This is a genomic window from Acinetobacter sp. C26M (genome assembly GCF_023702675.1).
GTDB lineage: Bacteria > Pseudomonadota > Gammaproteobacteria > Pseudomonadales > Moraxellaceae > Acinetobacter.
The window spans coordinates 2247033-2304703 of record NZ_CP098478.1; the positions used below are offsets into that span (position 1 = coordinate 2247033).

At 38.0% G+C, this 57671-nt stretch carries 60 protein-coding genes and 1 pseudogene (2 of these 61 cut by a window edge); 30 read left to right on the top strand and 31 right to left on the bottom strand.

The features are described from left to right. Both NDN11_RS10255 and NDN11_RS10260 read left to right on the top strand, forming a co-directional pair. On the top strand, positions 1-255 hold the final stretch of the coding sequence (locus NDN11_RS10255) for an iron-containing alcohol dehydrogenase (protein ID WP_167247563.1). The gene continues 906 nt to the left of window position 1, outside the view; the window shows 255 of its 1161 coding nt (coding positions 907-1161); its start codon lies off the left edge, out of view; its stop codon occupies positions 253-255. After that, positions 252-692: an acyl-CoA thioesterase gene (locus tag NDN11_RS10260; RefSeq protein WP_251109553.1), complete on the top strand. Its 441-nt coding sequence runs from the start codon at positions 252-254 to the stop codon at positions 690-692. The genes NDN11_RS10255 and NDN11_RS10260 overlap by 4 nt, the downstream gene beginning before the upstream one ends. Before the next feature lie 41 nt (positions 693-733). Here the strand turns inward: NDN11_RS10260 and dnaX are convergent, their stop codons facing one another. Then, positions 734-2779 (bottom strand): DNA polymerase III subunit gamma/tau, encoded by a 2046-nt coding sequence (gene dnaX / locus NDN11_RS10265; protein WP_251109554.1) that lies wholly within the window; start codon positions 2777-2779, stop codon positions 734-736. Between the two features lie 202 nt (positions 2780-2981). Between dnaX and NDN11_RS10270 the strand changes: the two genes are divergently transcribed. The 10 genes from NDN11_RS10270 to NDN11_RS10315 all read left to right on the top strand — a co-directional run bounded on the left by NDN11_RS10270 (position 2982) and on the right by NDN11_RS10315 (position 13654). Next, positions 2982-4142, top strand: coding sequence for a cupin domain-containing protein (locus tag NDN11_RS10270; protein ID WP_251109555.1), 1161 nt, complete (start codon positions 2982-2984; stop codon positions 4140-4142). A gap of 210 nt (positions 4143-4352) precedes the next feature. Next, entirely contained in the window at positions 4353-5408 is a 1056-nt protein-coding gene (locus tag NDN11_RS10275) for a linear amide C-N hydrolase (protein WP_251109556.1), read from the top strand. A 36-nt stretch (positions 5409-5444) separates the two neighbouring features. Then, entirely contained in the window at positions 5445-5954 is a 510-nt protein-coding gene (locus NDN11_RS10280) for a hypothetical protein (protein WP_251109557.1), read from the top strand. Between the two features lie 486 nt (positions 5955-6440). Further along, positions 6441-7007 (top strand): TetR/AcrR family transcriptional regulator, encoded by a 567-nt coding sequence (locus NDN11_RS10285; protein ID WP_251109558.1) that lies wholly within the window; start codon positions 6441-6443, stop codon positions 7005-7007. A gap of 561 nt (positions 7008-7568) precedes the next feature. Next, positions 7569-7880 carry an ArsR/SmtB family transcription factor gene (locus NDN11_RS10290; RefSeq protein WP_167247570.1) on the top strand — a complete coding sequence of 104 codons (312 nt, stop codon included), beginning with the start codon at positions 7569-7571 and terminating at the stop codon, positions 7878-7880. An 81-nt stretch (positions 7881-7961) separates the two neighbouring features. Beyond that, positions 7962-9662 (top strand): SulP family inorganic anion transporter, encoded by a 1701-nt coding sequence (locus NDN11_RS10295; protein WP_251109559.1) that lies wholly within the window; start codon positions 7962-7964, stop codon positions 9660-9662. Positions 9663-9859: 197 nt separating this feature from the next. Next, positions 9860-11062, top strand: coding sequence for a serine/threonine transporter SstT (gene sstT, locus NDN11_RS10300; RefSeq protein WP_167247572.1), 1203 nt, complete (start codon positions 9860-9862; stop codon positions 11060-11062). 6 nt (positions 11063-11068) lie between these two features. After that, positions 11069-11749: a YoaK family protein gene (locus tag NDN11_RS10305; RefSeq protein WP_167247573.1), complete on the top strand. Its 681-nt coding sequence runs from the start codon at positions 11069-11071 to the stop codon at positions 11747-11749. 3 nt (positions 11750-11752) lie between these two features. After that, on the top strand, positions 11753-12292 hold the full coding sequence (locus NDN11_RS10310) for a DUF2058 domain-containing protein (protein WP_251109560.1): 540 nt from the start codon (positions 11753-11755) through the stop codon (positions 12290-12292). 120 nt (positions 12293-12412) lie between these two features. Beyond that, positions 12413-13654 carry a mechanosensitive ion channel family protein gene (locus NDN11_RS10315; protein ID WP_251109561.1) on the top strand — a complete coding sequence of 414 codons (1242 nt, stop codon included), beginning with the start codon at positions 12413-12415 and terminating at the stop codon, positions 13652-13654. Positions 13655-13691: 37 nt separating this feature from the next. Here the strand turns inward: NDN11_RS10315 and NDN11_RS10320 are convergent, their stop codons facing one another. From NDN11_RS10320 to NDN11_RS10360, 9 genes are all read right to left on the bottom strand, one after another. Continuing rightward, positions 13692-13946 carry a hypothetical protein gene (locus tag NDN11_RS10320; RefSeq protein ID WP_251109562.1) on the bottom strand — a complete coding sequence of 85 codons (255 nt, stop codon included), beginning with the start codon at positions 13944-13946 and terminating at the stop codon, positions 13692-13694. A gap of 188 nt (positions 13947-14134) precedes the next feature. Further along, positions 14135-14416, bottom strand: a complete 282-nt coding sequence (locus NDN11_RS10325) for a hypothetical protein (RefSeq protein WP_167247576.1) — start codon at positions 14414-14416, stop codon at positions 14135-14137. Positions 14417-14580: 164 nt separating this feature from the next. Next, positions 14581-15093, bottom strand: a complete 513-nt coding sequence (gene lptA / locus NDN11_RS10330; RefSeq protein WP_251109563.1) for a lipopolysaccharide transport periplasmic protein LptA — start codon at positions 15091-15093, stop codon at positions 14581-14583. Between the two features lie 168 nt (positions 15094-15261). Further along, the gene (locus NDN11_RS10335; protein ID WP_167247579.1) at positions 15262-15594 is read right to left on the bottom strand and encodes a hypothetical protein; all 333 of its coding nucleotides are present in this window, start codon (positions 15592-15594) and stop codon (positions 15262-15264) included. A gap of 250 nt (positions 15595-15844) precedes the next feature. Beyond that, complete coding sequence (locus tag NDN11_RS10340; RefSeq protein ID WP_251109564.1) at positions 15845-17716, bottom strand: non-contractile tail sheath protein; 1872 nt, start codon at positions 17714-17716, stop codon at positions 15845-15847. A gap of 182 nt (positions 17717-17898) precedes the next feature. Further along, positions 17899-18552 (bottom strand): hypothetical protein, encoded by a 654-nt coding sequence (locus tag NDN11_RS10345; protein ID WP_251109565.1) that lies wholly within the window; start codon positions 18550-18552, stop codon positions 17899-17901. Positions 18553-18740: 188 nt separating this feature from the next. After that, on the bottom strand, positions 18741-19046 hold the full coding sequence (locus tag NDN11_RS10350; RefSeq protein ID WP_251109566.1) for a hypothetical protein: 306 nt from the start codon (positions 19044-19046) through the stop codon (positions 18741-18743). A 94-nt stretch (positions 19047-19140) separates the two neighbouring features. Then, positions 19141-19335 carry a hypothetical protein gene (locus tag NDN11_RS10355; RefSeq protein ID WP_251109567.1) on the bottom strand — a complete coding sequence of 65 codons (195 nt, stop codon included), beginning with the start codon at positions 19333-19335 and terminating at the stop codon, positions 19141-19143. A gap of 154 nt (positions 19336-19489) precedes the next feature. Beyond that, positions 19490-19807, bottom strand: a complete 318-nt coding sequence (locus NDN11_RS10360) for a hypothetical protein (RefSeq protein ID WP_167247586.1) — start codon at positions 19805-19807, stop codon at positions 19490-19492. Positions 19808-20334: 527 nt separating this feature from the next. On the opposite strand from NDN11_RS10360, the gene gltS reads away from it, so the two are divergent. Both gltS and NDN11_RS10370 read left to right on the top strand, forming a co-directional pair. Further along, positions 20335-21564, top strand: a complete 1230-nt coding sequence (gltS, locus tag NDN11_RS10365) for a sodium/glutamate symporter (RefSeq protein WP_167247588.1) — start codon at positions 20335-20337, stop codon at positions 21562-21564. Between the two features lie 233 nt (positions 21565-21797). Continuing rightward, the gene (locus NDN11_RS10370; RefSeq protein ID WP_251109568.1) at positions 21798-22745 is read left to right on the top strand and encodes a metal-dependent hydrolase; all 948 of its coding nucleotides are present in this window, start codon (positions 21798-21800) and stop codon (positions 22743-22745) included. Positions 22746-22869: 124 nt separating this feature from the next. Here NDN11_RS10370 and NDN11_RS10375 read toward each other — a convergent pair whose 3' ends face one another. Together NDN11_RS10375 and NDN11_RS10380 are read right to left on the bottom strand one after the other, a co-directional pair. Continuing rightward, complete coding sequence (locus NDN11_RS10375; RefSeq protein ID WP_167247862.1) at positions 22870-23232, bottom strand: hypothetical protein; 363 nt, start codon at positions 23230-23232, stop codon at positions 22870-22872. Positions 23233-23437: 205 nt separating this feature from the next. Beyond that, a complete protein-coding gene (locus NDN11_RS10380) occupies positions 23438-23626 on the bottom strand; it encodes a hypothetical protein (protein WP_251109569.1) in 189 nt (62 codons plus the stop codon). A 279-nt stretch (positions 23627-23905) separates the two neighbouring features. On the opposite strand from NDN11_RS10380, the gene NDN11_RS10385 reads away from it, so the two are divergent. The 4 genes from NDN11_RS10385 to gcvH all read left to right on the top strand — a co-directional run bounded on the left by NDN11_RS10385 (position 23906) and on the right by gcvH (position 27802). Continuing rightward, positions 23906-25753, top strand: a complete 1848-nt coding sequence (locus NDN11_RS10385; protein ID WP_251109570.1) for an ABC transporter ATP-binding protein — start codon at positions 23906-23908, stop codon at positions 25751-25753. After that, positions 25753-26193, top strand: a complete 441-nt coding sequence (locus NDN11_RS10390; RefSeq protein WP_004807678.1) for a MaoC family dehydratase — start codon at positions 25753-25755, stop codon at positions 26191-26193. The genes NDN11_RS10385 and NDN11_RS10390 overlap by 1 nt, the downstream gene beginning before the upstream one ends. Before the next feature lie 128 nt (positions 26194-26321). After that, a complete protein-coding gene (locus NDN11_RS10395; protein ID WP_167247594.1) occupies positions 26322-27347 on the top strand; it encodes an AraC family transcriptional regulator in 1026 nt (341 codons plus the stop codon). A gap of 80 nt (positions 27348-27427) precedes the next feature. Further along, positions 27428-27802, top strand: a complete 375-nt coding sequence (gene gcvH, locus NDN11_RS10400) for a glycine cleavage system protein GcvH (RefSeq protein WP_251109571.1) — start codon at positions 27428-27430, stop codon at positions 27800-27802. A gap of 85 nt (positions 27803-27887) precedes the next feature. Here gcvH and NDN11_RS10405 read toward each other — a convergent pair whose 3' ends face one another. Both NDN11_RS10405 and aspA read right to left on the bottom strand, forming a co-directional pair. Further along, positions 27888-29045 (bottom strand): lytic polysaccharide monooxygenase, encoded by a 1158-nt coding sequence (locus tag NDN11_RS10405; RefSeq protein ID WP_251109572.1) that lies wholly within the window; start codon positions 29043-29045, stop codon positions 27888-27890. Between the two features lie 262 nt (positions 29046-29307). Beyond that, a complete protein-coding gene (gene aspA / locus NDN11_RS10410; RefSeq protein ID WP_251109573.1) occupies positions 29308-30750 on the bottom strand; it encodes an aspartate ammonia-lyase in 1443 nt (480 codons plus the stop codon). A 480-nt stretch (positions 30751-31230) separates the two neighbouring features. Between aspA and putP the strand changes: the two genes are divergently transcribed. Beyond that, positions 31231-32727 (top strand): sodium/proline symporter PutP, encoded by a 1497-nt coding sequence (putP, locus tag NDN11_RS10415; RefSeq protein ID WP_167247599.1) that lies wholly within the window; start codon positions 31231-31233, stop codon positions 32725-32727. Between the two features lie 44 nt (positions 32728-32771). Here putP and NDN11_RS10420 read toward each other — a convergent pair whose 3' ends face one another. After that, complete coding sequence (locus NDN11_RS10420) at positions 32772-33263, bottom strand: Lrp/AsnC ligand binding domain-containing protein (RefSeq protein WP_167247601.1); 492 nt, start codon at positions 33261-33263, stop codon at positions 32772-32774. A 120-nt stretch (positions 33264-33383) separates the two neighbouring features. On the opposite strand from NDN11_RS10420, the gene putA reads away from it, so the two are divergent. The 4 genes from putA (at position 33384) to NDN11_RS10440 (ending at position 39396) form a co-directional block, all read left to right on the top strand. Next, on the top strand, positions 33384-37145 hold the full coding sequence (putA, locus tag NDN11_RS10425; protein ID WP_251109574.1) for a trifunctional transcriptional regulator/proline dehydrogenase/L-glutamate gamma-semialdehyde dehydrogenase: 3762 nt from the start codon (positions 33384-33386) through the stop codon (positions 37143-37145). A 124-nt stretch (positions 37146-37269) separates the two neighbouring features. Beyond that, entirely contained in the window at positions 37270-37752 is a 483-nt protein-coding gene (locus NDN11_RS10430; protein ID WP_251109575.1) for a GrpB family protein, read from the top strand. A gap of 81 nt (positions 37753-37833) precedes the next feature. Further along, positions 37834-38919, top strand: a complete 1086-nt coding sequence (gene trmA, locus NDN11_RS10435; protein WP_251109576.1) for a tRNA (uridine(54)-C5)-methyltransferase TrmA — start codon at positions 37834-37836, stop codon at positions 38917-38919. A 249-nt stretch (positions 38920-39168) separates the two neighbouring features. Beyond that, the gene (locus tag NDN11_RS10440; RefSeq protein WP_004653128.1) at positions 39169-39396 is read left to right on the top strand and encodes a hypothetical protein; all 228 of its coding nucleotides are present in this window, start codon (positions 39169-39171) and stop codon (positions 39394-39396) included. 50 nt (positions 39397-39446) lie between these two features. On the opposite strand, the gene NDN11_RS10445 is transcribed toward NDN11_RS10440, so the two are convergent. After that, a complete protein-coding gene (locus NDN11_RS10445) occupies positions 39447-40184 on the bottom strand; it encodes a phosphodiester glycosidase family protein (protein ID WP_251109577.1) in 738 nt (245 codons plus the stop codon). Between the two features lie 165 nt (positions 40185-40349). Between NDN11_RS10445 and NDN11_RS10450 the strand changes: the two genes are divergently transcribed. The 3 genes from NDN11_RS10450 (at position 40350) to NDN11_RS10460 (ending at position 42552) form a co-directional block, all read left to right on the top strand. Further along, positions 40350-40883 (top strand): lecithin retinol acyltransferase family protein, encoded by a 534-nt coding sequence (locus NDN11_RS10450; RefSeq protein ID WP_251109578.1) that lies wholly within the window; start codon positions 40350-40352, stop codon positions 40881-40883. Between the two features lie 231 nt (positions 40884-41114). Further along, positions 41115-41372: a YjhX family toxin gene (locus NDN11_RS10455; protein ID WP_005189278.1), complete on the top strand. Its 258-nt coding sequence runs from the start codon at positions 41115-41117 to the stop codon at positions 41370-41372. Between the two features lie 112 nt (positions 41373-41484). Continuing rightward, on the top strand, positions 41485-42552 hold the full coding sequence (locus tag NDN11_RS10460) for a bifunctional HD family hydrolase/N-acetyltransferase (protein ID WP_251109579.1): 1068 nt from the start codon (positions 41485-41487) through the stop codon (positions 42550-42552). A gap of 63 nt (positions 42553-42615) precedes the next feature. Here the strand turns inward: NDN11_RS10460 and NDN11_RS10465 are convergent, their stop codons facing one another. The 5 genes from NDN11_RS10465 to NDN11_RS10485 form a co-directional block, all read right to left on the bottom strand. Next, the gene (locus tag NDN11_RS10465) at positions 42616-43167 is read right to left on the bottom strand and encodes a hypothetical protein (RefSeq protein WP_251109580.1); all 552 of its coding nucleotides are present in this window, start codon (positions 43165-43167) and stop codon (positions 42616-42618) included. 57 nt (positions 43168-43224) lie between these two features. Beyond that, the gene (locus tag NDN11_RS10470) at positions 43225-43620 is read right to left on the bottom strand and encodes a hypothetical protein (protein ID WP_005316091.1); all 396 of its coding nucleotides are present in this window, start codon (positions 43618-43620) and stop codon (positions 43225-43227) included. A 138-nt stretch (positions 43621-43758) separates the two neighbouring features. Continuing rightward, on the bottom strand, positions 43759-44499 hold the full coding sequence (locus NDN11_RS10475) for a hypothetical protein (protein ID WP_251109581.1): 741 nt from the start codon (positions 44497-44499) through the stop codon (positions 43759-43761). A gap of 749 nt (positions 44500-45248) precedes the next feature. Next, positions 45249-45800, bottom strand: a complete 552-nt coding sequence (locus NDN11_RS10480; protein ID WP_167247617.1) for a hypothetical protein — start codon at positions 45798-45800, stop codon at positions 45249-45251. 60 nt (positions 45801-45860) lie between these two features. Beyond that, positions 45861-46268 (bottom strand): hypothetical protein, encoded by a 408-nt coding sequence (locus NDN11_RS10485; protein ID WP_251109582.1) that lies wholly within the window; start codon positions 46266-46268, stop codon positions 45861-45863. A gap of 134 nt (positions 46269-46402) precedes the next feature. Between NDN11_RS10485 and NDN11_RS10490 the strand changes: the two genes are divergently transcribed. Further along, positions 46403-47080, top strand: a complete 678-nt coding sequence (locus NDN11_RS10490; protein WP_167247621.1) for a LexA family protein — start codon at positions 46403-46405, stop codon at positions 47078-47080. A gap of 124 nt (positions 47081-47204) precedes the next feature. On the opposite strand, the gene NDN11_RS10495 is transcribed toward NDN11_RS10490, so the two are convergent. Next, positions 47205-47783, bottom strand: a complete 579-nt coding sequence (locus NDN11_RS10495; protein ID WP_251109583.1) for a YceI family protein — start codon at positions 47781-47783, stop codon at positions 47205-47207. Between the two features lie 227 nt (positions 47784-48010). On the opposite strand from NDN11_RS10495, the gene NDN11_RS10500 reads away from it, so the two are divergent. Beyond that, positions 48011-48421, top strand: a complete 411-nt coding sequence (locus NDN11_RS10500) for an OsmC family protein (RefSeq protein ID WP_251109584.1) — start codon at positions 48011-48013, stop codon at positions 48419-48421. A 12-nt stretch (positions 48422-48433) separates the two neighbouring features. Here the strand turns inward: NDN11_RS10500 and NDN11_RS10505 are convergent, their stop codons facing one another. The 3 genes and pseudogenes from NDN11_RS10505 to tkt all read right to left on the bottom strand — a co-directional run bounded on the left by NDN11_RS10505 (position 48434) and on the right by tkt (position 51547). Further along, positions 48434-48937 carry a hypothetical protein gene (locus NDN11_RS10505; RefSeq protein WP_251109585.1) on the bottom strand — a complete coding sequence of 168 codons (504 nt, stop codon included), beginning with the start codon at positions 48935-48937 and terminating at the stop codon, positions 48434-48436. A gap of 18 nt (positions 48938-48955) precedes the next feature. Beyond that, positions 48956-49488: pseudogene (locus NDN11_RS10510) on the bottom strand (DUF3916 domain-containing protein). Positions 49489-49558: 70 nt separating this feature from the next. After that, positions 49559-51547 (bottom strand): transketolase, encoded by a 1989-nt coding sequence (gene tkt, locus NDN11_RS10515; protein WP_251109586.1) that lies wholly within the window; start codon positions 51545-51547, stop codon positions 49559-49561. A 384-nt stretch (positions 51548-51931) separates the two neighbouring features. On the opposite strand from tkt, the gene metK reads away from it, so the two are divergent. Continuing rightward, the gene (metK, locus tag NDN11_RS10520) at positions 51932-53098 is read left to right on the top strand and encodes a methionine adenosyltransferase (protein ID WP_005211901.1); all 1167 of its coding nucleotides are present in this window, start codon (positions 51932-51934) and stop codon (positions 53096-53098) included. A 59-nt stretch (positions 53099-53157) separates the two neighbouring features. Here metK and NDN11_RS10525 read toward each other — a convergent pair whose 3' ends face one another. Then, a complete protein-coding gene (locus NDN11_RS10525; RefSeq protein ID WP_167247629.1) occupies positions 53158-53415 on the bottom strand; it encodes a hypothetical protein in 258 nt (85 codons plus the stop codon). A 243-nt stretch (positions 53416-53658) separates the two neighbouring features. Between NDN11_RS10525 and NDN11_RS10530 the strand changes: the two genes are divergently transcribed. Then, a complete protein-coding gene (locus tag NDN11_RS10530) occupies positions 53659-53841 on the top strand; it encodes a hypothetical protein (protein ID WP_251109587.1) in 183 nt (60 codons plus the stop codon). 43 nt (positions 53842-53884) lie between these two features. On the opposite strand, the gene NDN11_RS10535 is transcribed toward NDN11_RS10530, so the two are convergent. The 5 genes from NDN11_RS10535 to NDN11_RS10555 form a co-directional block, all read right to left on the bottom strand. Continuing rightward, positions 53885-54445 (bottom strand): FxsA family protein, encoded by a 561-nt coding sequence (locus tag NDN11_RS10535; RefSeq protein WP_251109588.1) that lies wholly within the window; start codon positions 54443-54445, stop codon positions 53885-53887. Positions 54446-54632: 187 nt separating this feature from the next. Further along, entirely contained in the window at positions 54633-55067 is a 435-nt protein-coding gene (locus tag NDN11_RS10540) for an I78 family peptidase inhibitor (RefSeq protein ID WP_167247634.1), read from the bottom strand. A 156-nt stretch (positions 55068-55223) separates the two neighbouring features. After that, positions 55224-55385 (bottom strand): hypothetical protein, encoded by a 162-nt coding sequence (locus NDN11_RS10545; protein ID WP_251109589.1) that lies wholly within the window; start codon positions 55383-55385, stop codon positions 55224-55226. Positions 55386-55550: 165 nt separating this feature from the next. Then, the gene (locus NDN11_RS10550; protein ID WP_251109590.1) at positions 55551-56969 is read right to left on the bottom strand and encodes an NAD(P)/FAD-dependent oxidoreductase; all 1419 of its coding nucleotides are present in this window, start codon (positions 56967-56969) and stop codon (positions 55551-55553) included. Between the two features lie 612 nt (positions 56970-57581). Further along, positions 57582-57671, bottom strand: partial view of a cold-shock protein gene (locus tag NDN11_RS10555; protein WP_004807774.1) — the final stretch only. 123 nt of this gene lie beyond the right edge of the window; the window shows 90 of its 213 coding nt (coding positions 124-213); its start codon lies off the right edge, out of view; its stop codon occupies positions 57582-57584.

The following is a 57671-nucleotide window of genomic DNA, read 5'->3' on the forward strand; positions in this document are numbered from 1 at the left end:
GCAGAATTAATGCAACTATTAGATCCTCGTAGCACAGGTTGTACCGATGGCCTATGTGATCTATTCATAGATCATATGCAAAATCATTTAGACCAAAGTGGACTGACCTTGAAATTAAAAGACCTAGATATCCCAGAGTCAAAATTACCGCAACTCGCCAAAGATGCCATGTTGCAAACCCGATTGTTGCAAAATAATCCTAGAGAAATGACCGAACAAGACGCTTTACAGATCTATCAGGCGATTTATGCATGAGCAAACCAACTTTAAAACAACGAGAACAATTTAGCTTTTTTTTACCCATTCAAACCCGTTGGGCAGATAACGATATTTATGGTCATGTCAATAACGTGACCTACTATAGTTATTTTGATACGGCGGCCAATTCATTATTGATTCAAAAAACAGGCTTTGATATTCACAACAGTGAAATCATTGGCTTAGTGGTCGATTCAGCTTGTAGCTTCCTACAGGAACTGTCATTCCCGGAAATGATTGAGGTCGGTGTTGCAATTGGAAAAATTGGTAATTCATCGCTTAGATATGAGCTGGCTATTTTTAAACAAGGTCAGCAACATGCTGCTGCACAGGGGCATTTTGTGCATGTGTTTGTTGATAGAGAAAAACGAAAAAGTACCGCTATTCCCCAAGCGATGCGAGATGTACTGCACCAATATTTACTTATAGATTAAAGAAGAAAGGCAAAGATAAAACTTTGCCTTTCTTATACAAATTATGGTTTTAACTGAATATTCTGCAATTCAGCATCAAAGGTTTCAACCAAAGTTTTAATGGTCGGTTCCTGTTGTAATAGCTCAAAAGCACGATGAAAAGCTTTTTCTTTACGCGCATGTTGCATTAACAACGGTGTATTCGAAGTAACCGCGCCATACTGCACTGTAAATTGCGTGTTAGGCCATTGTGTTTTGAGTGCCTCTTCTAAGCCATGCTGTAATTGCGATAGCATTCCTTCATATTCTTGTGGAATATGAAAAATAGAAGCACCATCAATCTGACCTTGCATGACGCCATGCTGCGCTAACTCTTGAACAGCTGGAGAGAGTTGGCTGGTTCTAAACCAATATTCCCATTTTTCTAGATTCCACTCACCTTCTAAAACTTGCTCACGTAGTTTCAGAATGTCTTGCGGCATTAAATCACTTTGTTCATTCTCAACAGATGAAATCAGAGTTGTAGCCGAAGTTTCAACATATTCGATGTCGACATTTTGAGTAACTTCTGAAACGACTGGAGTAAACTGTTCTTGCTCTAATACTGTGCTTTGTTCAATTTCATGTTGCTCTATCTGAGTTTGAACTTCATGCTGCTCAACAGGAAAAATAAGAACATCATCAGATTCTAGAATACTAGACTGAATTTTTTCTGGTTCTGCTGAAACATCCAACCCAAGCAATTGACCTTCTTCTGCATCAAAAACCATGATGTTAGGATTTTGGACTTCAGGTTCAGGTTCAGGTTCAGGTTCAGGTTCAGGTTCAGGTTCAGGTTCAGGTTCAGGTTCAGGTTCAGGTTCAGGTTCAGGTTCAGGTTCAGGTTCAGGTTCAGGTTCAACATGAGCCACTTGCTGATGAACTGCAAGCGGAATGTCTGCTCTGAGATTTTGTGAAGCTTGCTGAACCTCATGTACTTTAATCTGAGTAACGGGTGTCGCACTTACTGTCACTTCATGCACAGTCATTGGTCTGAATGCCAGTAAGCGTAATACGGTCATTTCAAAACCTTGTTCTTGCGTCACCGCAAGTTGCAGCTCAGCGCGCCCTTTGCATGCAATTTGATAATAAAGCTGTAAATCTTGGGCAGAAATCAGTTTAGATAGTTGCAAAATTTTCTGGTTAATTTCTTCACTATACTTCAATGCCAGATCTGGTAAATATTGCAACATTGCTAGTTCATGCAAGGTTGAAACCAATTGATCCAACACCAAGGAAACATCTAAGGCCTGCTGCCTAAATTGCAGCAACAACTGACTTACACGCGCCTGTTGATTTTGATGAATCGCTAGAATTAAATCATAAATAATTGTTCGATCAATCAACCCCAACATGTCTTTAACATCTTGGTGATGAACTGCACCTTGACCATAGGCAATGGCTTGATCAGTTAAAGACAAAGCATCACGCAACGAGCCTTGGGCAGATTCAGCAATTTGCCAAATCGCATCCTGATCTGCTTCGATATGTTCTTTACTTAAAATCGCGGAGAGATGTTCTGTAATCTCATCAACCGCTAAAGGTCTTAAAGTAAATTGCAAACAACGTGAGATCACGGTAATTGGAAGTTTTTGTGGATCTGTTGTTGCGAACAGGAATTTGACATGTTCAGGTGGTTCTTCCAGTGTCTTTAACAACGCATTAAACGAATGCGTTGAAAGCATGTGCACTTCATCGATCAGATAAACTTTAAAACGACCTTGTGTCGGTGCATATGGGACATTGTCTAAAAGCTCACGTGTATCTTCAACTTTGGTTCGTGATGCCGCATCGATTTCGATTAAATCAATAAAACGCCCTTCATTTACCGCTTTACAGGTTGCACATACTTCACATGGGGTCGAAGTAACTCCAGTTTCACAGTTCAAACATTTGGCCAAAATACGGGCAATCGTTGTTTTACCAACACCACGTGTCCCTGTAAACAAATAAGCATGATGCAAACGCCCACGTTCTAAAGCGCTAGTTAAAGCACGAGAAACATGGTTTTGCCCCACTAACTCATTGAAATTACGTGGTCGGTATTTTCTTGCCAGTACTTGATACATGTATGCTCCCTTTTCGCATGTTAAGGATACTGCTTTTTTGAAAGACTGTGAATGAATCGGCATCTAATTGATCAAGATTAAATACATTACGCGACTTTATATGTCGCTTTTCTACAATAATCTGTGTTTTAAGCAAGACTTGCACCGATTTGCAACTCAAGGGACAATACACACTATTTTATACGTTGTTGGTTTCTTTCCCATGTCTCAATCTTTAGCGGTACTCGGCGGCATTACCGCAGAACAATTTTTATCTGAATATTGGCAAAAAAAACCATTATTGGTTCGAAATGCAATGCCTGAAATTATTGGTTTACTTGAACCTGAAGACGTGCAGGAACTTGCTTTAGAAGAACATGTCACGGCTCGCCTCATTCGTCAGAAAAATAAAAATCCAAATGAATGGCATGTGAAATCATCACCACTTACCAAAGGCGATTTCCAAAAGCTACCGAATCTTTGGACACTTTTAGTACAAGCAGTTGATCATTATTCATTTGATATTTCAGAACTTTGGAAAAAGTTTCCTTTTATTCCGCAATGGCGTCGCGACGATATTATGGTGTCTTATGCACCTAAAGGTGGTTCTGTAGGTAAGCATTTCGATTTTTATGATGTGTTCTTGGTACAAGGTCATGGTCACCGTCGCTGGCAGCTCGGCCAAATGTGCGATGAATCAACTGAATTTTTGCCAGATCAGCCCCTAAAACTATTAGCAGATTTAGACATTCATTTTGATGAAGTCCTTGCACCAGGCGATTTACTATATGTACCACCAGGCCTTGCACATTACGGTGTAGCTGAAGATGATTGTTTAACCTTCTCTTTTGGCTTCCGCATGCCAAATCTGTCAGAAATGATTGATCAGGTCAGCGATAAATTTGCAGAAAATACGTCGCTTAAAAATCCATTGATTGATATTGCACGTCAACAAACTGCCCATTTAGGTGAAATCAACAACACCGAGTTTTCATATTTAAAAACTCAATTACTCGATTATCTCACTCAAGCACCTGAATTTGATGCAGCCATCATGGCCTATATGAGTGAAGCGAGCTATCCAAACAATATTCCAGAACCAGAAGAAATTGAAGCAGATGATTTAACTGAAATTATCAATGCAGATTACCAACTCATTCTCGAACCCGCTTCAAGAGTACTTTACAGAAAACAAGCTGAGTCTTTTGAGTTTTGGGCAAATGGAGATACTGTCTGTGTTTCCGAAGCATTCACGCCATACTTAAAACAAATTGCTGATGGTGAAAGCCTAATCTTAGATGAACGTTTTAATGCAGCTGAAATGCTCGAAGATATCGCACAATTAATGAACTCAGCAATTGTGATGTTATTACCTCCAAACTAAAAAATTCTATAATACCCAGTTAGAATAGAGTTGTATCTTATTGAACAACTCTATTCACTTTTTTGTGTAAGATAAATAAAATCCCTACTTTTTATAATGATTACATTTTAAGGCTTGAATAAGAATAAAAAATTTATAGACTGGATTAAACCGATTATAAAAACATTTGATAGAAATCATCTTCTTATATAACAGTAAAGAGTAGCACTTATGTTCAAAAAAATACTATGCCTTTCCTTTCTAACGACATCTTTAGCTTTACAAACAAGCCATGCCTGCACCCGTGCGGTCTACTTAGGCAATAATGACCACATCATCACCGCACGCTCCATGGACTGGAAAGTCGACGTGGGAACCAATCTATGGATTTTACCAAGTGGTGTACTTCGAGACAGCAATGCAGGTCCAAAATCTTTAAAGTGGAAAGCAAAATACGGCAGTGTGATTGCCACAGGCTATGATATTTCAACAACTGATGGCATGAATGAAAAAGGCCTAGTCGCAAATGTATTATGGTTAGTCGAATCACAATACCCAGATACTAAAAAATCTCAAAAACCACAACTGAGTATTTCAGCTTGGGCACAATACGTATTGGACAATTTTGCCAGTGTTTCTGAAGCGGTGAATGCGTTAGAAAAAGAGCCTTTTGACCTGATTACCGACAGTGTTCCAGGTGAACAACGCCTTGCAACCCTACATTTATCCATATCAGATAAAACAGGTGATAGTGCGATTATTGAATATATCGGGGGTAAGCAAGTCATTCATCATAATAAAAAATACCAAGTCATGACCAATTCACCGATTTTTGACCAACAACTTGCACTGAATACCTATTGGCAACAAATTGGTGGGACAGTTATGCTACCAGGTACCAACCGAGCTGCAGACCGATTTGCTCGTGCATCCTTTTATATCAATGCGATACCCAAAAATGATAACCCTAAAGATGCTTTAGCTTCTGTTTTTAGTGTGATTCGCAATGCATCTGTGCCATATGGCTTAAATACAGCAGAAGAACCAAATATCTCGTCTACGCGCTGGAGAACGGTTGCAGATCACAAACAACAGCTTTATTTCTTTGAATCTGCTGTTTCGCCTAATGTATTTTGGGTAGATTTGAAGAAAATTAACTTTAAAGATGGTTTAACGCGTAAACTTGACCTTGGCAAAGATCAACAAAATACGTTTGCTGGCGATGCAACCGATCAATTTAAGGTATCAAAACCATTTGAATTTCTTGGCCCACAATTACATCATTAATACTGAAATATTTAGTACGCCCTAGAGAGTTGAAAGATGAATAAAACTTTATGTTTACTTAGCCTTTGTATTGTTATGAGTGGTTGCTCAACCTTACCAGACTCTTCTGTACCTTCAACAACAGACAATCTAGCAACTGCAGGTTCTTTAACCTGTAAAACAAACGAACTTTGTCCTAATGTTTTTGTTGAATGGGACAAACAACATAAAGAGCAATTAAGAGTCGAAACCGTTCTAAACAGTAGTTATGACTACTACGATATCAAAGGGATAACTTTCTTTATCGATGGTAAAAATTTTGCTTACACACCTGTAGGACCAACACAGCAAAAAAATATCAACCGACTGATTCCAAGACGCTCATCAAATAGCTTCATTCTTCCAAGCACATTCTTGTCCGAGTTAAACAAAGCACAAAATGTTGAGCTGGTTATCGAAACAGATAAGGGGAAAATTAAACGCTCAGTCTACACCCCAAGCCAGCAATCGATGCTTTATCATAACTTTGTAAAACTGATTAGCACGCTGCCGACTCAACAAAAATAAAACCTGAAATAGAAAATTATGCGATTAAAGTCAGTTATTTATTTTAACTATAAGTAACTGACTTTTTAAGCATAAGAAATAGAACAAAAATAAGCCCAAGGTAAAATTATCAAAACAGATTCGTTTCTTTAATATACATAGCCTACAAACAAGAATAAGTCTCAATATAACCGTTACTCTAAAATCAAAAATAAGTAAAAAAGTAGTTATCCTTTGAAAACAATTAGATGAATAATCACCAATAAAATAAATTTAAATATTTCTCATCTTTTATTGTGTTTTAAGATTTTATTAATAGTTATTTTCTATAGATATACAATATTATTTTTAGTCTCTAGACTTGAAAATATAAGCCGAGGAATCATTTAAATAAATAATCTTATTTTTCCCTATGATATTTTCAAAATACCATGTAAAATCCCTGCCAAAATTGCATGATGAAATGCAACATGATGCTCTTGGCGATGGGCGAACTCGAGGCGTTGTATGTCAAAAAAAGAAGATATTATTAGCACAGCATTAAGACTTTTTAATTCGCACAGCTATAACTCGATCGGAGTAGATCGAATCATTAGTGAATCAGGCGTTGCAAAAATGACTTTCTACAAATACTTCCCTTCAAAAGAAAAGTTAATTGAAGAGTGTTTGGTGCAACGTAACATCAATCTCCAAACTTCATTAAATGCTACTTTGGCAGAATGTGAACAAGACGATTATCTTGGTCAACTTAAAGCTATTTTTGGATGGTATGCTGCTTGGTTTAATAGTGAAGATTTTAACGGCTGTATGTTTCAGAAAGCATTAGAAGAAGTGATTAAGATCTACCCTTCAACACTACAGCCCGCAACTCAGTACAAAATTTGGCTAACAGCTTTAGTCGAAAATTTACTTAAGAATCAAGATATCCACAACCCTACCCATCTTGCGACACTGATTGTCAGTATTTTAGATGGTATGACGATTCAAGCCCATGTCAACAAGCACTCTGTTGAAATGGATGAATACTGGAAACGTGTTGAACATTTGATCAATTTTGAAAAAGCGCTGGCCTAAATCTACGATATCCCTTTAAAAATAAAGGGATATTTTTTAAAAAGTTGAAAAATAAGATATACTTGAATAAAAAAAATAAAGCGTGATTTATAATTATTATTGTGGCTCACGCTTGCGTCTGAGTGTAAAAAGAATAATAAATATTATTACCCTCTGGCCGTTGCACTTTCGCGCTTCGGATCCTTCTTATGCAGACAGATCGTTCTGTCTTGTTTCTAATTATATATGTTTTTATCTAAAGCACAATCTTTTTTTAATTTTTTTTATATTTATTAATTATATTAACCACTTAATTTTATTGTTTAGTATTTTTAATGAATAGGATAATTCGATATATCAGGCCATATCTTATAACAGGATAAAAATCTATAAAAACCACGATAATGTGAATTAAATCACAAATAATTAACTATTAATGAAATATTATGCAGTATTCAACTTATTTATCACTTTTACTAATATCCATTTTCATTAAAAACCATTGCAATTATTCAGTTTTACTACAATTTTTCCTTTGGCTGACTTTATACTAGCCACGGCTGTAACCTAGAGAGTATATGCATGCAAAAGGATTTCGAGATCGAGGCAATGAGAGAGTCAGCTGGTACAATTGTTAATGTACTAAAATCTCTGGCTAATACGGATCGGTTAATTATTTTGTGTCATTTAGCTAAGCAAGAACTTAATGTTTCACAAATTGAAGAATTGACCCAAATCTTTCAACCCACCCTTTCCCAGCAACTCATGATGTTAAGAAAGAGTAATGTGGTATCGACACGTCGTGATGGTAAACAAATTTTCTACTCGATTTTAGATCCAAAATTGAAAATCGTTTTGAATACCTTATATGAGAATTATTGCCCCCACGTATAATTCTTAGGAAAAATTTACCTATACCTTCTTTAGCATTTTTTCTGCATAATATATACAAATTTATGATTTAGACTATTAGGCATGAAATTGTTGAAGCTAGAGTTATCTAAACTATTTCCTGCGAGAAAATGGTTAAGTCATTATCGATTTTCAAGTTTTAAGTCTGATCTTATAGCAGCCTGCATTGTATTGGCCATGTTGGTACCTCAAGGTATGGCCTATGCAATGTTAGCAGGGCTACCTCCAATCATGGGGATATATGCCAGTATATTACCCATGATTGTATATGCCTTTACAGGCAGTAGTACGACCCTTTCAATTGGTCCTGTCGCTATTATTTCGATGATGGTCTTCGCAACATTGGACCCTCTATTTGCAACTGGATCAACTGCCTACATAGAAGCTGCGTACTTACTGGCTTTACTGGTTGGAATTATTTCTCTTATTTTAGGTTTACTACGCTTTGGTTTTCTCATTCAGCTGATTAGTCATCCTGTTATTCAAAGCTTTATCATCGCATCTGCCCTGCTGATTGCCTTGGGACAGTTTAAATTTTTGCTTGATATCCCATTACAAGCAGGGAATATCCCTGAATTTGTATTGAGCTTATCTGAGAGCTCCCATAAAATCACCTTGTCAGGTATTAGCTTTGGGCTTATTTGTGTCCTATTGCTCTTTGTTTTTCCAAAATTTATTCGTTCAGATTTCCTCAATAAAACATTCCCTTTATTCGTAGTTTTATTCTCTATAGCAATTATTAGCTTTATCGGAAACGATGATCAATCAATCAAAACAGTTGGCGTCATTCCAACAGGTTTACCAAATTTTCATTTCCCGAGCTGGGACATTGAGCTGATACTGCAACTGCTGCCGAGCGCATTTATGATTGCAATGATTAGCTTTGTGGAGTCACTTGCAATTGCACAAGCCACTGCTTTACAAAAACGCGATAACTTGGACAGTAATCAAGAACTCATCGCTTTAGGTTTTGCCAACATTGCTGCTGGCCTCAATTCAGGCTTTGCCGTCTCTGGTAGCCTATCTCGCACGGTGGTAAATGCAGATGCGGGTGCAAAAACACCAATATCAGGTGTAATTTCATCATTACTCATGATTGCTGTTAGCCTCTATTTCACAGGATTTTTCCAAAACTTACCGTTGGCGGTATTAGCCGCAACTATTTTTGTGTCTATCTGGAAACTGGTCAGCCTAACTCCATTTATTGATACCTGGAAATATTCAAAAGCCGATGGAATTGCAATGTGGGTTACCTTTTTCGGTGTGACCTGTATAGATATTTCGACTGGGCTAATTATTGGTATTGTACTCACATTTATTCTTCTGCTTTGGCGAATTAGTCGCCCACATATTGCCGTGATCGGATTAATTGAAGGAACTCAACACTTTAGAAATATATCAAACTACAATGTAATTACAACACCAGCGGTGGTCTCTTTTCGTGTAGATGAGAATCTGAGTTTTCTAAATGCACATGTACTCAAAGGCCATGTGATTACTGAGGTCAGTCAAAATCCTCTGCTACAACATGTTGTGATCAATTGTTCCAGTATTAGTAATATTGATCTTAGTGCACTGGAGATGTTAGAAGACCTTAATCATGAATTAGCCCAACTTCATATTCAAATGCACTTATCTGAAGTAAAAAGCCCCGTCATGGATCGGTTGTGTAAATCACAGCTTAAAAATGATCTGTCTGGCCAAATATTTTTATCACATTATCAAGCAATACAAACACTTTCGCCTGAAATGCTTGTAGAATGAGCGGCTTTTATTGGATTTTTTTTAAACAAAAGGATGTGTCATGTTTTCATAATTTTTTTTTAAAAACATTGTGTTAATTTTTTCGGTATTTTTAAAGTAATTGAATTGCAAAAAAAATTTTATTATTCACGGTTCTTAGGTATAGAATACCGCGCTTGTTTAACCTTAAACCGTGCATAGGTTTATAAGGCCTTTATATGTTTAATGTACTGTCTCGCTTGAGCTTAGTTAGCAAAATTATTATCGCTATTTTTCTAGGGATTGGCGTCGCTCTGCTGTTTCCTAACTTTACGCCTTACTTAAGCTTATTGGGTGAATTATTCATTAAAGCATTAAAGTCTGTTGCACCGATTTTAGTTTTTGTTCTGGTTCTATCTTCAATTGCAAATTTTCAGGTTGGTCAAAATTCAAATATTAGACCCGTACTTGTTTTGTACGTCGTAGGCATGCTGCTTGCTGCATTTAGTGCAGTAACTGCTAGTGTCTTGTTTCCAAGCCAATTGTTTTTACACTTACCTGCAGAAACAGGACTTCAAGCACCAGGCAGCTTGGCTGAAATCTTAAAGAATTTACTTTTAAGTTTTATTGCGAACCCTGTACAAGCAATTGGCGAAGCTAACTTTATTGGTATTTTGGCTTGGGCCATTGGTCTAGGACTAGCTTTACGTCATAGCTCAGATACAACCAAGCAAGTTTTGACAGATGTGGCAGGTGCAGTCAATAAAATCATTCATACCGTGATTGGTTTTGCTCCGGTCGGTATTTTTGGTTTAGTTGCCGTGACATTTGCAGATGCAGGACTTGCAACACTGACCAGTTATGCACATTTGTTGGCAGTATTAGTTGGTACGATGCTCTTCGTTGCGCTTGTGATTAATCCAATCTTGGTTGCAATCACCATGAAAGCCAACCCATATCCTTTAGTATTTACCTGCTTAAAAGAAAGTGGTATCACCGCCTTCTTTACCCGTAGCTCAGCAGCCAACATTCCTGTGAACTTAGACTTAGCACAGCGTTTAGGAGTCAATGAAGCAACAGCAAGTGTATCTATTCCATTGGGCGCGACTATCAACATGGCAGGTGCCGCAGTGACCATTACTGTGCTTACCCTAGCTGCTGTACATACACTCGGTATCCCAGTTGACTTGAGCACAATGATTATTTTATCTGTGGTTGCAACAGTTTCAGCTTGTGGTGCTTCAGGTGTTGCTGGTGGGTCTTTACTGTTAATCCCTGTTGCTTGTAGCTTGTTTGGTATATCATCTGAGATTGCAATGCAAATTGTTGCGATTGGTATGATTATCAGTGTATTGCAAGATTCAACGGAAACAGCATTAAACTCATCAACTGATGTATTGTTTACCGCTGCTGTAGATTTTAGAGACCATCCAAGATCATAGGTTGATATGCCACTTCAACGTTTACCCAACTGGATTCAACTCGGTGCTTTCTTACTAGCACTGAATGCCGGGATGGTAAACGTTCTGGGCTTATTTACAGTCCTACATCAATCCGTGTCACACATGACAGGCAATGTCAGTATGTTAGCAATGAGTTTGCTCGACTGGCAGCCTGAACATTTTGTCTACCTCAGCCTTGTGGTCATTTGCTTTGTCATCGGCTCTTTTTACAGTGGTCTGATTCTTGGTAATGGTAACGTCGCATTCGGACGGCGCTATGGTCTTCCCCTCAGTTTAGTTGCGATCTTTCTATTCCTCACTTGGTTATTGCTTCCGTATTTTCCACGCTATGGCTTATTATGGGCTTGTGTTGCAATGGGTGTACAAAATGCCATGGTGAGCCATTATAAAGGTGCAATTATTCGCACAACGCACTTATCTGGTGTACTTACTGATATTGGTTTAGCATTAGGCTATAAAGCACGCGGCTTAAAAGTAGAAAAACGCCGTATTTTTCTGCATCTATTAATCTTTATTGGTTTTTTATGTGGTGGACTGATTGCGAGTGTGCTTTATCCTTATTTAAACTTACAAACCTTTCTCGTCCCTGCTGGGCTTAGTCTCTCGATGAGTATCGCCTACTGGGTTTTCTATTTTCGCTCTTTATCAAACTCAAATTTGGATTGAATTATGGTTAAAAATGCATTGCAAGCTCAACTACTAAAAGCGGGTTTGGTCGATAATAAAAAAGCAAAGAAATTAACCAAGCAAGCACAACATGAGCAACGTACTGGACAAAATGATGATGTGGCATTGAAAGCTGAAATTGATCGCGCCAAGCGAGAAAAGTTAGCCAAAGACCAAGCATTAAATTTAGAAAAGCAGAACGTATTAGAAGAAAAAGCCTTAAAAGCATCTATCATCCAAATGATCAAGCATCACAAAGTTAAAGATATAGATGGTGATGTAATCTATCAATTTATTGATGAAGGTAAAATCAAAAAAGTCTATCTTTCACAACAAGTTTATAATGCACTTGTTTCTGGTTCACTTGTGATTGCCAAAGACCAAGACAACTATGCTTACTTACCTAAAGCACTTGCAGAAAAAATTGATCAGAAAATGCAAGGTTTTATCTTGGTGAATAACAATACCGAGAAAAATGATCAAACCACTGATGAGGAAGATCCATATGCAGCATATGTGATTCCTGATGATCTCATGTGGTAATCCTCTTCATCGTTATGTAAAAACGCCTTTACAAATCGTATATAAACTGTGATCAAGTTAATATAAAACACCATTACGCCTTACAATTTCCGCTCAAAGAATTTATAAGGTGTTTTGGGTTTGGATTATTTAAAGTATATGCGTAGCGAGTTAAGCCATTACCCATGGCTAGAAACAGCGGTTGCATTAACAATTTTGATTTTGTTTGCAGTGCTTGCAAACTTTATTGCTAAAAGAATTATTGTTCGTGGTATTCGCCATTTAATTACAAAATTTAAATCCCCAAATCAATCAATTTTCGCACAGCATAGTGTGACACGGCGTTTTGCAAATATCGTTCCTGCAATTGTGATAATGAATGGTATTAGTACGATTCCACATTTACCAGAGAAATTCATTAGCTTTGTACAAATGGGTGCTCAGGCTTTCATATTCCTGACGCTTGCACTCACTGTGAGCGAAGCACTGAATATTTTTAACTTAATCTATCAGCGCAACCCCAAATCAAGAAACAAGCCAATTAAAGGCTATTTACAGCTTGTTAAACTGATCTTATTTGTCGTCTGTGGCTTGATGATTCTAGGTACTTTCCTGAAAAAAGATGTGTTTACTTTACTTGCAGGCTTCGGTGCTATGGCTGCAGTATTGATGTTGGTATTCCAGAACACGATTCTTTCTTTAGTTGCCAGTGTGCAAATTGCTTCTTATGACATGGTTCGTATTGGTGATTGGATCGAAATGCCCTCGTTAAATGCGGATGGTGATGTCATTGATATGTCATTACATACCGTGACTGTACAGAATTTTGATAAGACTTTTACCACAATCCCAACCAACAAACTGGTCACTGATACCTTTAGAAACTGGCGTGGTATGAGCCAATCTGGCTGCCGTCGCATTAAACGTTCACTGTTCCTCGATCAAAGCAGTGTTCACTTCATGAGTGATGAAGAACAGCAAAAGTTAAAAGACTTCTTGCTATTAGATCAATACCTCGATGTTAAAAAATCAGAAATTGAAGAGTTCAATAATCACTTGAGTAACCAGTCTCAATATAATCAACGTCGTTTAACCAATCTTGGGACATTCCGGGCTTATGTTGAGTTCTATTTACGTCAGCATCAAGGAATTGCCCAAAACCAAACAATCTTGGTACGTCAAATGCAACCCACTAGCGAAGGCTTACCTTTAGAGATCTATGCCTTTACCAATACCATTGCGTGGGCTTCATATGAGGCTATTCAATCTGATATTTTCGATCATTTGATTGCCATTATTCCTGAATTCGGCTTAAGAATTTATCAGGCGCCATCAGGTCATGATTTTCAAGCACTCACTGCTGAACAAACCAATAAAGCCTAATCTAAACAATTAAAAAAAGCACCAGATGGTGCTTTTTTTAATGATTAATCTCGAAGTACTTCCGACACCCTTGCATCCACTCCGCTGATACAGGTGCCTCATTTGGATTCTCTGTATTCGCCAATTCACAATCTGCAACATTGTTCAATTCATTATCTATGGGGAAAGAATAGCCATAGTAACCATCACTATTTTTTTTATAGCCCCCTGTCTGCCTGTAGTCCCAATATAGGTAGCCCACTAAGGCCAATACCAGTCCTAATAAAGTAAGGAATAGCCCTTTTAAGTTCATTATTCGTTCTACTGAATGTTTTATACATTATAAACAATTTTATTAAACATTTAAGGAAAGATTAAATATCTATAACGAGTAAAACCAATAACTGAAGCTTGTTATATCAGTACAATCACAGAGTAAACATCTTCGGGTACGAAATAAAAAGCCCCAATAAAATCAGGGCTTTTTACAGTCTTGAAAACTCAGTCCCACTCTAGCTGAAACTGGATATTGGTATTGGTAAAATTAGGATTTAGAAAAACTCGATAACCTGCTGTCTTCAACTCATCTACAACGATATCCGCATCTTCACTACTCACTTCGTGTTTTGAGAATTGTTGTAGTGCATCTCGATCACCATCACTGGCTCTTAATTTAATCGTACTGGAAATCTTTGAGAGAATTTTATCTACAGTTAACTTTTTAACATTTGCATTTGAAATTGCAGTCGCTCGTGAAGCAGGTAACAAAATTTCTTCGTTCACCGTATTCCGCCTGTGATATCAGAATAAGAAAAAATTATAATATGTTCTATTTCCAGTTTTTCAAGTCCATACACCTAACTAAACGACAGATTTTGGCGCACAGCCACAAGAATGAGTATTTCATGCTCTAAATAAGTAATCGCAAGCGTTTCTGCTGACTTATGCTACCGACTTCTCGTTAATGGTTTCATTTCAACCTTCTTCTGAGGTGGAATAATAATTTGAACACGTTTGTTAGATGTACCTTGAGCTTCAATATCACCTATTGTCAAATTATATCTCAAGGTGTCACCTGAGATACTTGAACCATCCAAGATCATCGATGCATTGCCTTTTAATACGATCTCTGTTGCTGTGGTGGTGTACTCGACACGATTGGCTTTACCATAGGCCATGCCTTTTGCTTCGCTTACTTTCTGCTGAAACTTGACTGGACTTCCTGTAAGCGTAAGTTGATAAGGCTGCCCATTTCGTAATGTTCCGATCGCTTTCGTAGCTTGAATATCGATCGTACCTTGTTTGATTTGGATATTAGAAGCAGTAAAAGTACTCTGGTTTGGGCTATAGTGCGTATTTTCAGCTTCTATATAAATGGATTGTTGGAAGTCAGATTCCATTGCGAAAACTGGTGTACTGCACATCAAAATCGAGATAATCGAAAAACATTTCTTTATCATAATGTTATTTTAAGTCGGTAAATTTAGAAGCAGAGAATATTAACATATTTATCAAGTCTGCTTAGAAAAGATGAGATTAATTCTTATTTTCTATACTCATAAACAAGAAATTTCTCAAAATATCACTCATTAGAGAATAAGAGAGGAAAATCCTCTCTCTACAAGTCTTTACTTACATGTAATATCAAGCTTTTCTGCATAATAATCAGTGGATACTTTAAGATCTGATATCAATTTTTCTTGTGTATAGTCTTTGGGTGCAAGTTTTAGCAGAGCAGGAATATATTTTGATTCGTATAGCTTTGGATAGTCTTTACATAAAACACGCGTCTGCACGTCTTTAGGTGTATCAGGGTTATCTAAAATATCCATATATTCGGAAATTTTGTTATCTACGACTTCAAAGCTCTCTTGCGCCTGCTCATTTTTCACTTCAGGCTGCTTATTACAACCAACAAATAAAATTGAGATGAGGCTTAGGAATAGAATTTTGGTTTTCATAAAAATACTGTGCGCCAAAGTTGATCAAAGTCCACAAAGGTGGATTGCTCTCTTAATCTACCATCAAAGATCAGCACCATAGATATCTTTTGTGCCTGTTAGGTAAGAAAATTTAACGATGTATGAGCAAGCTAAAATACTATAAGTACAAGACTAGTACTCATTATCGATAATTTCCTAAAAACTACATCAATGATAAAAATTGAAGTGGTTTGTTTTAATTGCAAACCACTTCACATCTAGATATTACTTATAGATAAATCTCTGGTGGGTATGGTGTATTATCGTTCACTGGTGCATATAGTGTATTTTCTACAAAGAACCCATTCGGTGCCTTACCTATATCAATCGTCACAGAATCTTGCATGACTTGAGGATAGGCCCAAATAAGCTGCTTCATCAGCCCTAATGAGTTATTATTCTGCATATCCCCAAAAACACGCTGCCAAATTGGTGTTCGATAAGATTTTGTTTTATCAAATCCATACAGATGTGCAATCGAAGAATCAGGAACAAATCCGGCTAAATAAGCCACTTTATCCGCAGGATAGTTCAGATCTTGGCTTGGAATTTCAGCAACAGCTTGATGGGCTAAATCTAAGTGTGCTTCCAAAATCCAATCATAAGCTTCTGTCATAATGTAATCAAAATTTGGATATGTGTAGTGCTCGCTAGGAAAATTAATATCCGTTGCTAAAGTTTCAATTGGAGTCCGAATGGTTGGAAAGAAAATTAATGGACACACTTTTGCATTTGGATATTTAGTTTTAACCACAGTTCGAATATCTCGACAAGTTTGTCCCAACTTGTTTCTTAACCATGCTTTAAACTGATCATACGGCGTCCCCGTTTTATGCATTGCGTCATAGATCGTCCCCAAGTCTGGTGCATACAAACCAGTATCTGCGTTAAACGCGAGTTTAGTCGGATAATCATAAACACAAGGTAAGTCTGTGCCTTGGTTATACCACCACCAAGGTTCACCAATTTGCATATTCACGGGACAGCCACCGACAACCATCGTATCGGCAAACTCAATAAATGCTTTGTGCAGATAAGCCAAGGCATGCTGATCACATGGGCTAAAGAAATAACTCGGAGGTTCATAACCGGTACGACCTAAATTACTATTCCAGTCTCGTTGCGCCCAAAACTCATTTGCACCTAATGAGTACATTTCAAAACTGACACCAAATACAGGCTGCATACCAGCACTCTGTAATGCCTGAGAAAAGCGCTCATGCCATTTACGTGTACAAGGATTCACGACAGCTTGATTGGTCAATAGAGTATCTGGAATTTGCCATTTGTTGATATCACTTTTCCATGACATCTCAGGATATTTAGACATCCCACAATAATGATTAATCAAGCCGTGATAGCCCAATGCCTGCATATTATCAACCAATCGCTGCGGATTGAGATCATAATGATCGTCATAACTGGTACACATACCATAATTATGCTGTGGCACAGACACACGCTTTAGCGTGAGTTTAGCATTTGGACCTGTTGTCACGGAGTTAGTAACACGGATATAACCATCTTCAGCCTGTGCCAATGGTTGTGTCGAATTTCCATTATAACTTGAGCTAAAACCTGAAAATGAAATTCGCTGAATATTTGTAACAGGAATAGTATCAGTTGCCGAGAAGCCCGCTTTAACAGTATTCCAATTAATATGAATATGCGCTGAGCGTGAAGCAGGTTGGCTGGCATAATTGAATAAAACAATATACGCAACTTTATCTACACCATTGGCTTTGTATTGAACTGTGAGTGTTGGTGTTAAGGTTGGATTGTTTAACACGGGCATCGATGGAGATAATTCAATGTCAAAATCCCAGACCACACCGGTGTAATCGTATTTAGTTTCATATGCGAGAAACTTATGGTCTTTTGCATCGTAAGAATCCCAAATAACTCCAGCTAAATCTGATGTTGTTCGTGAACGAAACGACGCTTCAAAACCATTTGCGTAATTGGTAATCGCAAAAGACATCGTCTGTGGACCATCAATACGCCAGTATTTCGGGCTAAACCGATCAATAATCGAAGTACCAACGTTCAAAGTGGGAGATGTTTTTAAATTTTTTTGTTTATATTCAAAATTATGTGTCATTTGAAAATGCTCTAATTAATCATTGAGCTTTTATCTTAATCGATCATCAATTTTTAACTGTTTGCATAGGTAAGTGTTGATCAAAACATCATCAATTTTAACGACTTTATGTAACCCCGTATCTTAGACATAAAAAAGGCTTATCTATCAATAAGCCTTTATAATCAATAGTAATTATTCACTTAAAAATTATAGCGGATACCTGCTTTGTATGTAATTCCGTCCATATCTAAGATATCTGATGCAGTACCATCACAAAAATAGCCACTACAAACATCATCAAAGTTCTCTATATATAGCCATTTATAGCCCAGTCCAACATAACCAGCGACATTTGATTGAATATAATGACCAAGCTCAAACTCAATCGGTAATGTGACATAACGTAGCTTAACATCATGATTATCAGCTTTGAGCCATGCATAGCCTACACCTATACTTGCATTTGCATAGGTATTGTCATAGTTGTAGAACTTGTATCCCCCTTTCACACTAATTTCCGTACTTTTCCAATCCGCATTCTTCTGATAGTTCAGACCAAATGTTGAATTCAACGTATCTAAAGCAGTAAAGGTAATCCCCGTTCCAATTCCATTTAATTTTTCGTGACCATCAATCTCATCTGACTTTAATCTTGAGCCATAATATTCTGCAAATATAGACCTCTCGATCCCACTACTTGTTTCACTTCGATAAGATTGTTCGATTGGCTGGACAGTACGTTGTCCTAACGCTTGAGGCGTACCATAATTGACTTGTAACGGTTCATCTGCCCATCCATTTACTGTCATTAAGCATGCTGCTAATCCAATCACCCCAACAACTATTTTTTTCATCCTCACACCTATTTTTATTTGAATTTAAGCACTTAGATAATAATTTATTTTTGATTTTTAAAAAATATTTTTGACTTAAATATTTAAAATAAAAACTAAAACCCGATATTTGGTCAATTCATCAATCGGGTTTATGAAGTTTTTATACAATAGTACTTATTACTGCTATTTAAATTTTTTTTGCTCTGCTATTTCTTATCAATATCTTGATACAAACAGCGAGAGATCCAATTGATAAAAGCGGTTTTATTCTGAAATGAAGGTGTATTGAACAAATTAATATCTAATTCAAAATGATCAAAATTCAGTAGCTTATATATTCCACCACCTAAAGGAACTAAATTTGTGTATGGATATTTTATTACTTTTAAAGCATTCACTAAAAACTGCGCTTTGATTTGCATCTCACTATTTTTATGATTTTGATAGTTTTGCGAATGTATGAATAAGTCATATTCTCGATCTAAGCGTTGAATCATCTGTGAAATAACCACATTAATCTCCTTGTACATTAGAAATATTTTTATAGCACAGAAAAACAGAAAGCCCATCTATTGATGAGCTTTTATACCAATAAAACTGTAATTTTTAGTGAATACTCAACTCTTCATCTTTAGCAATGATTACAGAAGTGAGCATCGGTACACCAAGGATAATCGGAACCACAATAATCCACAAATCTGTCGTTAACTTACTCGAAAAGAAGAAATGAATAATGATGGCAGCCAATGCCAATACCATAAATAGGACACCCATGAATCGTATTGCAAATTTAACAAGCATTTTTGAGCCTATGTAATTCTAGTACTTGTATACAGTATACGCCTACTTTCTAAGCTACAGTATTTTCATTTTCTATTGCACTATAAAACCAAGTTATATATTTCTAAAATCAAAAAAAGCCCAACATAAAGTGGGCTTTCCTATAAAACAAAGATTATTTCGCTTCGTTTACACCAACGATAAACTGGCTACAATTTGAACCTTCCGATGCATTTGCTAACTGTTTTTCAGAGAAATTGAATTTAGAAGCAACAGATTGATAGTCTTTCTTAAGGCTTTGACCAGTCAGTACGCCTAACTGTTTAACCTGTTCTGGAGTTAACAGCTCATTCTCTACTGCTTGGTTCATCATTACACACGCTGTTGTCATTGCATCATAACGAGCTGCTGTTTTTGAATAGCCCAAAGAACCAATTAAACCACCGACAACTAAACCAATAACCGTAGACAAAATAATATGCTTTTTATTCATTAATAAACCTTTACAACAAAAATAAAATTAAGTGCATAAATATATTGTATTTTTTAATAAAAACAATGCGCCTTCTGTTCTCGTCTTGGAGTACTTTGCAATATTTTGGCTACAGAATGTAATTTTTGGGCCATTTCGCTCATCCATCTAGAACAAATGATTAAAGAAACGTTGCTAAATGCTTCATTTAATATCCATCCGCATCTTCAAGCATAAATTTATACCGACTTAAATGCATAGAAATCATCCTATCGAATCATTTCTTATAATAAAGGTCAATTGGTCTCTACAACTAAAATCTCTAGCAGAATTCAACATGTTCTGAAATAAACAACTATTAAATTAAATGCTTAAATTTACTGGAATTTTACTCTTTGTTTATTCAAATCTTTTGCAGCTACTGTTCATACATAGCAATGTCTAATTGTTAACCACATCACATATTTTAAAGCTGTTTTTTTTAATTTACTCTAGCGATCTGAGAGAGCCTTTTTACTCTCTTGACGGTTCATATTTTAAGGATATCTATGGATTTCATACTTAATCCAACATATACGCTCATGCTAGCGGTGTTGGTCCTCTATGTAGGACGCATTTTAAATAAGCACATCCCCTTTTTAACCAAATACAATATCCCAGAACCCGTCGCAGGCGGTTTGGTCGGTGCAATTATTTTCTATTTAATTCATCAATTTGCGGGTTATACCATCTCTGTTAATAAGCCAATGCAAGATACTTTCATGCTCATGTTCTTCGCATCGATTGGCTTGAGTGCTAATTTTGCCAAACTTAAGGAAGGTGGCAAGCCCTTAATTATCTTCTTAATTGCGATTTCTTTCTTTGTCATTATTCAAAATGGCGTCGGTATGACAATTGCCTCTCTCGTGGGTCTAGATCCATTAATGGGTGTTGTCGCAGGTTCTATTGCCTTAGTCGGTGGATTAGGTACAGCAGGTGCTTGGGGCCCAATTTTTGAGACTAAATATGCGGTTGAAGGTGCATTACCAATGGGGATTGCAAGTGCAACCTTTGGTATGGTTGTAGGTGGTCTAATGGGCGGCCCATTAGCACGTTATCTTATTCGTAAGCATAATCTGGCGTCGCCTTTAAACGCTGAAATACGCGAAGAGAATAAGGATGCTCCACTTACTGATAGCGAGTACACATTTGAAGCACCACAAAAAGTTCGTTTGATCACAGCGGATAATGCCATTGTCACTTTAGGTATGTTTGCCTTTGCTTTGGCTTTTGCTGAAACCATGAAAAACCTGACGATTGGTACTGCAATTGAATTGCCTACCTTTGTATGGGCATTGGGTGGCGGTATTCTTTTGCGTAATGTCTTAGAAACAGGCTTGAAGCAAGAAATCTTTGATCGTTCGATAGACGTATTTGGTAATACGGCGCTCGCATTATTCTTGGCCATGGCTCTGGTTTCATTGAAATTATGGCAGTTGGCAGATCTTGCGATTCCTATGATCATCTTATTGATTGCTCAGTCTATCGCGATGTGGGTCTTTGCAGTTTATATCTCATTCCGTGTGATGGGGAAAAACTACGATTCAGCAGTACTGGCCTCTGGCCTGTGTGGTTTTGGTATGGGAGCAACACCAAATGCGATTGCGAATATGCAAGCCATTACCAATATGTATGGTCCATCTCACAAAGCCTTTTTAATTGTTCCACTTGTCGGTGCATTCTTTATTGACCTTGTCAACGTTGTTGTCATTCAGAGTATTTTACAAATCTTTGGCTAATCACCAAGCTATAGAAATGGCTGTTTGATTGGGTCTATTTAAGCCATATCTCCAATAGATATGGCTTTTTTATGTCTGTTTTTTAAAACATTATTAAGCAAAAAACTTCATATTTTATCCTTAAAATCGGTTAAAACCTTATTTTTGTCCTATATGCACATGGTGAACAATTTTACTCAATGCTAAAAATTACCTATTCAAATTGATTCGTAATTTAATATTGGGTGACAGGTATGATCACAGAGAATCATCAGCTTAAAGCTAGAAAAGTACATTTTGATTTTTCAGAGTCTTCCGTTTGTTGGATGCCAAACGATCCTTTATGCTCTCACATTGCCAATGGCATCAATATGTTGTTACCCGCTGGTGAATTTTGGTTCTGCCGTGTTTTTAATAAGGCAGTACCCTACGTCACTGATGAAAATCTAAAACAAGAAGTGATTGGATTTGTTCGCCAAGAAGCAGCGCATGCGCGTGCACATGAAAAAGCACAAGATTTCTTGAGAGAAAATGGCTATGACATCCAAGACCCGTTAAATCGAGCTCACTTTATTTTTAATATTCTTCTAGGAGACAAGCCTTTAGGTATTCCTTATCTAAAAGGTGAAAAGCTAGATGAGTACTGGTTGTTATTCCGCGTTGGTGTGATCGCCGCGATTGAGCACTTCACTGGAACAATTGGTCAGTGGACACTTGATAGTAAATCATGGGATACAGCAGACCCTGCAATGACCGATTTGTTTCGTTGGCATCTAGCCGAAGAAGTTGAACATCGCTGTGTCGCATATGACCTTTTTGAACATTTACTCACCAACAAGTTCGGCTTTTATATCTCTAGGCAAGTGATCATGATGGGCGTGTTCCCACTGTTCATCTTCTTCCTCGCAGATTTTGCACGCAGCCTTGGTCAACAAGATTTAGAACATCAAGATATTCAAAAACTAATGCGCCGTGGATTCTTTAGCTTTATCCGCGAATTTGAAAAAACAGCGACCCAAACTGACAATCTGCCAACCATTAAATATTTATGGAAAGCAACATTACGTTGGACATCTCCAAAATTTAACCCAGTCCATGAAGGAGATACTGCACAGGCGTTGGCTTATATGGCCCGCTCACCAGCAGTACAGTATTTTGAGCAAATGACACAAAATTCAGGCAAGACACCTGTAGCAAGTTAAATTCTTTACAATTTCCTTCTGATCAATATCATACTTTTAGACATCACACCCTTAACTTATTAAGGGTGTTATCCGTCAAGAACCAAATTAAATATAAATATAATAAGTTATAAATAACAGTTACTTAACAAGGAAACCTCGTTTGTTTTAACTCATTTTTAAGTGCTGCATAATTTTTCTGTGCTTCATTTTGAGTAAAATTAAATTCATTTTTTTCCATGACACTGACAGCCGCATCTTGCATATAGCCCTGATACTCTAAATAATGCTCAATAATCAATTTATGTAGATTCACTTTACTCTTTTCAACCAAACATTCTTTTTGTTTTGCTTCTAACTGCTCGTTTTTCGACTTTACTTTTCCTCTTAATCCATATTCAAATTGAATTTGCTCATCTATAGATTTGAAATAAACATCAGATAAATTAATGTAATCATCTTTAAAAGATTTAGCATTCGTGACACAAGATATACTGAATAAAAACATAAGTATAACTATGAATATTATTTTCATCACCGTTTCTATATATATTAATTTTCATCCATTATACCACAATAAAGATCAAAAAATCGCCTTAAAACAGGCTTATATAGTTTTAGAAAAACAAAATTAAATATTAAAAATAACTAAATAAAATAATTAGAATGTATTTTTTAAAATAATAAAATTTGTTTTAAGATAAACTTTTCAATCAAAAATTGATATCAATATTCTTTACTATTGCTGAAGCTACATCCACTACACCATTTCCCATTTCAATAACAATTTCAACTAAATCTATAGGATTGACATCAATTGAATGTACAGCAGAATTCTGTTGCTGTTGGTCTTCATTTTCTGATTGTGCTAGTTCATCCATTTTATTTTCTTGGTGATTCATTTCCACCTCTATTATTGATCATTGCATTTAACAACGAACACCCTACTATAAAAATAATTATTGAGCATGATTAAAATAATTTCACTAGTTTTATAAACCCAATACTTACTATTGCCATCGTCTATTCATCTAATAGCTCTTCTTCTCTTAAAATAGAAGTTTAATCTTTTGCTACTTTTCATTTCTTATCATTTATTTTCTTTTGCCATCTTCTGTCAGGTTTTCTGATATCCTACCAAGGTAAGCTGAATCGTACTGTATAACGAGAGGAAAAGCGGCATGCTGCAATGGTTTGAAAAATTAGTTGATCCCTATCCAACGAAAGACTTAAACAAACCATTACCAACTACTTTCTTTGCTTTCGTTTGGCAATCAACCAAAGGTATCCGCCCTTATCTATTTATTTTGATTGCGTGTACCGCAGCTGCGGCCAGTTTTGAAGCACTATTTTTTTCTTATATTGGAAAATTGGTCGATTGGCTGGCGCAAAGCCAACCCAGCACATTCCTAGAAAACAACCAACAGAACCTCACTATCCTTATTAGCATTCTTTTTGCAAATATCTTCTTTGTCAGCCTGCAATCTGTGGTCAAACATCAAGTTTTGTTTAGTAATTTCCCAATGCGCATGCGTTGGCGCTTCCATAACTTGTTATTACAACAGAGCCTAGAATTTTTCCATACTGACTTCGCAGGTCGCCTTTCAGCCAAGGTGATGCAAACAGCTTTGGCTGTACGCGAATTCTGGATGATTTTAGGCGATATGCTGGTTTATGTACTGATCTACTTCATTACCATTAGTGTGGTCTTGGGATCAATTTCTCCTGTACTAATTATTCCCTTAATGTTGTGGCTGGTTTTTTTCATTGTAATTGCCAGCTATTTTATCCCCCGTTTAGGTAAAATTTCCAAAAAACAAGCAGATTCACGTGCTGTCATGACAGGTCGTATAACCGATGCTTATACCAATATCCAAACTGTAAAACTTTTTGCGCATGCAGGCCGTGAAAGCCAATATGCCAAAGAATCCATGCAAGAGTTTATGGTGACGGTTTATAAGCAAATGCGTTTAGGGGTCAAATACGAAATCAGCATTCGGTTACTCAGTGCATTTCTATACATTGGTGTGATTGGCACTTCTGTTTGGTTATGGACACAAGGGCAAGCAGCGATTGGGGTAATTGCAGCCACTACAGCAATGGTACTGAAGCTAGACAGTATGGCTGAGTTTTTAATGTGGCATGTCACCATGTTGTTTGAAAATGTCGGTACCATTCAGGATGGTATGACAACTCTAGGTAAACAGATCCAAATTCAAGACAAGAAAGATGCGACTGAATTAAAAGTTCAACGTGGTGAAATCCGATTCGAGGACGTTAGCTTTGCTTATAACCAAAAAAATGTCATTGAGCATTTTAATCTGACCATCAAACCTGGTGAAAAAATTGGTGTTGTTGGGCGTTCTGGTGCTGGTAAATCAACACTAATCCAATTACTACTACATTTTTACAATATCAACCAAGGTCGTATTTTGATTGATGGTCAAAATATTCATGATGTTACTCAAGACAGCTTACGCGCCAATATTGCATTAGTCACGCAAGATACTTCGTTACTACATCGTACTGTAGCTGAAAATATTAAATACGGTCGTCCAAATGCGACTGAAGCTGAAGTCGAGCTCGCGGTGAAAAAAGCCAGAGCAGAAGAGTTCATTCCACAACTGACAGATCAAAAAGGTCGTGTTGGATTTGATGCCTACGTTGGTGAACGTGGTGTGAAGCTTTCTGGTGGACAGCGTCAACGTATTGCGATATCGCGTGTTTTCCTCAAAGATGCACCGATTCTCATCCTCGATGAAGCAACCAGTGCACTTGATTCAGAAGTCGAAGCAGCGATTCAAAGTAGTTTAAATGACTTGATGGTTGGCAAAACAGTCATTGCAATTGCGCACCGTTTATCTACTATTGCTCAAATGGATCGCCTTATTGTCCTTGATCAAGGTCGAATTGCTGAACAAGGAACACATGAGGAATTGATTGCTAATGATGGCTTGTATGCACAATTATGGAAACGCCAAACAGGTGGTTTTTTAGTTGAACAGCGAGTGACTCAGGACACAGAATAATGTTGTATTTAGAAGACTTAAATATTGGTGATCGTTTTAGCAGCCGCGAATATGAAATGACACTTGAAGAAGTGAAACAATTTGCAGGTCAATACGATCCTCAGCCGTTTCATTTAGATGAACAGGCAGCAGCAGAACATCCTATCTTTCAAGGATTAGCCGCGAGCGGTTGGCATACTTCTGCGGTGACCATGCGTTTATGGACGGAATGTTTTCCCGTTGCAGGTGGTCTGTTAGGCACTGAATCAAGCTTACGCTGGCCTCGCCCAACCCGTGTTGGCGATAAAATTCATGTAGAAATTGAAATTACTGCAATTGTGCCATCTAAAACTAAAAATGATCGTGGTATCGTCAGCTACGTAACACAAGCTTTGAACCAATATGGTGATGTGCTATTAATATCAACAACCAAAATTATGGTCTTTAGAAAACCAACTTGATTCTTGAATATTCGGTGACTGTTTTGTCCAACAATTTTTATGATTGATTATTTTTTTTCATGTAAAGATGTTTAAGACTTAAATGTTTAAAAGATATTGGCAAAATTGATGAGCGCCACGGAAAGCACATGAAAACAACCTCAACTCGTCAAGATCAAGGAATACCAGGCGTCTATGGCTTATTGCTGTTAGATGTAGTTTCTCGCTGGGGATATAGCGATGAAACATTGTTTGCACCGTTTCACTTAACCAGCGAACAACTGGCTGATCCGAACTATCGAATTCCAACACCGATTGCGAATGAATTGGTGAAACACTCTTTGCGCCTTACAGGTGAAAGTACACTGGGCTTTCATCTAGGTACGCAGATGCGTATTTCCATTCATGGCTTTATTGGCTATGCCATTATGACGGCGCATGACATTACCGATGCTATTGCTCTGGCAAGCCGTTTCATTCAGTTACGCCTTCCCTTTTTACAGCTCTATTTCTCTACCTTTGGTCCTAAAGCAACCTTACAGCTACAATGTGATATTGAAGTTGAGCCATTGCGTACAGAAATTATTTTAGGCTTAACCATTGGTATTATGACCATGGCCAAAGCCTTAACCGGAATTGATGACCTTAGCGGTGAGGTTGATCTGGACTTTGCTGAACCTGCTGGCTTTGAAAAATATAAAGATCGATTAACCAGTACAGTACGCTTTAATCAGCCCCATCTGATTTCTAGCTTTGATAAAAAATATCTTGGCTTAAAAATGGTCAATGCAGATCCCATTGCCAGCCAGATTGCCATTAACCAATGCGAAACAGAGCTCTCTGCACTGGGCGAGCGTCGTCGTTTAGCAATGCGCGTACGTGATATTTTAACCAATTCAGAGCAGCATTATCTCAGCATTGAAAGCGTGGCTGAGCGTTTACATATGTCGGATCGCACCTTGAAACGCCAACTTGCTGCGGAAGGTACATCCTTCTCAACCCTCGTCGATGAGGTGCGTTACCGTCATGCAACCTCTTTGCTGTCTCGAACCGATTATAGTTTGGAGCAAATTGCAGATGAACTCGGTTACTCCGATGTCGCGAATTTCAGCCGAGCATTTAAGCGCTGGAGTGGTCGTAGCCCAAGTAACTGGCGTAAAGACCCTTACTTATAAATTTACGAAAGCTTTTGTTTTTATTGAAAAGCATGTATAAACCAAATAAAAATGATACGACAGATTGTTAAGGAGTTGTCATGAATCATCCAGCAGAATTGAAATATGCACGTACGCATGAGTGGGTAAGAATTGAGGGCGACCTCGTTATTACAGGGATTACTGACCATGCACAAGATGAGTTGGGTGATTTAGTCTATGTGGAAACGCCTGAAGTGGGTAGCCATGTCACCGCAACTGAACAAGCTGGCATTGTTGAATCTGTGAAAACAGCCTCTGATATTCACGCACCTGTTTCTGGAACCGTGGTTGAAGTGAATACTGACCTTGAAGATGATCCTGATTTTGTCAATGACGAGCCTTATGGTAAGGGTTGGATCTATAAGATTAAGCCAGACAATATGGCTGATGTTGAAAAATTGCTTTCGAATAGCGAATACGAATCAGGTTTATAATTTTTATAAATCAGACCGATCTATTTGGATTGATATATTAAAAAACCGAGTTAGACCCTCGGTTTTTTATTTTTTAGAACATTGATTATTTCAGTAAAAGCCAAGCATCCTGCCAGTTCGAGCCTGTAGCAGGTACATATTGATGCGCTTGAATGGTACACCAACCGCTATTAGGAAAAGGTTTGCACTGATATATACGTCCATCGCTACCTAATACCTTGGTCCCTGCTTTATAAGTAGCAATACTCTTCGGATAAATAAAATCATAAGAACCACCGCCACTGATCGGGGCACGCTCAATTTTGATTTCGACACGTTGGATACCACTATTTAAACTGCTATAAACATCATTTTTCCCACTTACAGGCACAATATCACCATTGGCATTTTTAACGCCTGCACGTAAGGCACTGTGTTCTCGATTAATAGCTTCTGCCAATAAGCGTGGCCAAACATTTCGATTGCCATTGGCAGTACTGGTAATCCGTAATTCTGTTCTTAAATTTGGATTTTCACCATTGGTATCAAAAACTCGTGTGGATACCCGATCATTTACCAATAGGTCATCAAGCGGATTAATATCACCAATATCGTTCCAGCTTTGAACTGGTTTCGGTGGCTGCGGATCGACTGGTGTTGTTGGACTACCTGAACCGACATTTACATCAATGACATTATAAAAGGCATTACTGGTATCGCCGATATCCCAAACCGCAAGAATGACATGATAACCACTTCGGTCAGCAGGTACATTACATCGATGTGTTTCCACACCGGCAGGTTTTTGGTACTTACCATCTACAGTACAAAAAGGATTTAGATCAAAAGAACTACGTGCTAAAGGTGCTGAAGAGTTCCACCCTTGTTTAGTGATGAAATAACGCCAGCCTTGAGTCACATGTTGTGCTGTAAACTGCCAAGTAAAGTCATTTGCACCTGTGGGCAAATTTGTTTTGAACCATCGTGTCGGTGATTGGGCATTCAATTCTGAAAATTGACTCAAATTTGCATTGGCAATCTGTCCATCTGGTGGTCCAGACTGCGGAAAACCTTTCGGAGCTTCTAAACTTTGCGGCTCCCACACAATGCTGCCACATTGAGTATTCTTATTTAACTTACAGGCATAAGCTCGAGATTCTGGTTTAAGCACATAACCATGAGCAAAAACCAATGAAGGTACTACGGGTAGTACCAATATTCCCATCGAGATTAAACTACGTTTAATAAAGTGATGCATCATCATTATTCTACCTTCGTTATTTCACTTATTTATTGTTGTTAAGCATTGGTGTTCTTAAGACACCTCTTAGACCATAGGTGAGCCGCTTAGACAAGACAACCACCTACTCTGTAATGATCTGTAATATGCCAGTTGACTTGATCACAGGAATAAACAGTTGTGTTGACCCGATCAAATTATTTCACAAATCCAGTATTTTTCAGCGCAATCAAAAAAGCCCAATTCGATTTGAACTGGGCTTTTTTCACAACTTAATTTTCAGGTTCTAAGCAACATAATCGACTTGAATGCCATCAACTTCAGATACCAGATTCTCAAAAGAGAAAATCTCATCAAGTTGAGTCTGAGTCAGTAGACCACGCTCTAGAACCACCTCTTGAATGGTTTTATTCTCAGCAATACATTGTTTACCGATTTCATCGCACAGTGCATGACCTAATAATGGATCAAGCAGCGTAATAATACCCACACTACGCATCACTGCATCATGGCAGGCTTGTTCATTTGCCTTAATACCACGCACACACTTCTCATCCAAGCTTTGGATTGCATGTGTAAGCAGCTCGATGGATTCATTCAATGAAATCGCAATCACAGGTTCCATCACATTGAGTTGTAATTGTCCTGCTTCCGCTGCAAAAGTAATAGTGAGATCATTTCCAATTACTTTAAATGCAATTTGATTCACCACTTCAGGAATCACAGGATTTACTTTTGCAGGCATGATCGAAGAACCAGCCTGTAATTCAGGTAACTGAATTTCACCTAAACCTGTACGCGGTCCAGAACTAAGCAAACGTAAATCATTACTGATCTTTGAAAGCTTACATGCTAGACGCTTCAAAGCACTCGATAAAATGATGAATACACCACAGTCACTGGTTGCTTCAACATAATCTTCTGCACCCACCAGATTCAAACCTGTAATGTCTTTTAAGCAGGAAACGGCTTTGATGGCATAACCCTTTGGTGTATTTACACCTGTGCCAATTGCAGTCGCACCCAAGTTTACTTCAAGCAATAATTCACGAGTCCGTTTGATTAAACGTACATCTTCTTTTAATAAGGTCGCAAAAGCACGGAACTCTTGACCCAATGTCATTGGAACCGCATCTTGCAATTGGGTACGCCCCATCTTTAACACATAGCAGAATTCAATTGCTTTATTTTCAAATGACGTAATTAACTTGTCCATTTGTATGAATAAGGCATCTAAAGAACAATAAGTTGATAGGCGAAGCGCTGTTGGATATACGTCATTGGTCGATTGTGATTTATTGACATGATCATTTGGATGAATCACATCATATTGACCCTTTTGATGACCTAATGATTCAAGCGCAATATTGGCAATCACTTCATTCGTATTCATATTAATTGATGTACCTGCCCCACCTTGATAGATATCAATTGGGAAGGAATCTCGCCATTTTTCTGTGTCAGTGATTAAAGCATCACAGGCATGCTGAATTGCTAAACTTTGAGTTTCAGTAAGTTTGCCAAAGCTTAAATTCGCTTGAGCCGAAGCTTTTTTTACTTGCGCCAATGCGCGAATAAAGTAGCCATTTTGTCCAACTTTTTGCGAAGAGATTTTAAAATTTTCAATTGCGCGTAGTGTATGAATTCCATAATAACTATCGGCTGGAATTTCTTTCGCGCCGAGCAAATCATGCTCTATTCTTATCGTTGCCGTTTGAACCGTTTCCACTTTCCATTTCTCTCAGACAATGCACCCTAATGGTGCAATGAAATAATATGAGAGATTCCACGCAATTTTTCATTAGCAAAAGCGCTTAACATTATATTTTTTTATATTCAAATTTTTCTGAATTGTTGCTGTTGTAACATTATATGTCAAAACTTCTGCCTAGTTTTTAACTGATTTAATTTAATCTACATCTGTACATTTTATAAATTGTAACTTTTGCATACATTTTGAGTTTTTTTTGCACACCGACCACTCATATTTTGATGAAAAAAAATCCTATTTTTTGAATTAAAAAATTAAGATTCATACACTTATTTTAAATTACATAAAATATACAAATTAAATACACAAACATAACAGTATTTTAAAAATCATTTGTGCTTGAATCTGTGACCTTATCAATCCCAAGAATAGTAAATCATTTTTTTAGCTATTCAGGTGTGATTGCAAATTATGGATATGTAAGGACAGGCATCCATTATGAATTTTTCTAATCCCACAGTTGTTGTATTCGTGGTCTATATCCTGGCCATGCTTGGCATCGGTTTATACGCCTATTTTTCTACCAAAAACCTTGACGATTATATTCTTGGAGGCCGAAGTCTAGGCAGTTTTGTGACCGCATTATCTGCGGGTGCATCAGACATGAGTGGTTGGTTACTCATGGGTTTACCTGGCGCAATTTACTTAACTGGCTTATCTGAATCGTGGATTGCCATCGGTTTGATTATCGGTGCATGGCTAAACTGGTATTTGGTTGCTGGACGCTTACGTGTACATACCGAAGTCCAAAACAATGCCCTTACCTTGCCTGATTATTTTACTGGTCGCTTTGATGATCAGAAGAAAATCCTACGCGTCACATCTGCATTGATTATTCTTGTATTCTTTGCGATTTATTGTGCTTCTGGCATGGTCGCTGGTGCACGATTATTCGAAACATTGTTCCACTTGCCATATAGCACAGCCTTATGGTTAGGTGCATTTGCAACCATTGGTTATGTGTGTATTGGTGGTTTCCTTGCAATCAGCTGGACTGATACTTTCCAAGCAGGCTTAATGATTTTTGCATTATTACTCCTTCCAATCGTGACCTACATGTCTCTAGGCATTGGGATGGAAGAGTTTACTGCAGTTGTTGAAAGTGTACGTCCGCATGCGTTTGATTTTGCGACAAACTTAAGCGTTGTTGCGATTCTTTCTGCTGCAGCTTGGGGTCTAGGCTATTTTGGTCAACCGCATATCCTTGTGCGCTTCATGGCTGCGGACTCGGTAAAATCAATTCCAGCAGCTCGCCGTATCGGTATGACATGGATGATTCTATGTCTTGCTGGCGCAGTTGGTTCAGGCTTTATCGGTATTGCTTATTTCCAAATGCATCCTGAATTTGCAGCAGCAGTTACAGCTAACCCTGAAACCGTATTTATGGAACTCACCAAAATCTTATTCAACCCTTGGGTTGTTGGTGTGATCCTTGCTGCAATTCTCTCTGCAATCATGAGTACGTTAAGCTGTCAGCTTCTGGTATGTTCTAGCGCTTTGACAGAAGACTTGTACAAAGGCTTTATCCGTAAAAATGCATCTCAAAAAGAGTTGGTTTGGATTGGTCGTGGAATGGTAATTGCAGTTGCAATGCTTGCGCTTGCACTTGCACAAAATCCGGACAGTAAGGTTCTTGGCCTAGTTGCTTATGCTTGGGCTGGTTTTGGTGCAGCATTTGGTCCATTGATTATTCTTTCATTGTTCTGGAAACGTATGACCTTGAACGGTGCATTGGCAGGTATGGTTGTTGGTGCTGTGACGGTAATCCTATGGAAAAACTTCTTCGGTTACACAGGCATCTATGAAATTATTCCAGGCTTCGTTTTTGCCTTGATCAGTATCGTTGTAGTGAGCTTACTTGGTAAAGCACCAAATGCAGCGGTAACAAGTCGCTTCGAACAAGCTGATGAAATTTATGCGCGTGAAATGAAATAATTCTGATAAAAATTTAAGGGGCTTTCGAGCCCCTTTTCTTTTGCTTAAAATTTTGATTTTGATTTAATTTTTATTTTAGAGCTGTCTTTCACCACCTGCATGACTGGGTAGCTTCGTGTTTCCTTCACACCAGGCAACTGCCATAAGATCTGCCCTGCAATCCGACGAAATTCCTCCATGCCTGCACTCCGCAGTTTGATCAAGAAATCAAATCCACCACTAACCATATGGCATTCCACAATCTCAGGATATTGAGTCACTGCATCAATAAAATCATCCAATACATGTGGTGTGGTCTTATCAAGCAACACTTCCACGAACACTAAAAAGTTCGCATTAAGCTTATTTGGATTGAGTTTTGCCTCATATCCCAAGATAAATTCATCCTTGGTCAGCTTCTGCACGCGCGCCATTACCGCAGTCGGTGATAGGTTCACTAATTCTGCTAATTTACTATTAGAAATTCTCCCATCTGCTTGAAGAATATCCAGAATTTTCAGATCAGTACGATCTAACGCATAAATAGGGCCATTCAACTGAATTTTCCTCTAAAAAATAAGTAAATTATAGTGAGTTACTCGGGATTCATTCTGTAATCATAAATTATCTAAACCTCTCTACTCAATATGTTCTAGAGATTGTTATTGGAATTTAGTATGAATACATTGGATACTCCCGCACAAATGGAAACAGCTCACATCGACGGTTATATTACCGAATTTAAAGAAAAAAGTGAGTTTGAGCAACGCATTAATACAGCTTGGCGACGTGCTGAGCCTGAAGCAGTCGCTGTACTTGCTGAAGCAGCAGATATTTCCCCTGATCTTGACCACAAAATTTATGAACTTGCATTTAGCCTAGCGCATAATTTGCGTGAACGTAAAAGCTCGGCTGGTAAAGCAGGTATTGTTCAAGGTCTTCTACAAGAATTCTCACTTTCGTCACAGGAAGGTGTAGCGTTGATGTGTTTGGCAGAAGCTTTACTTCGTATTCCAGATACAGCAACTCGTGATTTATTGATTCGTGACAAAATCAACCAAGGTAACTGGAAAGATCACGTCGGTCAAAGTAACTTGATGTTCGTAAATGCTGCTGCATGGGGCTTAATGTTAACTGGCAAGTTAATGGAAACACCAAAGCAAACCAGCTTATCGAGTGTTTTGACGGGTCTTTTAGCACGTAGTGGTCGCGGTATTATCCGTAAAGCCGTTGACGTTGCAATGCGTATGATGGGTGAGCAATTCGTTACGGGTGAGACCATCCAAGAAGCACTTGAGCATGCAAAACCATTTGAACACAAAGGTTTCCGCTACTCATACGACATGTTAGGTGAAGCAGCGCTAACTGAACATGATGCAGATCGTTATTACAACGATTACACCCAAGCAATTCATGCCATTGGTAAAGCATCAAATGGTCGCGGTGTTTATGATGGCCCTGGTATTTCAATCAAGCTATCTGCTTTGCACCCACGTTACCAACGTGCACAAATCGACCGCGTTCATCACGAACTTTATAACAAAGTTTTCGAGCTTGCTTGCTTGGCAAAACAATATGACATCGGCTTAAACATCGATGCTGAAGAATCTGAGCGTTTAGAAATTTCACTCGAGTTACTTGAGCGTTTATGCTTCGAGCCAAAACTTGCGGATTGGAAAGGTATTGGCTTCGTAATTCAAGCCTACCAAAAGCGTTGCTTCTACGTTGTGGATTATATCGTTGACCTTGCAAAACGCAGCAACAAACGCCTGATGATCCGTTTGGTGAAAGGCGCATATTGGGACAGCGAAATCAAGAAAGCACAAATTGATGGTATGACTGACTACCCTGTGTTTACCCGTAAAGTTCACACTGACTTGTCATACATCGCTTGTGCGAAAAAACTTCTTGCTGCACCTGATCAAGTGTATCCACAGTTTGCAACACACAATGCGCAATCACTTGCAACGATCTATACCTTGGCCGATCCAAGCAAATATTATCCAGGTCAATACGAGTTCCAATGCTTACACGGTATGGGTGAGCCATTGTACGAACAAGTGGTTGGGTCTAAAGAAGATGGTAAGTTAGGTGTTCCATGTCGTGTTTATGCACCTGTTGGTAACCATGAAACTTTACTCGCTTACTTGGTACGTCGTTTACTTGAAAATGGTGCAAATACATCATTCGTAAACCGTATTGCTGATAAGACTTTAAAAGTTGAAGATTTGATTCAATCTCCAATCAAAGATATTCAAACTTCTGCGAAAGACGAAGGTCAGTTGGGATTAAAACATCCTGCAATTCCACTTCCGCATGATCTGTACCCATTACGCCCTAACTCAAATGGTTTTGATCTGAATAATGATCAACCTTTAACAGATTTAGATGCAACTGCACAGAAACTTCGTAGCCACGTTTGGAAAAGTGCACCATTGCTTGGTTTTGAATCGACAGTTCATGATGAAAGTAATGCACTTGCAATTACAAACCCTGCACAGAATAGTGAAGTTGTAGGCTATGTAAATGAAGCAACCAGTGCAGATGTACAGCTTGCACTTGAAGCAGCAGTACAAGCACAACAAAGCTGGGCTGCAACAGATAAAGTAGAACGTGCTGCTTGCTTAAAACGCGCTGCAGATTTGATGGAAGCTCGCATTCAAGAGTTGATGGTATTGCTTTGCCGTGAAAGTGGTAAAACCTATGCCAATGCGATTGCTGAAGTACGTGAAGCAGTAGATTTCTTGCGTTATTACGCAACTCAAATCGAAGCATTACCTGTAAATGCACAAGTAAAACCACTGGGTACCGTATTGTGTATTAGCCCATGGAACTTCCCTCTTGCGATTTTCTCTGGTCAGATTGCAGCTGCATTGGTCAGTGGTAACTGTGTTATTGCCAAACCTGCTGAACAAACACCATTGATTGCAGCACAAGCAGTTCAAATGCTTTGGGAAGCTGGCGTGCCACACGGCGTTGTTCAACTTCTTCCAGGTCGCGGTGAAACCGTTGGTGCGCAATTAAGCCAAGATGATCGTGTTCAAGGCATCATGTTCACAGGTTCGACTGAAGTTGCAAAAATTTTGCAAAAGACTGTCGCAAAACGCTTGTCTCCAAACGGTCAACCAATTCCGTTAATCGCGGAAACGGGTGGTCAAAATGCGATGATCGTTGATTCATCTGCGTTGACTGAACAAGTGGTTCTCGATGTTGTCAGTTCTGCATTTGACAGTGCGGGTCAACGTTGTTCTGCACTTCGTATCTTATGTGTGCAAGAAGACAGCGCTGCAACAGTTATCAAAATGTTGAAAGGTGCAATGCAACAGTTGATCGTTGGCAACCCTGCGATCTTAAAAACTGACATTGGCCCAGTAATTGATACTGAAGCAAAACAAACCATCGATACGCACATTCAAAAGATGAAATCTAAGGGCTACCCTGTTCATCAATTGATGTTTAACGATGCGGTAAGCCAACAAGCGCTTGCACAAGGTACATTTGTTCCGCCAACAGCGATTGAATTGCCAAACCTTGACGATCTAGAACGCGAAGTGTTTGGTCCTGTATTGCACATCATCACTTATAAGTATGGCGAACTTGAGCAACTGATCGACCGTATCAATGCTAAAGGCTATGGCTTAACTATGGGTCTCCATACACGTATTGATGAAACTATCAATACTGTGATCCAACGTGCTGAGGTGGGTAACTTATATATCAACCGCAACATCGTGGGTGCTGTTGTAGGCGTTCAACCATTTGGTGGTGAAGGCTTATCGGGTACAGGTCCTAAAGCTGGTGGTCCACTTTATATGTACCGCTTGATGGAACATTGTTCAGAGAAAGTATTGGCGACCCCATTTGCGGTGAAAGCTGAAATCTCTCAGTTTGATGCAGTTTCAAATGTTGCTTATCAAAGCTTATTGGCTTGGGCAAACCAAAACATGCCTCAAGCAATTCCAACGATTCCAGCATTTGGTGTAGGTAAGTTCTACGAGTTGCAAGGTCCTACTGGTGAAAGCAACCAATACATTATCTTGCCTCGTCATCGTGTACTTTCGATTGCGAATGATGAAGCAAGCCAGCTTCAACAATTACTTGCGATTTTCTCTGTCAGCAGTACTGCGGCTGTGTTGAAAGACAATGCATTCTTAGTAAAACACAAAGCGTCTTTACCAAAAGATGTCTTAGATGCAATCACCGTGATTTCAAGTGTTGAAAAAGATGCGTTTGATGCCGTGCTTCATCATGGTTCTGTTGAACAGTTGCAAGACTTGCAAACTAAAGTTGCGAATCGTTCAGGTGCGATTGTCGGGATTACCCAGTTACAAGCAAATGAACAAATCCCTTTAGAACGCCTAGTCATTGAACGAGCAATTAGCGTAAACACAGCAGCAGCAGGTGGTAATGCGAGTTTAATGACTTTATCTGAAGACTAATTTTCAGTCTCTTGCGGAACTTCAAACGTTCCTCATCCTAGCCCGAATCATGTTTACATGGTTCGGGTTTTTTATTATTTTAACGTTACCTTTAAAATAGCAATAATAAAATGAGACCATTTAGATGCATTTTTTCTCAGCTCCTGAATATCAACCCAACTGCGCTCAGCTTTTTGAGGATTATAAAAATAAAATCCAGCAACTTATTCCTTTTGCAATTGTTGAACATATAGGTTCATCTGCTATTGCTAACGCAATTTCAAAAGGTGATCTCGATATTTATATTGAAGTACCCGCCCATCAATTTTTAGATTCAATTGAAAAATTACAACAGTTTAATTTTAAAGAAAAATTTGATACATTGCGTACCCACGAACTGTGTATGCTGGAATCTTTAGAACATGATGTAGCCTTACAAGTTGTGGTAACAGGTTCAGAATTTTGCAATTTCATCACCTTTCGGGATCTATTAAGAAACTCGCCCAGCTTGACCCAACAATATAATCAGCTCAAACAAAGGTGTGTTGGCTTATCTCAAGACCAATATCGGAAAATTAAAGCAGATTTTATCCAATCTGTACTCTCTATAGATGCAGCATCTAAATAAGTGAATGTCATAATTTCCTGCACCTTAGCGTGCTTTTTTGATACCATTCCCGTTTAGATTTCACCTGTAGTTTTCTTTTTTATGACCATATCTTACCAACAGCAACTTCAAGAGAAAGTTGAACGTATTACTACACAGTTTGCATCGTTCAATCCACCAGCTTTAGAAGTGTTTCAATCGCCTGAACAACATTTCCGTATGCGTGCAGAATTTCGTATCTGGCATACCGAAGATGATTTGTTCTATGCCATGTTTGAACGTGCTGAAGATGGAAAACAAAAAGAAGTTATCCGCGTGGATGAGTTTCCGATTGCAGATCAAAGCATCAATGATTTGATGCCACGTTTATTAGATGAATTAAAAGCAGTTCCTATTTTATCGCAACGTGTTTTTGAAGCAGACTTTCTCTCAACCTTAAGTGGAGAGATACTGGTCACGCTGATTTACCACCGTAAATTAGATGCTGAATGGGAAACCACGGCTAAAGCACTAGCTGAAAAACTGAATATTAAAATCATGGGTCGTAGCCGTGGCCAAAAAGTGATTATTGGCGAAGACTATGTAGTTGAACAACTTAATGTTCATGGTCGTACCTTTAAATACAAACAAATTGAAAGCAGCTTTACCCAGCCGAATGCGCAAGTGTGTCAACATATGTTGGAATGGGCTTGTGATGCTGCACGAAAGTCCGAAAAAGACCTTCTAGAATTGTATTGTGGTAACGGTAACTTTACTTTGCCACTGTCTTTGAAATTTAAGCGTGTTCTCGCAACTGAACTTGCTAAATCTTCAGTCTACGCAGCGCAATGGAATATTGAGCAAAACCAGATTGAGAATATTCAAGTGGCGCGTTTATCTGCCGAAGAGTTTACTCAGGCATATCAAGGCGAACGCGAATTTAGACGTCTACAAGAAGCCAATATTGATATTCAAGGCTATGACTTTGACACGGTTTTTGTTGATCCTCCTCGCGCAGGAATCGATGATGAAACGCTCAAGCTATTACAAGGTTTTGAACGTATTCTCTATATTTCATGTAACCCAGATACCTTGCATGACAACTTAAAAACACTTAGCCAAACCCATCGAATTGTGAAGTTCGCGATGTTCGATCAATTCCCTTTTACTCATCATGTGGAATCAGGTGTTTTGCTTGAAAAGATTTAAACAAATTATTTCAACGTAACAGTAATTTATAAAGGGTTCGAGTAACCCTTTATTTTTATTCAAAGTATATTTATAAAAAAATGATATTTTTCAAAGGTCAAGTCATTCAAATGTCATAATTTCGTTAAACTTTAAAAGACTCATCGAAAAAATTGAAGTTTAACTGCTGCTTTTATCACTTAAGCTGACTTGTATTTTATTTTAAAGCGGCTATATTTCGACCTATGTTAGGTTGTATATGAAGGCTCTATGAGTTTTTGGCAAAAACTGTTCAATGCAGATGAACAATATAATGAACACAAGAACCAAACTTCTTGCGTTGAAAATGATTGTTCATGCAAAACCAATGAACAACTGTTGGATGCTTTAGTTAAAGCAACAGATGAAGATGTCATTAAAGGCATCAAGAAAGTACTGATTTCTCGAGGCTACAGCCGCAAAGAATTACTTGCGATGATCAAGCCGCCGATCCAATAAAAATAAGCCCACCCTGATCTCTTTCTATCAAGAGATTAGGGTCATCAGCATTACATGCATTTCTCTCTATTCACTTCTGCAACGATTGGCCCTAAGTTAAAACGCTTATCGTGACGTTTGGTTTGTGCTAAGTAGATACTGGAAATCGAGCCATCTAAATACAATGCATTGTCTATTTTCAATTGCTGCTTAAAAAACTGAGCAAATTGGTAAAAACTGACACGTTGCTGTGAAATCACAAAATACAACTGATTACCTTTAACACCAACCCCATTTCTAATTTTTAATGAATTCGAGTCAGCAATAAACTGGCTGTTGATTTTCCCCTGATAGATCAACATCGGCCCTGACTGTGTTGCAAATTTAGCTTTAAATCGATCATGCTTATAATCAGCAGTGCTTTTAATCACAGCGTGATGATCATTCCAAGCAACCACACCATTCGGCTGCATAAAAAAATTACCAAAGCCCTTCGCGACATTGAGCTTAGCCAACTCCTTGCCCTTTTCGATATACAAACCTACAGGTTGAAAATCTGCATGATACATTCCAGCATTCATTGCAAAATTGAGTTTCTCACAAGCAGGTAGTGCTTTCTGAATTGCTGCAAACTTCTGATAATAACGATCGCTCTGGGGTTGCTTTAAAAATAATTGCAGCTGATTTAGGTCCTCAACTTTAATCACATCATATTTTTGTTGATCCAATTGCAAAGTTTCATGCTGCATCGCATACACAGGTGAACTGGCTAAAAATGCAAATGATAGGAAAAACCATTTTTTCATCATAAATACGAAGTTTAAACATTGATTTGCCTCATTGTCCCATAGCAAGGCATACCGCAAAATAGCAGATACAAACGCCACACATAATCTTGAACTTGAGGGTGCAAATAGGCTCGATTGATTCCCAATTTTTCACTAAAATAATAGTGTAAACATCATAGTATCGACATGCAGCAAAAACACCCGCGCTATTCGATTGGCGCTCACCTCATCGTAAAACACTTTGGCTATAGCCATCATGGTATCTATGCAGGTCGTGGACGGGTTATTCATTATTCTGGGTTTGCTCATATTTTTAAAAAGCATCCGATTGAAATGACCTCTATCCAGCGTTTTGCCCGTGGTAAGCCAATTTATACGAGACATTACCATTCCCCACGCTACAAAGCCAAAGCTGTTGTACGGCGTATGCGCTCACGCATGCATGAAAACCATTATCACCTCATTATTAATAACTGTGAGCATTTATGTACATGGGCAATCACAGGTATTGAATCCAGTACTCAAGTTGAGCGGATGCAGCGTCGTTTAGCAACCATTGGTTACGTTAGCTCTGTAATGAGTTATATGAATAGTCTGATGCTCACCGTTGCCACCGCATGTTTTGCCATCGTGTTATATATTAAAGTTATGCTACGTCGGCAAGCAAAGAAATCTGTACCAGCTTACTTGCGACTCAAAGAAAAACGACCCAAAAAATAAGATTCTCATACCTAGATATGTTATTTTTCACACAATTATTGCTTTTTAATTTATCTTGCATTACTATTTCTAGCGATACACATCGTATCGCATCCATATCGAGGGTTTTATGTTGGAGATAGCAGTAATCTGGTAACTACATTTCAATCAAATATTGAAATTGGTTATCTTCGCGAATTTTTTGGCTTCAAGCCTAACTTTGCTTCTGATTACTTATATCTGGATAACAACATGAACTTATCTAAGTCCGAACAACGGACACTTCACGTCTTGGCTAAAGGCGGAAAAATCGTAAAACTTCGCAATGACGCTGGTCAAACCATCGCTGTAGAATGCTATAGCAGAGAAGGTTTCTTGCTGTCCGATTGCAACCTCGAAGTTTTTAATAAGCTAAGAAAGAAAAGACTGATCAAATCCTGTAATGGACAGCCCTATCAAATTAATCTACATGGGCTTAGATCTGTACGCCCTCAGTTAGACAATCGTTAATCAACAATCATAGGCTTTGGATAAACCCATGATTGGTCTTAGATATGTCTATCCTACTGTTGAGTCAATCGGGTCTATCCAAATTAGATATGGTTTATTTTTGAGAAAGAAAATGGAACTAAACGTAATTCAAAATCGCTTAACATTTTTACGTGAAGCGGAAAAATTAAAAAACGTGATTCGCTTTTCACATACATCGAATGGCCGTCAGGAAAGCACCGCAGAACACAGCTGGCGTTTATGCTTAATGGCAGTGGTTTTTGCTGATCAATTTAAAGACATTGATTTTGAGAAGTTACTAAAAATGTGTTTAATTCATGACCTTGGTGAAGCGATTCATGGTGATATTCCAGCCATTCTGAAAGATCAATTTCCAACGAAGAATCAGCAGGAAAAACAAGATCTTTACCAATTAACTGAATGTTTAGATGATCAACCTCAAATGTTAATTCGATCACTTTGGCAAGAATATGAAGATGCAACAACACCCGAAGCAAAAATCGTCAAGGCATTAGATAAGTTAGAAACCATCCTTCAACACAATCAAGGAATCAACTCACCTGATTTTGATTATGAATTTAACTTAAGTTATGGAGAGAAATATACAAATGACTCTCCGATACTCAAACAAATTCGAGCAATTTTAGATGAGGAAACGCAAGAGAAAATTAAGATGAATATACATATTCGTGATGAAAACCCATCTGACATTCAGAGCATTTTTGATTTAACCCAAGCTGCTTTTGCAACAGAAGTACATTCAAGCCATACTGAACAATTCATTGTGAATGCACTACGTGATTCCAATCAGCTCACGCTTTCCCTAGTCGCGGAATGTAGTAATAAGATTATTGGTCATATTGCCTTTTCACCCGTGCAGATTTCTGATGGCACAACAGGTTGGTATGGGCTTGGTCCGATCTCAGTACTCCCAGAATATCAGGGTCAAGGAATCGGTTCTCAACTTATGCACGCTGGCTTGGAAGCACTCAAAGATTTAGATGCTGTTGGCTGCGTTCTACTTGGTGACCCACAGTATTACGGCCGATTCGGTTTTAAAGCAGACTCAAGACTGATATTAGCTGATGTCCCTGCCGAATATTTCCAAGCCTTGCCTTTTACAGAACATGTACCGACAGGTGAAGTGGTTTATAGTGATGCATTTAATGCCACAGCATAAGCTCACAGACTGAATCACATTCAAATAGAAGTTCGTATCAAATCGGTATGAACTTCTATTCCCTCAACAGGACAAAAGCGTAACTTCAGAAGCTTGCAAGACCGCCTCAAATGTCTCTGCATATCCTGCGATCAACTCGGCCTTATCTGTCCCATTAATGATTCGCCTAGCACCTATATAGTCTTTATGATTCAGCTTGATATAATCAGATAGTTTTTTACCCGTAAACATACCCTTTTTCATTCCAACAATCATGACACGGGCTGCAATATCTGCTTGTAAAGCCAGTTTTGGATTTTTCACTAAATCAATTTTTAAATAATCCCCCATTCGCTTATAGTTTGCCAACCATGTTAGTTGCACATAGCCATAGCCGATATAGGGATAATATTGCTTAGACTTTAAATACTTTTCTGAACCATACTCAATTACAGGTTGCATCGTTTTAGCCGTTTCGTGCCAAGCCGTTGCCAATATATAAGCCGCTTGGGCAGATGTAATCGTCCCATCTTCATCCAGCACTGAAACCAGAAAATTCATTCCATCGACTTGAAGCTGAGTTAATTTTCCAAATGTGTGGCGCAAAATATCAAAACCGTGTTGTGTTATTTTCATGTCATTTTCCTCTTTATAATAAAAAACCGCCCGAAGGCGGCATTGGATTGTTTTTCTTTAGAATTTGTCTTTAAAGTCTTTCACCTCTTTTGCTACATCCAAGATGGTTGAATCTTCTCGTGCATTAATATAATTAAAGGTCCAACGAATAATCGCCCATACCGGCAAACCACAAAGGAAGTACAAACCGCCTAAGGCAAATGCGCCATACGGGTTTTGACTCCATTCTTGTAAGCCAAAATGCTGAATCACAAAAGCACCTCCTGCAATACTGCCAACGGCTGTTGAAATAAGTGAAACCACCCATTCACGTCGAGACTTGGGTAACCGTGTCATAATCACCACCATCCATGCCAAAAACATAAAAGTGAGTGCCATGACAACAATAAAAAATACTCCATAAGATTTAATTACGGCTGCAATCCCTGCACCCGTTGAAACAAACTCTGTCATTATTTCTCCTCCATAAATAGAAAGGCCTTAACTTATGTAAAGTTAAGACCTAGGCTGACATTTTAAGCAAAGCCACGTAGCGGACTACTCTCAATTTATTTTGATCACCATTGCTTAATTATTTACTTTAAATTCATACTATTGCGGATAATGCATCATCTCTCTTTGTTGGTGGTGAAACTGTACAAAATCACCTGCATTCACTTGTAAGCCCAAGATTTCACCTTTACTGGTTAAGTGATAATAGATATTGTCTTCAAGCGCAGATGGCATTTTATAATCCAGGCTGACATAGGCCTCTCGCAGATCAAAATCCAACTGCTTTAAATCCTCTTGTGCCACAATGTGATAATACTTCGGCAATTTTAGGGAGTTGGTTGAATGCCACTCTCCAACAAGTTCATAGTCAACATAGACCTTCATCGATTGAGAACCAGCAATCTCAAAGGTCACAATTGGGTTTTCTGATGGGTTAGCTTCAATAAAAGTGACGTTATTCAGACTATTATATTCGCCCAAAGTCACCACAAATTTATCATCCAAAAAATAGCTATGAATGACAAATCCACGCTCAATTTGGCTTAACCTCACCTGATGTTCAGGTTGATGATCCACACCTAAAATAACGATTGACCGTTGCGCTGTATTTGCACTGCTAAAAGAAAATTGACCTCTCTGTGCTTGGAAATAAGCAGATAAAGGTAGTTGGTACTCACCCTTCACTTTGACAGAACCTAATTGAGCATTCCCTTCGATATATGCAATCGCTGTGAGATCAGGTGTTGTTTGCATGATTGCAGACACAATCTCAGCATAAGAAAGAATATCTAAGTGTTTAATTGAAAAAGAACCCAACATCATATTATTGACACAATTCATTTTAATCACCTTGCGTTATTGAGCGGCTTTTAAAGCATCCACTTATAAAATGAAAATGGACGATTGCTTATCTTCAGATATAAAAAAACTCGGCTCCTGACGGATACCGAGTTTTTAGGCAATAAAAAAGCCCATCTATCAAATGAGCTTTTTAATTATGATCGAAAATTTTATATTACGACCAGTATAATAAAACTATAGCTTAGTTTCCTCAAAAATGGAATCATTAAATCATTGGCTCTTTGTAAATATTTCTTTCCTTATTTTTTAACCCATGTATAAATCCTAAAATTAATCAACCTAATCAAAGTTCAATCATTAAATCATTTATATACGCTTTTGATATCTTTCTTATTTAGAATTAAAAAGGTTTACGCAATATTTGTAGTTTTCCTCTATACTTACATGCCCACCAACATGAACACATGAGCAAAAATTTTCCATCTGATTGTATTTTATTGATTTAGGTACATCAACACCATAGCATCTAGAATCTAATCGAACAGGCTTCCTCGGAAACAATGAATTCGAGCTATACATTGAATAGAAAATTCCGCCACAGACAATAACGATTAAAGTCAAAATAGATGAATGTTTTTTTAACATTAATAGTCTCCTTGTTATTAGATATATTTATATTCCACACATATTAAAAGCCCACATTAAAATGAGCTTTTTAATAAAGAATACTTAAATAATAAAATTAGAATAAATGCAAGTATAAAGTTGATAATTATATCAATAAAATATCATGCTTTCATTATATTATAAGTATCTCTTCTATATTTTTCTATTGCTATTTCTGCTTCTTGAATTGCAGTTTCAAGCACATTTATGAGTTTAATCTCGTAGCATTTCCATGTCTTTCTATAACAATCAACACTCATTTGATGGCGGCTAATCCCAGCATAAGCCAGACGCCCTTTTGCAGTATAGTTTTCCTCTAAATCAGGTTCTAATACAAAATCCAATACCATCCGTGCTATCAATCCTGCCAAATGGTGCATCGCAATACGTTCTGGCTCTCGTTTTTTATCTCGTAGGGCTTGTTCAATAAATACTTTAGCCAAATGCTGACAGACATCGTCATAGTCTTGCTTGCCTTTATGTTCGAACACAATCAATGCCGTGACCGACTTTGCCAATTGGTTTTGCATTGAGGCAATCACACCTAAACGATCTTCATAACTCAATGTTCTCTCACCTGTTCCACGCACAAAAGGCTCTAAATTTGGCGAACACAAGCTTAGCCCCTGCATTAACCATTCAAATTTTTCAAACTTTGCTACATTTGCATTCATTACTTCACCTCTTACTGATTTATATATTTTGTGATTTAGCGATCATTGTATTTGTTGCGTTTAGTGATACTTTTCTCTCGCTTCTACAATATTCATAGCCTGTTGAATTTCTTCAAATCTAGCTTTTGTACATGGCCGAGTTGCACTTTTGATTTGAGAAATATAACTATGTGCACAGCCTAAAATACCTACCAATGCTTTTGCCCGTCCCTTGTGTGCATCTAACCACTGGCTAAACATCTGAATTTGGACATCTGTTGCCTGATTGGCGATTCTTATACTTTTCTTTAACTCTTTTTCTGTTTTTTCTGGTGATACAAACTTAACAATATGACTTGGTCTTGCTTTCAAGCGTTGCTCATATGTATTTTGGATCTTTGTAATTACATTACCTTGAGCCAACCATGCTTCGATTTCCGCATCAAGATTTTGCTTAATATGCATGTTTGGATTGATTGCCTTGTTCATGCCGCACCTCCAGCATTTAACCTAATGAATAAGACAATTATATTAGCAAACTAATATCAATTCAATAAGAATACTAATTTGACTTCACATTAGCTTGCTAATATTCTTAATTTATTGATTTAAGGTGCATTAAAATGCTTAAAGATCGGCTCAAAGAAGCAAGAAAAAAAGCCAAGAAGTCGCAGAAAGATGTGGTTGCTGCTGTTGGCATTACCCAATCCGCGCTCAGCCAGCTTGAAACAGGACTGGTAAGCTCCTCATCACATTTACCTTCGATTGCTAATTTTCTAGGTGTAGATGCTTATTGGTTACAAACAGGTCAAGGACATGCCGCACTGAAAGAATCTGGCCATGAAGATGCTTCAAATATCTCCCCTGTAAAAGCCAATATGGCTCCAGTGCTTTCTTGGGTACAAGCGGGTGTTTTTACTAATGTTGAATCGGTTGATATCACACAAGTTGAGGAATGGCTGCCATTGCCAGACGATTGTGATGACTGCTTCTACTTAAAAGTACAAGGTCTCAGTAATTATCCTGTCTTTCATGAGGGTGATTACATCTTGGTTGATCCAACCGTGCAATATAGCGATATGCAGTCAGGTGACATGATTGTGGTGAGAAAGCATGAAGATGCAACATTTAAGCGCCTAGTGGTCGAAACTGATAATTCAAGATATCTGCAAGCATTGAATCCAGAATTCAAACCCAACATCATTCCACTGGATGAAGAATGTATTTTTGTCGGTGAAGTGGTAGACTCCATTCGTTATATTTACCAATCCAAACGCCGATCGAAGATAAAACATAGCTAATGGATAAAGACTTATTTATTAGTATTCTTATTTAAAGCTAATATTAGTATTTTAATTATTTATATCATCAAACTCATATAAAAAAGCCTAGATGATGATCTAGGCTTTTTTATTCAATGTCATATTACTTTGCAGCAGTTGCTTCAGTTGTAATATTCACCGTGATCTTATCACCGACATTGGGTACGTAGTTGCCGATACCGAATGCTGAACGGTTAAAACTGGTTGTTGCATTAAAACCGATTGCAGGTACTTTCGCCATTGGATGCTCGCCTTGTTTATTCAGTACAGCATCTAATACCACAGGTTTAGTCACACCTTTAACCGTTAAATCACCTGTAATTTTGAAGTGTTTTTTGTCTTTGGTTTCTACTTTAGTACTTTTAAAAGTAATGTTTGGATATTTCGCAGCATTAAACCAAGCTTCTTCTTGGAACTCTTTATCCAAAGCAGCAACATTGGTATTTACACTGCTTAAAGGAATAGTTACTTCTACAGATGAATTTGCAGGTTTTGCAGTATCAACTTTAATCGTACCTTGGATGTCAGTGAAATTTGCACTTGGTGTAGAGAAACCAAAGTGATTCCAGCTGAATACGGTCGCAGTATGCGTTGGGTCAATTTTATAGTCGACTGGTGCAGCCAAAGTTACAGAACTAGCTAAAGCGACTGCTAAACCGAGGTTTAATGTTTTAAATTGCATTTTTGGTATCCTTGTTTGATATAGTGATTAGTGTATAGATCAAGTATTTTTATTCACTAGTCTTTATAAAACGATATGTTTCACCAGTGCAACAATAAAAGCGTTACAGCGCTTATCAAAAATCAATATCATAAGACCATTCGATACTGGACAATTGATCAGCAAGATCACATGATCAATGGGTATATTTTGATTTAGATACTTCACGATAAACAACAAGGTAAAACATGACACATACAGCACAAGCACTTAGTACATCTACACCTTATCGCGTTACGTTAACAGATCCTGCTGGTCATACTTGGTATGCAGATGAGCCTACAGATAAAGGTGGTCAAGATACTGCACCCAACCCAGTTCAGCTTTTACTTTCGGCTTTAGGTGCCTGTACGACCATTACCTTAGAAATGTATGCCAATCACAAAGGGATTAAGCTTGATCATGTTCAGGTTGATTTAGCCTTAAATCCCAATGGTGAACCTGAATCAGGTCAAAATAATATTGAACGTAAAATTATCTTAAAAGGTGAATTTACCGAAGATCAGCATAAACGTTTATTAAAAGTCGCGGAAAGTTGCCCGATTCATAAATTGTTAACGTCAAATATTTCGATTCAGAGTGAATTGAGTATTGGGTAAATGGTCCTTACACTAAATTTCAATCACATCCGTATGCCATTCCAATGAGCCACTCATCGAAATATCTATTGCTCGATCGACAATATTTGTGAGCTCATTTGGAATAAATGAATATAAATTTTCCCCATCGAAATGAGTCCAAAATTCAGGTGGTGGAGTGTCACAACCATCTATAAAGCCAGCCGTTTCTTTTTCACTCAAACCGTCAAACATTGATGAGTGCACATCAAATACTAATATTTTTCCCTTTAACTTTACCCAGCTTGGCATGTGATGATATTTCACCCGAGCTTGCATAGCCTCTTCAAAATAGGCCTGTATGCGATAAGCATAATCGCCGCCACCCAATGCTTGGTCACCATTTTTGTTTTGGAAACGTTCCTGTAATGCGCGATATAAGAAATTATATTGTACGCACTGCCAAAATATTTCTTTTTTATTTAAATTTTCCAAATACCAATATTTAATATCATTTAATATTTCATCAAAAGCATGAAGTTCGAATTCTTTTTTCATCACAACACCTTAATCTTTTTAATTTTCAATGAAGTCCCAGTAATCTGCTATATAGTTATCTGTTTCATTTTTTAGATGAATAGAATGAATATGTATCCCTTCCTCTTTTATTTTCTCAGTAATTTTAATCCCCGGCTTCGAACCAGACTCATTTCATCTCCTAAAAGAGATTTGGAATCATAGCATCCTGCCGACAAGGTATGGGCATTAAAATAATCTTCATCTAGATATAAACAAATTTCACTCGCAAACATATCTGGTTGCACAATGACACATGCCACTTTACAAAATTTTGTCCCAACGGGCTTAGCATCAATTAAATACTGACAAGCATTAATAAGATATCGAGCACACTCAGCCTTTATTTCTTGTTGAGCATGTTTTCCTCGAACCATATTTAATGGGCACAGGTATCTTCCAATTATAATACCGCTCTTCATACCCCTCTAAATCAGGGAAATACCCTTTAAAACTTTCGCTCCAACGCCGAAAATTTCTTAATTTACGTGGAATTCCCCGTTCTTTTTATTTGATAATGCAAACCGTCTCATTTTTATATTCCATTTAATCATCATAAAAAAGCGCTCTAACTAGAGCGCTTTTTTATACCACTTAATTTGATTAAGCAGTCAATTCTTTAACCGCAGCAACAACTGCTTCAGTGGTGATACCGAAGAATTGGAACAAGTCTTTTGCTGGAGCAGATTCGCCATAAGTGGTCATACCGATCACTTTGCCGTCTAAACCAACAAACTTCCACCAGTAATCTACATGAGCCGCTTCAACCGCTACACGTGCACGGATATGCGCAGGCAATACCGCTTCACGATACGCAACATCTTGCTTCATAAACTCTTCAGCACATGGCATAGACACTACACGCACACCTTCAAGTTGTGCATATGCTTCCATTGCCAATGAAACTTCTGAACCTGTGGCAATGATAATTGCTTTTAACTCGCCTTTTTCTTCAGCAAGTACATAACCACCTTTTGCAACGTTTTGAATTTGAGCTTCATTACGTGCTTGGAATGGCAAGTTTTGACGAGAGAAAATGAGCGCTGATGGACCATCTTTACGTTGAAGAGCCGATTTCCAAGAAACAGCTGCTTCAACTGTGTCACATGGACGCCATGTATTTAAGTTTGGTGTACCGCGCAATGATGCAATTTGTTCGATTGGTTGATGCGTAGGACCATCTTCACCTAAACCAATTGAGTCATGTGTATAAACATGAATCACACGTTGCTTCATCAATGCAGACATACGCACTGCATTACGTGCATATTCCATAAACATCAAGAAAGTTGCAACATAAGGAACAAAACCACCGTGTAAAGCCACACCGTTCGCAATTGCAGTCATACCGAATTCACGAACGCCATAATACACGTAGTTGCCCGCTGGGTTTTCTTGTACGCCTTGGCAACCTTTCCAAAGTGTTAAGTTAGAACCAGCCAAGTCAGCAGAGCCGCCTAATAATTCAGGAAGCAATGGACCGAATGCCTGTAAAGTATTTTGGCTTGCTTTACGTGTTGCAATCGTTTCTGCTTTTGTATTTGTTTCAGCAATAAATGCATCTGCTTGCGCAGCAAATTCGGCAGGTAAATCACCATTGATACGACGTAATAATTCAGCCGCTTCAGTTGGATATTTTGCTTGGTATTGAGCAAACAATTCATTCCAAGCTGCTTCAGACGTTTGACCTTTTGCTTTTGCATCCCAAGCTGCATAAACATCTTCAGGGATAACAAATGAATCTTCTTTCCAGCCTAATGCTTCACGAGTTAAAACGATTTCGTCTTTACCCAATGGTGCACCGTGGCAATCTTCTTTACCTTGTTTATTTGGTGAACCTAAACCAATAATCGTTTTACAGATGATGATCGTTGGTTTATTGGTTTCAGCTTTCGCTTTTACAGTCGCTTGACGGATTGCATCAGCATCATGACCGTCTACACGAAGGACTTGCCAACCATACGCCTTGAAACGTTGTTCAGTATCATCGCTGAACCAACCTTCAACTTCACCATCAATTGAAATACCATTGTCATCATAGTACGCAACAAGTTTACCAAGACCTAAAGTACCTGCGAGTGAACATACTTCGTGAGAAATACCTTCCATCAAGCAGCCATCACCTAAGAAGCAGTAAGTGAAGTGATCAACAACATTTAAACCGTCTTTGTTGAATTGAGCTGCCAAAGTTTTTTCAGCCAATGCAAAACCAACTGCATTTGCAATGCCCTGACCTAATGGGCCAGTTGTTGTTTCAATACCAGGCGCATAGCCATATTCTGGGTGACCTGGTGTTTTAGAATGTAATTGACGGAATTGTTTTAAATCTTCAATAGATAAATCATAACCAGTCAAATGCAACAATGCATATTGCAACATTGAACCATGACCATTCGACAATACAAAACGGTCGCGGTTCGCCCATTGTGGGTTGGTCGGGTTATGATTTAAAAACTCACGCCAAACAACATCAGCGATATCTGCCATCCCCATTGGTGCACCTGGATGCCCTGAGTTTGCTTGTTGCACAGCATCCATTGCCAAGACACGAATTGCATTTGCAATACGACGTTCATTTAAAGGGGTTGTCATAAGTCAGAATCCGATTAAATCAAATAAGATGAGAAGAAGATGAGAAATCATCTTTCAAAAGATGCGACTATTGTCTTAAAAAAACGCCAGTGGGTAAAGTGCAATACACGATATTTCTTATTTTTCGCTGATTCAGCTGTCATTCTATGCCTAAATGCTCATGTGATAGACAGAATGTAAATTTGAGACTAAGGATATTGGATACTAAATTACAGATTTATTCATATAAAAAGACATTAATATCAGTTTCATTGATACACATATCAATAAAAACATAATGAAAATGAAATAAATTCATGCTTTTTAGTCAGCTTATGCTAGTCCTATCCGCCAAGTCGATGTAACATACTCTGTCTTTTTGAAAATACCAATGATAGGACGTTCATGCGCGAGTATGCTGTTTTTACTTCAGAATCTGTAAGCGAAGGTCATCCAGACAAAATGGCTGACCAAATTAGCGATGCAATTTTAGATGCAATCCTAAAAGAAGACCCGTATGCGCGTGTCGCTTGTGAAACATTAGTAAAAACAGGTGCGGTTGTTCTTGCTGGTGAAATCACAACAACAGCAAATGTGGACTTTGAAGCGATTGTACGTCAAACCGTAAATGGAATTGGTTACCACCATTCTGATTTAGGTTTTGATGGCTCGACCTGTGCTGTCATCAACATGATCGGCAAACAATCTCCTGAGATTGCACAAGGTGTTGACCGCCAAAAACCAGAAGATCAAGGTGCTGGTGACCAAGGTCTTATGTTTGGTTATGCAAGCCGTGAGACTGATGTACTCATGCCTGCTCCAATCTCTTATGCGCACCGTTTAATGGAGCGTCAAGCAGAATTACGCCGTTCAGGTGCTCTGCCTTGGCTACGCCCAGATGCAAAAAGCCAAGTCACTTTTGCATATGAAAATGGCAAACCTGTTCGTTTAGATGCAGTTGTATTATCAACACAGCACGATCCTGAAATCTCTCAGATTCAGCTTAAAGAAGCAATTATTGAAGAGATTGTTAAGCCAATCATTCCTGCTGAAATGTTCCATGCTGGCACTAAATTCCACATCAACCCAACTGGTATGTTTGTGATTGGAGGTCCTGTAGGGGACTGTGGTTTAACAGGTCGTAAAATTATTGTAGATACTTATGGCGGTATGGCACGTCATGGTGGCGGTGCTTTCTCTGGTAAAGATCCATCGAAAGTAGACCGCTCTGCTGCTTATGCTGGTCGTTATGTGGCAAAAAATATTGTTGCGGCTGGTTTAGCAGATAAATGCGAAATCCAAGTGAGTTATGCAATTGGTGTAGCAGAACCAACGTCGATCTCTATTAATACGTTCAATACTGGTAAAGTATCAGACGAGTTGATTATTCAACTTGTACGTGAACATTTTGATTTACGCCCTTATGGCATCACACGTATGTTGAACCTCATTCAACCTATGTATAAGCAAACTGCTGCTTATGGTCACTTTGGCCGTGAAGGTTCTGATTCTGCATTTACATGGGAAAAAACCGATAAAGTTGAAATCCTTAAAGATGCAGCTGGATTGTAATCCACACTGCTCTTGCCTAAAAAAGCTCGCATTTGCGAGCTTTTTTATTTATCCCGAAATTATTTAGCCGAATCTGCATTATCTTGCTTAAACATCTCAAATAGCGAATTGCTTTGAGCTGGCTGATCTTCTTGATGATGTTGAGTATACAAATGTGCAAGCTTAATGACCACAACAACCGCAAGACATGCCGCTACACAGAACATCCATAAACCATATGGACTACGAATATGATGAGAACCACAGTATGGGCACTCTTTATCAGTTGATGCAACAACCTTGTCACAACATGCACAATGATATTGATATAACATCATTAATTCCTCCTACCACTTATTTTTTTATTTTCTTTTTACAACAATTTCAAACGTCACACTTTTATCCTATGAAAAAAAAACCGAGAATTCAATCTCGTTTTCTAACCTATCCATTCAAATTAACAATTTTTTATGACAATTTGATTAGAATCTCGATTTTAAACAAATCTTTAAGTTTTAAATATTATTTTGATCTTTCACATAATTTGATAAAATAAATTTTTGCAAGTTACAGATTACCTCATGACTCAATTAATTAATAAAGGTGGATTTCGCGAACGAGCGAACCGTAGCCGAAAATACAAACAATCTGAAAATGAGATAACAACCCTTCAACCAAGCCAATATCAACCACCAAACAAAGACGTTGATTTACCTGCTACCTTATCAACTCAGCATCCCAAAGAGCAAAGTGACAAGACATAAAAAAGCACACTCTATTTAGTGTGCTTTTTTTAATTCATTGAAATTAGTTTACGTCTTTTAACTCAATTTTCTTTTGATCTGGTTTTACTTCACGGGCTTCACCATCAATAATGGTTGAATCATGATATTGACCACCACCTTGTTGATTCTGCATATCCTGCATTTGACGCATCAGATCAGCAAATGGATTCTGACCCGTAGCACCTCCGCCCATACCCCCCATCATTTTATCCATCATAGCCTGCTGACGCTTTGCCATAGTTTTCATCAAAGCATTACGGAATGCTGTTTGAACAGGTGGAATTAATACCAGCACCGCCAACACATCTGAAATTAAACCAGGAACCATCAACAAAAAGCCAGCCATTGCTAGTGCAAGTTTCTTGGTAACCGCAGGATCACCACCCAATTGACCTGTCATCTGCATTTGCTGCAACTGTGGCATAATGCTTGATGTACTTGAGCGAACCAAGTTCAAACCAATAAAGAATGCGATGATAAACCAGAAAAAGACATACCACATACTTCCAACGAGGTCACCCACGCCAATCCAGACTAAAACCTCGGCAATTGTGCCAAATACCACGATAAGAAGTAGATTCATGTCAAATCTCTAAAAATTAAAACCTTGTGCAATCTTGAAGAATCAATCCTGACACAACAAATAAAATAAACTCGATAAACTAATTGATGGGTACATTTCTCAATTTATCAAGTGCAATACACCTACTTGTATAAAAAAGCCCCCAATTAAATCTGATCTAATTGAGAGCCAAGAGTATCTTTAACGATTAACCACAAGTTGCTTGAGTAATCTTTTTAGACTGAGGATCAACCGTTACAGTTACACGATTTTCTCGATAATCCATTGTAACAGGCTGGTTTGGTCCAACACTGCGAACAATTTCAGACTTGGTTTTTTGTTTGATTTGCTCTTCGCTGAGACCAGATTGACCGATTAACTTCGTTGCTTCATCAGCCACACACTTCGGTTGACTCGCACGGAATAGCTCCCATTCCTCCACCACCTGACCATTTGGCAACTTACAGTATCCAACCTGACCATTGGTTTCATTTTTAATTTCTAACTGACCACCTTGCTCTACACAATATTTACTTGCTGGATTAGCCATACCAATTTTTGGTGGAGTCATATCTTTATTTGGTGCTGCTGAACACGCTGCAAGTGAAGTAAGAACTGCACCTAAAAGTAAGATCTTTTTCATAAATTTGAATTCTGATAAAGTAAAAAGCAAAGATAACAAAATTATATAGATTATTATGTCTATGATTTGAAACAAGAACCTAGACGATGAAATGGACTTCATAACGATGTAGCCCATCCTTCTTTCAAGCTTATCAAATAACAAATAGAGATAGGTTTATTGAATAATGATGTATTCCAACCGGATAGCCTCATCAATCAAGTAATGCTCTTTGATGATATAAAAGTAAGGTCGTGTATCCACCCACTCATCCATTGCCATAATCGCTTGTGTATACCCCGTTACCGCTGAAAAATCTTTAACTTGTATAATATCCATGGACTTCATCCTTTTTTATTTAGCCTAACATATTATATTTATTCATATAGAACAAATTGATGCCGAATAAGTCACTTCCATACCTCACATTTTTCAACTTGAAGAAACATAAAAAACGTCTCACCGTGTGGAGACATTTTTTATAGAAATGAAGCTAAGTGAGTCTTAAAACGATACCATTTTTCCTGGATTTAACATTCCAGTAACGCCATACCAACCTTTTGACATTGGGATCGCCAAAGGTGCCAATAAGCGTCCAAACAAAATGTCGCTATGTTGAATTTTAGTGAGCATTGCGTAATCGGTATTCTTACCTAGAAAATCATCTGCAATGGCTTTACCGATACGCACGGTTTGTGCCACACCATGCCCACTCCAACCATGTACTGCATAAATTGGAAATTTCTGACCAAATTTTCGGTTATCAGTGGCACCATTCATAGTCAAATCACTGACACCACTCCAACAGAAGTCCATTTCGACATTTTCAAGCTGTGGAAAAACTTTATTAATTCGGCCTAATAAATATTGATTCATTCTGCCCGCAGCCCAACTTGTTCCCGTGCCTTGACCACCGAACAGCAAACGGTTCTGAGAGACTCCACGATAATAATCAATCTGTAACTGCGTATCGTAGACAGGATGGTCTTGTGGCAACAACTCAGTTAAAGGTCGTTCCAGTGGTGCAGTGACTGCAACATAAGTATGGAATGGAATGGCTGTCTGTTTCTTTTCAGGCAGTAACTTAAATGCATTATGATGCACTGCGATTACGACACTTTTACGTGCTTTAATCATACCTGAAGCTGTCTGCACATAGACACCATCGGCCTGTTCAGAAATCGATAATACTTCAGTTTGTTCAAAAACTTGCCCACCGTTTTTACAAAAGCCATGCACCAAAGCACGGTTGAGTGCTAATGGATGAATATGCCCCCCTAAATTATCAACCAAACCACCTTTATAAAGATCAGATTTAATTAAATCCTTAAGTTCATATTCACCCACCACTTTGGTATGATCTTCGCCTAAATATTTTCTGGCATCAGCACCTTGAGTTAAAGCAATTAAATGCCCTACATGCACAGCCGCTGTAATATGTCCGCGTTTACGTGCCAAATTTACAGTATATTCTTCTGCAATTTGATCAATTAAAGACATTGCTTCAGTAGATGTAAAATGCCAAAGTTTTTTAGCATCTTCATAACTAAAACGTTTAATCATTTCTTCAGCTTCCCAACGCGCTAGACCTGGAGTAAGCTGCCCTCCATTCCTACCTGACGCTGCGGAGCCAATACGATTCTTTTCTACTAAAATAGTATCTACACCTTGCTCAGATAAATGCAATGCTGTGGAAGAACCTAATAATCCCCCACCAATAACCACTACATCACATTCTTGATCTGCTGTTAAAGTATCGAAACAATGCCAGTCCTCTAAGGAACTTTCATAATAATTTGCGGGATGAACAAACTGCCCATGTTTTGGGTTGACCCAATTCCATTCGTTAGAATTTTTATATGCTTTACTTTCTTTAAAAACAACATCATCGAAATGCGTTGGTTTCTTTATATCACCAAACATTTTAAATTCACCTAACACAATCTTTTACTGATTAATGCAAATAGCTTATCGCAGAAAAACTGAGCAACAAAACCAGAATCTTTCAATAATTTTGATAGGTAAATAAGTAGCTATACAGTCCGTCAACATACTCAAAATGATGAAATCAATAAAGTTTGATATGCACATATCTTAAAGCGTCAACGATAAAAATGAGGGCGCAGAATAAAAATAAAGATTTGAAAATTAAAAAAGCACCCGAAGGTGCTTTTTTCTCTTATAGGCTGGTTGCAAGCAATACTACAAAGCTAAATAACAACGTACCTAAAGATCTCTTGCAATGTACATGAACTTCTTGCTCAAACCCTTGAGCATACGGCTCCAAGTTTTCCATAACTTTAACGCTCATTAAATGTACTACACTTATTAATTTGCCTAACAAATCAATAGAAATAAATTAGCAAAAAGTCGTATATCTTGCTAGTGCAATTTTTCAACCAAATGGTGAATTTATGACAAAAAATGACACTTAATGTGGGGTAATTAAAAAAAATAGTCTGTTTTAAAGAAAATAAAATTTTGAGACAAAAAAAGCCCACCAAAGTGAGCTTTTTTTAAATATCGTGCTGAGTTTTAAGCAACGACAGTAATACCACTTGCTTGAGGGCCTTTTTTACCTTCAGTAATGGTAAAAGATACGCGTTGACCTTCATGTAGCACTTT

Bases quoted from the DNA above. Each gene is read 5' to 3' on its own strand.
- NDN11_RS10530 (WP_251109587.1), top strand. From the start codon at position 53,659: ATGACTCAATTAATTAATAAAGGTGGATTTCGCGAACGAGCGAACCGT.
- NDN11_RS10480 (WP_167247617.1), bottom strand. From the start codon at position 45,800: ATGAATGCAAATGTAGCAAAGTTTGAAAAATTTGAATGGTTAATGCAG.
- NDN11_RS10260 (WP_251109553.1), top strand. From the start codon at position 252: ATGAGCAAACCAACTTTAAAACAACGAGAACAATTTAGCTTTTTTTTA.
- NDN11_RS10405 (WP_251109572.1), bottom strand. From the start codon at position 29,045: ATGATGATGCATCACTTTATTAAACGTAGTTTAATCTCGATGGGAATA.
- NDN11_RS10535 (WP_251109588.1), bottom strand. From the start codon at position 54,445: ATGAATCTACTTCTTATCGTGGTATTTGGCACAATTGCCGAGGTTTTA.
- NDN11_RS10490 (WP_167247621.1), top strand. From the start codon at position 46,403: ATGCTTAAAGATCGGCTCAAAGAAGCAAGAAAAAAAGCCAAGAAGTCG.
- NDN11_RS10485 (WP_251109582.1), bottom strand. From the start codon at position 46,268: ATGAACAAGGCAATCAATCCAAACATGCATATTAAGCAAAATCTTGAT.
- NDN11_RS10500 (WP_251109584.1), top strand. From the start codon at position 48,011: ATGACACATACAGCACAAGCACTTAGTACATCTACACCTTATCGCGTT.
- NDN11_RS10525 (WP_167247629.1), bottom strand. From the start codon at position 53,415: ATGATGTTATATCAATATCATTGTGCATGTTGTGACAAGGTTGTTGCA.
- NDN11_RS10470 (WP_005316091.1), bottom strand. From the start codon at position 43,620: ATGACAGAGTTTGTTTCAACGGGTGCAGGGATTGCAGCCGTAATTAAA.
- putP (WP_167247599.1), top strand. From the start codon at position 31,231: ATGAATTTTTCTAATCCCACAGTTGTTGTATTCGTGGTCTATATCCTG.
- NDN11_RS10450 (WP_251109578.1), top strand. From the start codon at position 40,350: ATGCAGCAAAAACACCCGCGCTATTCGATTGGCGCTCACCTCATCGTA.
- NDN11_RS10475 (WP_251109581.1), bottom strand. From the start codon at position 44,499: ATGAATTGTGTCAATAATATGATGTTGGGTTCTTTTTCAATTAAACAC.
- sstT (WP_167247572.1), top strand. From the start codon at position 9,860: ATGTTTAATGTACTGTCTCGCTTGAGCTTAGTTAGCAAAATTATTATC.
- trmA (WP_251109576.1), top strand. From the start codon at position 37,834: ATGACCATATCTTACCAACAGCAACTTCAAGAGAAAGTTGAACGTATT.
- NDN11_RS10340 (WP_251109564.1), bottom strand. From the start codon at position 17,716: ATGACACATAATTTTGAATATAAACAAAAAAATTTAAAAACATCTCCC.
- NDN11_RS10370 (WP_251109568.1), top strand. From the start codon at position 21,798: ATGATCACAGAGAATCATCAGCTTAAAGCTAGAAAAGTACATTTTGAT.
- NDN11_RS10505 (WP_251109585.1), bottom strand. From the start codon at position 48,937: ATGAAAAAAGAATTCGAACTTCATGCTTTTGATGAAATATTAAATGAT.
- NDN11_RS10550 (WP_251109590.1), bottom strand. From the start codon at position 56,969: ATGTTTGGTGATATAAAGAAACCAACGCATTTCGATGATGTTGTTTTT.
- gcvH (WP_251109571.1), top strand. From the start codon at position 27,428: ATGAATCATCCAGCAGAATTGAAATATGCACGTACGCATGAGTGGGTA.
- NDN11_RS10460 (WP_251109579.1), top strand. From the start codon at position 41,485: ATGGAACTAAACGTAATTCAAAATCGCTTAACATTTTTACGTGAAGCG.
- NDN11_RS10390 (WP_004807678.1), top strand. From the start codon at position 25,753: ATGTTGTATTTAGAAGACTTAAATATTGGTGATCGTTTTAGCAGCCGC.
- NDN11_RS10395 (WP_167247594.1), top strand. From the start codon at position 26,322: ATGAAAACAACCTCAACTCGTCAAGATCAAGGAATACCAGGCGTCTAT.
- metK (WP_005211901.1), top strand. From the start codon at position 51,932: ATGCGCGAGTATGCTGTTTTTACTTCAGAATCTGTAAGCGAAGGTCAT.
- NDN11_RS10380 (WP_251109569.1), bottom strand. From the start codon at position 23,626: ATGAATCACCAAGAAAATAAAATGGATGAACTAGCACAATCAGAAAAT.
- NDN11_RS10275 (WP_251109556.1), top strand. From the start codon at position 4,353: ATGTTCAAAAAAATACTATGCCTTTCCTTTCTAACGACATCTTTAGCT.
- NDN11_RS10280 (WP_251109557.1), top strand. From the start codon at position 5,445: ATGAATAAAACTTTATGTTTACTTAGCCTTTGTATTGTTATGAGTGGT.
- NDN11_RS10345 (WP_251109565.1), bottom strand. From the start codon at position 18,552: ATGAAAAAAATAGTTGTTGGGGTGATTGGATTAGCAGCATGCTTAATG.
- NDN11_RS10385 (WP_251109570.1), top strand. From the start codon at position 23,906: ATGCTGCAATGGTTTGAAAAATTAGTTGATCCCTATCCAACGAAAGAC.
- NDN11_RS10445 (WP_251109577.1), bottom strand. From the start codon at position 40,184: ATGATGAAAAAATGGTTTTTCCTATCATTTGCATTTTTAGCCAGTTCA.
- dnaX (WP_251109554.1), bottom strand. From the start codon at position 2,779: ATGTATCAAGTACTGGCAAGAAAATACCGACCACGTAATTTCAATGAG.
- NDN11_RS10285 (WP_251109558.1), top strand. From the start codon at position 6,441: ATGTCAAAAAAAGAAGATATTATTAGCACAGCATTAAGACTTTTTAAT.
- NDN11_RS10545 (WP_251109589.1), bottom strand. From the start codon at position 55,385: ATGGATATTATACAAGTTAAAGATTTTTCAGCGGTAACGGGGTATACA.
- tkt (WP_251109586.1), bottom strand. From the start codon at position 51,547: ATGACAACCCCTTTAAATGAACGTCGTATTGCAAATGCAATTCGTGTC.
- NDN11_RS10290 (WP_167247570.1), top strand. From the start codon at position 7,569: ATGCAAAAGGATTTCGAGATCGAGGCAATGAGAGAGTCAGCTGGTACA.
- NDN11_RS10305 (WP_167247573.1), top strand. From the start codon at position 11,069: ATGCCACTTCAACGTTTACCCAACTGGATTCAACTCGGTGCTTTCTTA.
- NDN11_RS10375 (WP_167247862.1), bottom strand. From the start codon at position 23,232: ATGTTTTTATTCAGTATATCTTGTGTCACGAATGCTAAATCTTTTAAA.
- NDN11_RS10270 (WP_251109555.1), top strand. From the start codon at position 2,982: ATGTCTCAATCTTTAGCGGTACTCGGCGGCATTACCGCAGAACAATTT.
- putA (WP_251109574.1), top strand. From the start codon at position 33,384: ATGAATACATTGGATACTCCCGCACAAATGGAAACAGCTCACATCGAC.
- NDN11_RS10440 (WP_004653128.1), top strand. From the start codon at position 39,169: ATGAGTTTTTGGCAAAAACTGTTCAATGCAGATGAACAATATAATGAA.
- NDN11_RS10320 (WP_251109562.1), bottom strand. From the start codon at position 13,946: ATGAACTTAAAAGGGCTATTCCTTACTTTATTAGGACTGGTATTGGCC.
- NDN11_RS10540 (WP_167247634.1), bottom strand. From the start codon at position 55,067: ATGAAAAAGATCTTACTTTTAGGTGCAGTTCTTACTTCACTTGCAGCG.
- NDN11_RS10355 (WP_251109567.1), bottom strand. From the start codon at position 19,335: ATGCTTGTTAAATTTGCAATACGATTCATGGGTGTCCTATTTATGGTA.
- gltS (WP_167247588.1), top strand. From the start codon at position 20,335: ATGGATTTCATACTTAATCCAACATATACGCTCATGCTAGCGGTGTTG.
- NDN11_RS10465 (WP_251109580.1), bottom strand. From the start codon at position 43,167: ATGAAAATAACACAACACGGTTTTGATATTTTGCGCCACACATTTGGA.
- NDN11_RS10455 (WP_005189278.1), top strand. From the start codon at position 41,115: ATGAACTTATCTAAGTCCGAACAACGGACACTTCACGTCTTGGCTAAA.
- lptA (WP_251109563.1), bottom strand. From the start codon at position 15,093: ATGATAAAGAAATGTTTTTCGATTATCTCGATTTTGATGTGCAGTACA.
- NDN11_RS10360 (WP_167247586.1), bottom strand. From the start codon at position 19,807: ATGAATAAAAAGCATATTATTTTGTCTACGGTTATTGGTTTAGTTGTC.
- NDN11_RS10310 (WP_251109560.1), top strand. From the start codon at position 11,753: ATGGTTAAAAATGCATTGCAAGCTCAACTACTAAAAGCGGGTTTGGTC.
- NDN11_RS10335 (WP_167247579.1), bottom strand. From the start codon at position 15,594: ATGAAAACCAAAATTCTATTCCTAAGCCTCATCTCAATTTTATTTGTT.
- NDN11_RS10295 (WP_251109559.1), top strand. From the start codon at position 7,962: ATGAAATTGTTGAAGCTAGAGTTATCTAAACTATTTCCTGCGAGAAAA.
- NDN11_RS10495 (WP_251109583.1), bottom strand. From the start codon at position 47,783: ATGCAATTTAAAACATTAAACCTCGGTTTAGCAGTCGCTTTAGCTAGT.
- NDN11_RS10430 (WP_251109575.1), top strand. From the start codon at position 37,270: ATGCATTTTTTCTCAGCTCCTGAATATCAACCCAACTGCGCTCAGCTT.